Origin of the sequence: Sulfobacillus harzensis (assembly GCF_012933365.1) — a bacterium.
Lineage (GTDB): Bacteria > Bacillota > Sulfobacillia > Sulfobacillales > Sulfobacillaceae > Sulfobacillus_B > Sulfobacillus_B harzensis.
On the sequence record NZ_JABBVZ010000015.1, the window covers coordinates 1 to 53,211 of the forward strand.

The window sequence follows — 53,211 nt, forward strand, 5'->3', positions numbered from 1 at the left end:
CCACCACAACCGTACCAACGGGGGGATTTTTTCCTCAACTGTCAAAGTCCGCCGAAATCACATCTCTACAGGACGCTCCGTTCCGGTTTCGTCCGGGAACACAGTCTGTATACGAGACACTGCTCGGGTGAGTTCGGTGGCAGCGGCCACGTAACGCGCCAGCACCAACATGCTGCCTTTTTCAAGCTGCATACGGCCCCGTAAAATAGCTCCAATCGCCTCGATTCGGCCATCCCGCAGATCGCGCCAGGTCTCGGCATCAGCCTTCACAATATAGGGAACAGCGGCCAAATCCTCCGCCGTGGCCGGACGCGCCTCACGGCACTCGCCATGAAACAGATCGACATAGACAGCCCGTTCCGTGTCGATACCGACACGGGCATCAGGCTCCATGAGCAGGACCATGGGCCACTCCCATGTTCGGCCTGCCTTTTTGTATTTGTCGGTGCGATTCAACTCATCTTTCCAAGCCTTAGCCCACTCCAAGGTAAACACCTCATATCCCATCGTCGACCCTCCCTGTGCCTAGGGATTTCGCGACCATCGTCAAACTTTCCTCCCAAGTGCAAATATCTCGAAAAAGAAATATTGGAATCACGAGTTTCCGCCATTAGGACATAAACCAAGCGATTGGAACAGTCGCCAACAGCTTGGGGAGACGGCAAATCCAGCTAATATAAGGAGAATCTTGGCAGCCACCAGTAAAATATCGTTTCATTGGGCATGGCCTCGTCCCACCCAGCAGATCACCCCCTGATGCGATGCTAAATTGTTTCAGGCGGACGTTAGTGGGCGGAAGTCGTGTGAACGAGAGACGGAGGACATTCATCGTGGCGACGCCAAGTCGGTGTTAATGGTTCTCGCGTTCAGCAGCGGTTTGTTGACCGGCTGCCGGGCCGCTCGACCGGGGCTGGACCGGACGCGGTTGAACTTGGAACTGAGCATCCATTGTAAGCAGCGGCAACTCACGGCTCATATGCACCAGATTAACGGGAGTGGGCCCATTTCGAGCCCGCTCCTTTGGTGCAGCTCTTCAGAATCGCGCGATGCACTACGGCACGCTCCTTGGCCCGGCAACGAGTAGGACACTAGCGTTTGGGGATGAGCCGGCGACGGCGCGCGAATTTCCGCCAACGGATCAGGCGGTGCAACAGCCCACGCCACCAGCGGTACACCCGGGAGACATCGTATGGCATTATTTTTTCCCCGGGGGGATGTGCAACATCCGTCCGTCAAGGTCAAACATGAGGCCGACAAGAAAAGCGCCAAAGCTCATTTCCTGAATGCCAAGCGGTGCGGCCAATTTGCAAAGAGAGCGGGGAATCACTTGTCCACCGCTTGGGCCTTGTCTCTATTGGGACTTTCCACATGAGGCAGGTGCCAATGAAAGACAATGGACAGCACGCGCAGTACAAAAGTCCCTGCCAGCACGACATAGACCTGCCAGGCAACGTGGGGGCTCACCCACCGGAGGCCGATGACGGCCCCGGCCAACAGCGCCCAGATGGCGTAGGTGTCAGATCGCAGAATGAGCGGCTTTCGCTGGGCCAACAGATCGCGGATTACACCTCCGCCGGCGCCAGTCATGGCGGCCGCGACCATCACCGTGCCGGCAGACACGTGGATGCGTTCTGCATACAGAGCACCTTCGACCGCAAACGTCGACAACCCGAGGGCGTCGAAGTACACCATGAGCTTCCAACCCCATTTGAGCAAACGACCAGGAACCACCAGGGTGATCCCCAGGGCCGCCAATACCGCGATGAACGCCCCCGTCTGATGCCAGACCGCTGCAACCGGGATTCCAACAATGAGATTGCGCATCATGCCGCCAGCAAACGCCGTAATGAACCCCAACACAAGGATTCCGAAGATATCATAGTCTTCGTCCATGGCCACGATGGCCCCACTGGCAGCAAACGCCACGCTGCCAACAATGCTAAGTACGTTCAAGATCACGAAAGTCACCTCAAAAAAGGCCCGCACGAGTCCTTGGACGGACTCCCGTCATATGGTGGCGTAAGGTCAATAGCAGATTTTACACGCGACAAGGCTTGGCCCGCCCACCGATCGGTATGATGAGGCATACGCGGATACTGCCCGATGAGGTCATCAGCCCGGCGTGCGTTGGCCACGACGCCCGATATCCATCGGTCAGGAGCCCCGCCCCGCACGGGCGCCTTGGGAAGGCGCCTCGTTACCCACCAAGAGACGCCCACGAGTAACAGGATGTCACAGGACGAGGCGCCTCATCTCTACCGAGGGCTCGTCGCGTTCTAGCGGTAGAGGCTTAAAGAGTATTTAGGGGGGCTCAGACCCCATCGCATCAACTTATCCCATCGGTTCTGGATTCTGTGGGCTGGCCTTCCGTGTAAGCGGCAGGCCGCATCCTTTTGGAACTTGCGCAACCAAGAATGATGCTTACGATTCCTGGGCGAGGACGAACTGATTTCCCTCGGAATCGCGAAAGATGGCTTGTTTCCCGCCCCAGTCGGCGGTCGCCAGCGGCTCAACAAATTCGACTCCCCGGGCCTGCATGTCTTCATACACAGCCTCAATGTCGTCGGCCATCAAAGAAATGCCCGTGAATTGACCAACCCGATGCTCGAATCCCGGCGGGGTAAACAGCACCACGTTGGAGCGACCGCCGGGAAACGCCATTTCAATCCACCGCACGGGCCCATATTGTTGGTCGACGACTACCGTGCATCCGAGCTTGCCTTGATACCAGTCCCGTGCCCGGTCCGAATTGGCCACCGGCACGGTCACAAAGCGGATGGACAGCACGCTGATCTCCCCTAAAGCATCTTAAAGGTGGTCACGCTTTCAGTTAGACCACGGGTTAGCATCAAGCGATACAGCAAAAGGTCGGCCCTAAGGGACAAGAGCGGATGACGAAATGTCATGGGGTGATTTCGCTCCACCACGAAATGCCCCATCCAAGAGCAGCCATAGGCAACAACAAGGGCCGAAACGAGATAAATCCAATTCCAGCTGATAACGGCGAGAAGAATGGAGATGAGGGCCGCGCTAGTGCCTACGAAGTGCCAAAGCCGAGTGGCCAATAGCTCATGCTCTTTAAGATAGTCGAGCCAAAACGCGTAAAACGTGTTTGCGTCAGTCACTGAAATCCCCCTCCTCGAAAGAGATATTCGCGAAACGGCAAATTTTTTCCTCCCCCGACCGTTCGACGGCAAACGATAGCCCCATGGCAAGTGTGCGAAACGAGCCAGAAAGCAGTCTTTATCGCATAGACCCATCAGTCCGGCTACTTGGCCAAAACTCCGTCCCGCCCCAATGGCGTCTCCCGCCAATCCACTAAGTCCAACGGCTGTGGGGGTGGCCACCCCGTTAAGGTCATACTGAGGCTGGATACCCAGGTCCGCCACGCCAGGCGAACTGGCCACGGACATCAGTACCATCCCCAGAGCCTTGACCGACAACGCGAGAGTCAAGGCGCCAATCGTGGCGTCGAACCACCCAAGGCGGCCGCATTGGCATGAAGATCAGGGCGAATCCGTATCAGCGAAAACACATTAGTGGGTCCAAATGCGACATGGCTGAAGGCTCCGATGGCAATCGCCAGCATCCACCCTGGCTGACGCGAAAGCCATTTCCAAGCCTCGTTTAAATCGGACCCGAAGGGATGATCTCGTCACGACGTGTCGTCCACCCGCCCTCGGGCGGGACAATGCAGGCCAAAAAGACCAACGAGGCCAGAAATGCAAGCACGTGATCATCATGGCGGGCGCAGCGCCGATGAAGGCAATCATCACCCCCAAAGGCTTGACCCCACCAATCGGGCAGTTTGCCGGGAGCTATAAAAGACACCATTGGCCCGAACCAAATCTTCGGACGGAACCATGTTGGCGAACACGCCCGTGCGCGATGCCCCGTAGAGCACGTTAACCTTTCCATCCGCCTCGCCCCTACCCACATAACAGGGAGCGGTGCCATGTGAAGAGACATAAGTGCCGCAACGCTGCCGGCCACCGGAGCGGACACCCGTGAGCTCCCATCATCAGCGTGCGGCGATTCACCCGATCTGCCCATCCTAGCGTGCCGTAGCTGAATCTGCCATGATGTGAAAGGAGAGGGGGAAATGGTGAAATGAGACTAGCCCTGAATGGCAGCCAGTCACTGTGGTATGACCTTCACGGAAATGGTGAAGCCGTCATTTTGTTACACTCGGCGTTAGGCGATCACCGGCAGTGGGATCCCCAAATGGAAGCGCTGACGCGGCACTTTCGCGTGGTCCGCTTTGACGCCAGAGGATACGGTCAAAGCGCGGACCCGGAAGAAGCGATTGATCCGACCGACGATCTCATCACGCTCATGAATGAACTGGGCCTTAAGAAAGCCCATCTTGTGGGATCATCCATGGGAGGCACGACCGCGCTACATGCTGCCCTCGTCCACCCCGATCGGGTCGATCGTCTCGTGCTGTTGGGATCGGGTATTTTGGGATTCGAGCCGGAAAACCTGGCCTCGGATGTTCCTGAAACCATTGAGCAAGCCTATGTCAGCGCCCTAGAGTCCCGGGATATTGAGGCGCTCATTGCCGTGGCGGAGCAAATCTGGCTTCAAGGGATTCATGGGCGGCCGGAATCGGTTCCCGAAAAAGCTCGCGCCCTCTTCGAGACCATGAATCAGGAAAGGCTGAGACTTCACCCACCGGATGGACCCGAATATCGGCCCGGCAATGACGTAGACCAGCTAAATCGGCTCGCCGCCCCGCTTTTGATCGTCATCGGAGAATGGGACACCGCTTATTGCCGCCAAGCAGCCGCCACTCTGGCCGAACGAGTTTCGCATCAGATCGTACGATTGCCTGAAACAGCGCACTTTCCCAATCTCACCCAGGCGGAAACCGTTAATCGCCTTTTGCTGGAATTTCTTTCGGGACAAGGAGTTTAAACAAATACGACCAGCTTCATCATGACGAAGCTGGTAAGCGAGGCAAGAAACATCGCCAGCACTTTGGCGATGTTGTTGGCCAGAACATGATTTACAGCGTGCGTTTCCGCAATCCAGGGGGCGATAAAGCCCAGAATGATGTCGTTGACCACCACATTGATCAAGGATTGGATTAAAAAGAGCACCCGCTGCCGCATAGCTCCGGGCCCGCGCCGCCTATGCTGTTGGCGAAACGTCCATCGGCTATTCCAGATGTAGCTGTTGAGGATGGCGGCCCCCACCGCCAAGGTGTTGTAGAATACCAGCCGCTTCACATTATGGGTGGGGGCGACAAAATACAATCCGTTAAAGACGCCCAAATCGATGATGGCGTTGCCGAAACCCACAAACACAAACTTCAGGAGTTGCCATAGCCGCTTCATGCGGTGCTGCCCCGTTGCGCCCCCAACAACTCCTCATACCATCCGACCAATTCTTCCGTCGGCACCCGCCATCCCCAGCGCTCTGCCTCATGACGCGCCCGCCGGGACAATTCCTCCCGCCGTGCGGAGTGCATGAGCTCGTTGACCCGTTGGCCGATGGTCTCAGGGCGATCCACGTGAAACAAGAGACCGGCACCGCTCTGATCAGTCAACTCATGCGTGGGTGAGCTTTCCGCCGCAATGATGGGCAATCCGGATGCCATGGCTTCCAGGAGCACGAGTCCCAACGTGTCCGTAGTCGAAGGAAAGACAAACACATCAGCCGACGCGTAAGCCGTGGCCAATTCTTCGCCGTGTAACGTGCCGACAAAGGTCGTGGGCGTTCCCTGGAACAAATTTTCCAGGCTTGGCCGAGCCGGACCGTCGCCAACAAACGCCAGGTGTAGATCCGGGTTGGCGCCAAACAACGCGGTCAACCGGTCGAGGCCTTTTTCGGCCGCTACGCGCCCAACGGACAAGGCAATCATCCGCTCCGGGTGGCCCCCGGTAAGACGACGACGCATAGCCTCTGAGCGTTTGGCGGGATGATACAAGTCCAAGTCTACGCCTCGAGCCCACACCCGCACATTGCGAATCCCTTCCTGCACCAGTTCACGACGGACCGTTTCAGACGTCGCTAGGTTTAGATCGGCCCGATTGTGCAGGGCGCGCAGACACGCCCAAATGGCAGGCTTGGTGAACCCGAGGTGATAGAATTCGGCGTATTGCGCAATGTTGGTATGATACGACGCAACCAGAGGGCGCCCCTGGGACACCGCCGAAAAAACGCCGCCCCAGCCAATCACGAAAGGGTTCACCGCGTGCACAATGTCGGGGTCGAATTCCCGGATGTAATGCCCGATCCGAGGCAAGGGCATTCCCCATGGCTTGCCGCCATAAATAAAGCCCACGCTGACATTGGGCACGTCGCGCACCGGAATGCCCTCAAATACGGGATCGCCACCTCGCGGAGCGATCACCAACAGCTCGTGGCCCATCTTCTTGAGTTCCCGCAACGTCGCCGTAAGACGAGTCACAACGCCGTCCGTTGACGGCCACCAGGTTTCCGTAACAAAGGCAATTCTCATCGTTGACAGCCTGTCCTCCATACGTGCAACCATCTGATCAAACGTAGACCAGGTATTAAAAACCAGCCTAGTATAACATAGCTTTCCGGTGTCTCTCCACTCCGTATAATATCACCAGATGCTCTCGGAAATTTTTCCATAGATTGGAACGGCCTTTCCTCTGGAAGCAGAATGTGTCAAAATGGTAGGACGAAAAAGATGGAGGAGGCGAAGCAAAATGGACGATCGAACTTGGGATCGGGTTAGCGGTCTATTGATAGGAGCGGCGGTAGGTTTCCTCGCTGGCATTCTGTTGGCACCCTCGTCTGGCACCGAAACGCGTGAAACGTTGAAGAAAAAGACCCAGGGCACGCTGGATCAGGTCACGGGAAGCGTACGCGATATTCGCGAGAACCTGACGAAAAAAGGACAGGACTTGTGGCGTCGGGGTATGACGGAAATTTCCCTGGACGATGACGACGCGCTGCCGAATAACGACGAAGGTCACGGCGCATGAGTCCAGCAACCGCTCTCACCATCATCGCCATCGCTATGGCGGTGCTGGCGGTCATTGCGATCTTGGCGGTCATCTTCCTTTTGCGCCTGGTCATTCACCTGATTGCCTTCGAGCAAACTTTAGGTGATGAGCTGGCGGAGCTGAGGAGCTTGGTGTCCAATTTGCGTGAGACAACCGAGCGCGTCAGCCATACCGTCCATGATGTGCAAATCGCCGCCCGCCGTGTTGGCGGAGCGGTGGGAGCGATTGCCTCGTTGTTCATGGGGCGGAATACCCGAGCAACGCGCCTCAAGTCTCGCCCCTGGTGGGTTACCGGCGCTGCCTTGGGATGGACGCTGATTAAGCGACGCCGACAAAAGAAGGCGAAACAGCCCAAGTCGACTGTGCCCGCCCCCAAAGACACCTCTCTCCCCTTATAACGAACCGTACGAGACGAGAAGCCGGCTGCCCAGATGCGGTCGGCTTCTCTGATATTGATATTAGGCGAATTGGAACACCGTGTTGGCCATCACATTCCACATCCAGCTCTCGTGCAAAATCTCGATGGAATCGGGTGTTCCGGCCGCCCCCATGGCATAAAAAAGGGGTGCGAAATGTTCCTGACCGTTTTGCGGAACAGCCAGCCGAGCATGAGGTGCCTGGTGTTCATAGTCAAACAATGCCTCCAGATCCCACTGAGACAACTTGTCATCCAGCCATCGCTGAAAAGCTTTCACCGCCGCCTGCAATTCCCGGCTATGACCCATCCCGAGAATCTGGAAATTATGGACGGTCACGCCACTGCCGATAATCAAGATATCGTGGTCACGAAGCGGGGCCAGCGCCTGGCCAATGGCAAATTGCTCGCGCGGCGAAAGTCGGGCATTTACCGACATCGCCACCACCGGAACACTGGCCTCGGGAAACAGTCGCTTTAAGAGCGTCCATGCCCCGTGATCCAACCCCCGAGAACGGTCTCGTTCCGCGGCAATATTGGCTTGGGCTAAGAGATTCTGTATCTCCTCAGCCAATGCCGGATCGCCTGGGGCAGGATAGACAACCCGGTAGAGTTCATCCGGAAAACCGCCAAAATCGTAAATCGTAGTGTATTGGGAGACGGCACTCACCTGTTGAACCGGACTCTCCCAGTGGGCAGAAAAGATCACCACCGCCCGAGGGTGTTCCAAACGGCGTCCCAATTGATCCAAGAATTCGCCATATGGGCTTTCTTCAATCGCAATCATGGGCGAGCCGTGAGCGATGAATAACGATGGTCGCATCCGTTTCCCCTCTTTTATTTGTTAGCGCTACTTGTTAGCGCTCTAAGTACTGCCTGACCGCATCCTGATGAGTGCTAAAAGCCAGGCTGGGGAGCCGATCAAGGTCAAACCACATTGCCTCCAGCGCATCGCTTCCTGCTTGAAGTTCCCCATTGACGCGGTGCGCGACGAAAAATGTGATGATGGTTTCAAAGCTAGGGGTTGACCAGGTCCCAATCTCCCCATCTAGCGCAATCGTGAGCGCCGTTTCCTCCTGTGCCTCGCGGATCATGGCCTGCTCAATTGATTCTCCCGCTTCAATGCCACCGCCGGGAAGCGTCCATTGACCTTCTTCCGGAGGATAACGACGCCGAACCAGCGCCACCCGACCTTGATGGGACGACTCGCGAATTATTGCCGCGACAGCCGGCAATGGGCGTTCCCAATACACAAATCCACACTGAGGACAGTAACGGCGTGTTTTTCCGTCCCAGGCATGATTGGTGAGATCCCCACGGCACAGCGGGCAATACTTCCAAGCCCGGGGTGGCGCATGGCGCCATTGCACAAAGGCGTTTTCATCCGTGTCGGCCATTTGTCTCGCCTCCGTGCCCTAAGCATACCGCATCGCCAAGGACCCGGTTCAGCTTTCTTGCCAGATTTGACAAATGGCGCCGGTGCGCTTAATTCGCAGGGACAGCGTTTCAAGCACCCGGAAGATATGGTTCATGCGTGTTGACTCCACGAAGGCCACATTCAAGTCCAATCCCACCGCCAAATCCATATTCTCGGCGCCTGGGGCCAAGACCAGCACCGTGTCATCGGGAACCAGGGGTGACTGAAAGACCCCTCCCTGTACTAAACGTTCAATCTGCTCGACCTCCAGAACCCCGCTGTTGCCGAAGAGGCGGTTCCAGGCGGCATAGACCGTCACCCCGGCTACCACCGAAAATGGCGGCATGAAGCCGGCGGATGTCAGATGACTCACGGCCCGAACCACGTCTTGAAACCCCTGACCGGGCTCGTCCCAGCCCTGGCTGGGCAACACATGCCGACCTTCCACGGTCAACAACCCATCCAGCTTCTGATCCGGCAATCCGTGAAAAATGACATGGTCCTCCGCCAGAGCCACAAAGCTGGCGGCCGCTTCCGCCTTAGACCAATCCAACTGGCTGCCGGTCGACCGGGCTTGCTCAAGGTCTCGCCAATCCAATACAAAATCCTTGGAAAGAACCGGTACGCGTTGGTATAGACGGGACTCCGGGACTTCATCCTCGGCTTCACCCTGCATCGTAACCTGTGCCAAGTCCCACGATGGGGTCCGATCCACCTGGATAACCTGAATGCCCACTCCCACGGGCCCGAACAACGGCAAAAAGCGACGCCCTACCAGTTGCCGGCGGGCGACCCGCGTGACGGCCTCTGTCACTTCGGCCCATTCCTTCTCATTGATTGGGGCTTCTCCCCGATTAAGCACATCCACTACCGAAGACCTCCCTTCGCCGTCGACCCGACCGTCCATCCGGTATCCGGCGCGCTAACAAGCTGGTATTCCTCGTGAGCAATGAGCCGATCGATCAGTGGCACCAGGCTTTTCATCTCCGACTCCGCCCAACCGCGAAGATCGCGATATAGGCTAAGCTCATCCTCGCGGTCGGCCTCTTTGAGGCTGAATCGGGGCCGCCCGCCTAAGTCCGCCATGGTCTCCGCCACCAGGCTCAAGTGCTTCATCTCATCGATGGCCCGATCCTCAGCATTGAGTCCCACATGCCGTAGGTGCGTCGTAAGAAAGCTATCCAACAGATGCCGCAGTATTTCTTGATATTCTTTAGCCACCAGAATTTGAAAACGCTCGGCACGTTCCCCAGTCAACGCGTCTTCCCCACTGGCCTCACAATCGGCATCCTTCCAGGTCTCCCTAAGATGAATAAATTGACGGCGATGGTCGCGCTCGTCCACGACAATCCGCCCAATTAAGCCTTGCACCCGCTCATCCGCAATGACCCGTTGATGGGCGAGATACTGGGAAATCGCCTCTTCCTCAGCATCAATATCGTAATTGAGCGCCTCCAACCCGCTGAACGCTGTGAGCGTCTCTCGCGGTGTCATGTCCGGAACCCCGCCTAAGGCAACAATCGTGTGCGCGAGCCATTTGAAATGACGCATCTCATCCCGAGAAATCGCCTCTATCACCGGCCCAAATTGGCGCACCACCGTCCAGGCGTGAGTCAGATAATGCACGATCGCTTGGTGTTAGCCCATCAAGTCGGCATTTAACAAATGAACTTGCTCTTGGCGGTCATAGACCATACCGATGGATGCCCCCTTTAGACGACGCTAGTATGCCGAAAGGAGACGGGGAAAATTACCTGGGTCAGGATGTGGGTTCGTCTTCGATACGCGCCTTCAATTGCGTGAGTTCCCGGCCCATGTTTTGCATCTCCGTTTCGGCCATGGTCAAGAATTTCTCCAATTCCTGATGGCGTTCCTGATCAATCTCCATCAGGTGACGAACCTCATTATATAAATCGAGCGTTCGGTCCAATTCTTGTCGAAGTCCGTGCATGCGCTCTTCCATCGCCTGCCGTTCGCGCTGTTCACGCACCGGTCCAATCAGGGGCTGTACCAATTGCATCACAATGGGGTCATCCGAAGAAAGACGAATCTCAATATCGGCGCGGATAGCACGGGCAGCCTGTATCCAAGCCACGGGATCCGGAACCGGGACCCCACGAATAAACCCCTGCCAGGGTGAAATGGGGAGTTCAATGCGACGATGGGCGGAGATACTCATGCCGAGTTCCGCATCGGTACGCAAACTATCTACAAAGCGCACCCGGGTGGGATCCGCCATGAGATAGCCCAAAACCATCTGCAAGATGGGCACCTGGCCCGTCAACCGGCCAAGATAGATAAGCAGTTTATCGGTCTCTTCACGCATAGTCCAACCATACCGCTGGCGATGTCCCATTGCAACGGGAACTCCCTGGCGCCTGGCAATTTTTCTCGCCCGCGCCGCGGATTTCCATGCGCAGGACCACAAAATTGTACTAAGATGATGGGTACCAACCCTTCAGTCTTGGTGATTCAGCATAATTTTATGCGGGACACTTGGGAAGGGTCGGCTTTAACGGAAATGGTTGGGCATAATATGGGTAATCCAGGGCGCGGAAATCTTTTTCCAAGCGCCTTACGGAAGGAAATCGGGGTTAAAGAGCGAATAATATGATACGGCTGACAACTGCTCACATCCACAGTGGTTGTTCCATATACTGGAGGTAACAACCGAGCCGTATTGCACGTTACTCGGAGAAAGGAGCGGACGGCCATGAAGACACTCACTGAAGGGGAAATTCGCGCACTAATCCACCTCTTGGGAGACGATGATATCAAGACCGCCCAAATTGCGCGAAAGACGCTAATTGAGGCCCGGAGCCAGGCCGAACCGTTTTTGGAAGAAGCACGAACCTCTCCTGATCCGCACGTGCGCACCCGAGTATATAGCATATTGGAACGACTGCGCCTTGACGAGTTGGGCCGCCGCTTTTCCCGGTTCTGCGAAATGCCTTCGGCGTGGATTGACTTGGAAGAAGGCGCCTTTCTCATTGCTGAGGCGGGCTATCCGAGCCTTAACCGTGCTCATTACCGTACCATGTTGGATGACATGGCCGCCGATTTCCGACGCCGCACTGATCGCAGCACCATGGGTCGGGGCCGCGAACTGATCGAAGCCTTCAACCAGTACTTCTTTGAGGATCTGGGCTTTGCCGGAAATCAGGACGGGTACTATGACCCGGACAACAGCTACATTAACCAGGTCTTGGACCGGCGCTTGGGCATTCCCATCAGTCTGTCCGCGGTCTATCTCCTGATTGCGCGGCGGTTGCGCATCCCTGTGGTCGGAATTGGCATGCCGGGCCACTTCCTTCTTCAATACAACGATAGCCTGTTTATCGATCCCTTCCATAAGGGACGGCTGTTAAACCGGGGCGAATGCGTTCAGTTCCTCATGAACAATGGGTTCGGATTTCATCCAGCCTATTTAAGCCCAACGCCCACCCGCTTCATGTTGGTGCGCATGCTCACCAATCTCATCCAAATTTACAGTACCCAAGATCCGGATCGCGCCGATTCCCTCACAGGATTCCGCGACATGCTGACCCACTCGTATGCCAAAGTCTGACGACCCATCGCAAAGAACCCCGTCGTCGGCGGTTTTGCAAGGAGCGCTGGCGGTCGGGGTTCTCTCTGTGTCTTCCGCTGCCGTGTTGATTCGGTTGGCCCATACCGCTCCGGCGGCCATTGCCTTTTGGCGCCTAGTGCTGGCGCTGGTTTTGCTCTCCCCCGGAATTTGGAGCCAAAGACGCCGCGTGCGCGAGGTGTCAGCCCAAACCGGCCCGATCGCGCTCTCGGGCATCTTTTTGGCCCTCCACTTCCTGTTCTGGATTAAGTCCCTTAGCCTTATCCCAGTGGCCGCATCCACGGCCTTGGTGTCGTGCCACCCTATTTTCGTCGCGACGTACGAACGTTTGGTCAAAAAGCGGCGACTGGCACCGGCCACACTCGCAGGCGGGACGATTATCTTAGGAGGGCTGGCCCTGGTCACGGGCAGCGCCCACTTTCATGTACAAAGTCTGATCGGCATGGCGGAGGCGTTGTTGGGCGCCCTCTTTGCGGCTGGATATCTCATCATCGGTCAACAGGTGCGAAAAACGTTGGACACAACCTTATATGCGCCTGCCGTGTATCTGGCAGCGGCCATGCTTCTGGGCACCTTTCAACTTACGAAGGCGCACACGTTAGGGCCCATCACCCTTCGCATCGGCATCATCTATGGTTTGCTAGCCCTACTTCCTACGCTCGGTGGACATACTTTGTTCAACTGGATCCTAAAGTACCTTCCCGCCACCACCGTGTCGCTTGCCTTTTTAGGGGAAATTGCCGGTTCCGCCATTTTGGCTTGGCTTATCCTTGGACAGGCCCCCAGTAGTTGGGCCCTCGCGGGGATCCTGGCCATCTCCGGAGGGCTCGTCATTGTCGTCTTGGGCCTTACGCCAACCCCAGGTGCGACAAGACCGCTTCCACCGGACCCCACGGGGTACCCGGAGGAAGGGTAGCCTCTTCCTCGGCCGTTGGCTTCTGGTCGCGAACCCAATATGCGGCCATTCCCGCCGACCGGGCAGGAATAATGTCCTCCACCAAGTCGTTGCCCACCATCAGCCATGCCTGTGGTGGAACGCCTAACGCGTCGGCTGCTTCTTCATAATATCCGGGTTGCGGCTTGGTGGCGTGCACCACCTCAAATGCCGTGCGCCAATCAAAAGGGAATCCTTCCAATCCGGCCCAGCGGAGGCGCTCATCGATGGCCGCCTTGGGAAACAGCGCGCTGGTCAACAACGCCACCTGATACCCCGCCGCCTTTAACTGCGACAGCATCCCCATAGCCCCATATACAGGGCGCGCCAAGGAGCGAAGCCGGGGGAAAATCTCCTCATAAAAGGCTGTTAACGGACCCTCAATTTGGTTTCGCGTGAGAGAGGCGCGCTCCGAGAACTGCCGAAAGAAAAAGTCCTGCAAGGACTCCTCATCGCGCATCTTCGCCATCATCTGGTTCGTCACCTCGAGAAAATGGCCTGAAAGCGGTTCAGACAACGCGAGCGCAGCCCGAAGGGTCTCATCGAGCAATCTCACATATTCGGGAACAAATGTGGGATCAAGCCGAATCAAGGTGTCGTCCAAGTCAAACGCCACCACGCGGATGTCATGGTTCATGCTTCACCTCGGTAGTCACATCATCGAGCCTCTAATTAGTGTACCATTGAGTCTAGAAGCATACATCGAGGAGGCGGCTTTGTGCTACCCATCGACGGTCTGGTCTTGGCGGGAGGCATGTCACGGCGAATGCAGCAGCCAAAAGAAAAACTATGCCTTCCCAACAACACCACACTTTTAGAGAATGCCGCCCGCGTCCTCGAGAAGACCGTGGCGGGCACGGTGTGGGTTTCCCGTCCGTATGGCGCTGAGACGGCTAATCCTTGTCACGTGCCTGACCGCGTGCCTCAAAAAGGGCCGTTGGCCGGTCTTCGAGAGGGATTGGCGCGCACGGAAAAAGAAGCATTGGCCGTATTAGCTGTGGACTTGCCTAAGGTTCCGCCAGAACTTTTTCGCCAGTTGTGGCGGGCCTGGCAGGAGCACCCGGACGCGGACCTTGTGTACCCCGTTGCCCAATCTGTTGCTCAACCGCTCGCGGCGATTTGGCATCGCCGGGCTCTTCCGGTCATCGCCCAGGCCTTGGCGCTGAATCGGGTACCACGGCTCATGGAGGTGGTGGCTCGACTGAGTTCGCATACGGTGGCCGTCGATCCTGATTGGCTCGTCAATGTCAACACCCCCAAGGACCTCAACGATTTTCTCCTGGGGTGGAAACAATGAGGGTTCTTCATTTTGCGGGACCATCAGGCGTAGGCAAAACACGACTCATCGAAGCCCTGCTGGTTCGCCTGCCCGGGACCTTGGTGGTGAAATGGAGTCACCACCCGCTCCCCCCTGATGAGCCAGAGCGGGATACCACGCGGTTTCAACGCCACGGAGTCGGAACCTGGTTTGTCACTCCGACCGGCATCGTGGAGCGCCGGGTGCTGGGCCCCGAAGAACGCGCCGCTCTCTATACACGCCTTGCCCGGGAAGCCGGCACGATGGAACTCGTGCTCATCGAGGGCGATAAGTGGGCACCCTATCCGAAAATCTGGCTGGGTAATGCACCACCGCCCACTATGCAACTGGCTCTGGTTATTGGACCGGACAAACCGCGAGGGGCACATCTTCCCTGGATTCCCATGCCGCTCCCGTTGGAGGCGGAATCGGTCAACATGCTGGCCGAGCGAATCAGCCATCGTTGGCGTGAATACAGTTACGAACTTAGTCAGGAGGGGAACTCATGAGCTACATCAGCGTGGACGAAGCGCGGGCCCTGTTGTTAGCCCGGATCTCGACAGCGCTTCGCAGGACAGACACCCCCCTCAACGAAGCTTTGGGACGGGTACTGGCGGACGACATACAGGCACCCTCCGATTGGCCGCCCTTTTCACGGGCCGCCATGGATGGCTACGCCTTTCGTTCGGCAAATACCCCCGGCACCTTTCAAGTCGTGGGAACGCTCTACGCGGGGGCAGTCTGGACCAAGCCGTTGATGCCCGGGGAGGCGCTCCGCATCATGACCGGCGCACCGATTCCCGAAGGGGCGGACACGGTGTTGGAGCAAGAACGGGTTACCGAAGGTCCCGTCATCGCCGTGTTAAATCAGGTGCGCCCCGGACGCAACATCATGGTCAGAGGCCACGAATACCGTCTTGGCGATCCCGTTATTCCTGCGGGTACACGGCTTGGCCCGTTGGACGTGGGCCAATTGGCCGCCCTGGGCATCGACCGGGTACCGACCGTGCTGCCCCCTCGCGTCACGGTCCTCTCCACCGGCGACGAGGTGGCATCGACTACTGTTCGACCCTTAAAGCCCGGGCAAATTTATGACGCGAACGGAGCGCTGTTAGCCGCGTTATATGCGGAAACCTTCGGCTGTCGCGTTCGTCGTCTCCATGTGCCTGATCAAAAGCGGCGCTTGATTGCGGCCTTGGAAAAGGTGGCACCCGCCTCCGACCTCATTATCACGACGGGCGGCGTATCGGTGGGCGCCCATGACTACATTCCCACACTAATGGAGGATCGCTACCAACGGCTCTTTTGGCGGGTGGACATGCACCCTGGAAAAGCCGCCGCCGCCGCTCTGGTGCATGACGGAACAATTTGGCTGGGACTCAGCGGCAATCCGGGCGCCATGTTGACGGAATGGTATCTCCTGGTAGCCCCAATTACGGCCCAAATCGCCGGATGGTCCTGGCCTGAAAGGCGGGTGCGGGGAAGGTTGGCCCGCCCTTATTCCAAGCCAACACGCGAGACTCGGTACTTGAAAGCCCATTTTCGTCGTGATCCCGAGGGGCTTTGGTTCGATTTGATAGACAACCAGTCCTCGGATGCCATTCGCTCCTTTCGGGACGCCGACGGGCTGGTCATCGTCCCGCACGAAAGCCCAGCCTTGCCAGCCGAGACCGAACTAGAGGCCCTGGTACTACCGTTTCACCGCAGCCGTCCAAGCGTCTTGGTCGAAACCGATTAAAATTTGGCCGCCTTCCACGAGAATCGGGCGCTTGATTAGGCGAGGCTCTTCTGCCATAAAGGCGATCCAGTCTTCAGGACTTGCCGCCCGATCTCGATACTCTTTGTACTTAGGGCTCTTTTTTGACAGCAGTAGCTCCACACCACCAGCCAATTCCGCCAAGAATCGAATTTCGTCGGTCGACAACGGCTCCCCAATCAAATCGCGGAATTCATCGATTCCACGTTGTTGCGCAAGCCACGCTTGCGCTCGATTGGATGTCGTTCAGCGCTTATATCCATAAAATGTCACGACAACACGCGCCCCCCTTGCTTGCGATTGCATTGTTGGCAGGTTCCGTAAAATTTTAATTCATGGTCCACCACCTGGAACCCGCGCTCGCGGGCCAGGCGATCCTCCATGTCGTCGAGCAAATCCTCTTGAAACTCCTCAACCCGCCCGCACCGCAGGCACACCAGGTGATGATGGCGATGCACGTTGGTCGTATGCCGATTGATTTCATATCGGGCGCGACCGTCGTTGAAATGAATTCGCTGCAAAATCTCAAGCTGTGTAAATAGTTCAAGGGCCCGATAGACGGTCGCCATGCCAATGTCGCGGAAATCCCGTTTCACCAATTGATGAACCTCTTCCGCTGACAAATGCTGACCGGGACGTTCTAAGAAAATCTTAATAATCCGTTCGCGTTGCGGCGTCAGGCGCCGGCGGCCTTCTTCCAACCGCCGGTACACGGAGGATAATTGCGCCATGTTCACCCACCTTTTGGTAGGCCCAGTTTACCATCCTCGATGGGGACAAACAATGAGCGGCCTCCGAAGAGGCCGCCCAATTACGCATGAATTGCCCGATACAAAACTTCTGCACCAATCGGCAATGCGCGCTCGTTAATGAGAAAATGCGGAGAATGATGGGGAGGCGATTCGCCTTGATCTTGTCCAGCCCCGACGAAGAGAAAGGCGCCCGGACGGTGCTGAAGATAATAGGCAAAGTCTTCGCCGCCCATGTCCGGCTCCGGTTCAATCACCTCGACCACCCCGCGTAGCTTCTCCGCCCAGGCGCCGGCCTGCCGTTCGTGGTTTATCACCGCTGGATAGCCTTTGACGTACTCGACTTCTGCCGATGCGTCATATAGGGCGGCCGTGCGTTCGGCCATGCGTCTAATCTCCGCGATCACCTGCTCTTGAACACTCCGCGAGAAGGTCCTCACTGTGCCCGTCACTTGAGCGCTCTCAGCAATAATGTTGAAGGTATGCCCTCCCTGAATCGTTCCGCAGGTGACCACTACGGGTTCAAACGGCCTTACCCGTCGGGACACAATGGTCTGCAAATTCACCACGATTTGAGACGCAATCAACACCGCATCCTTGGTTTGCTGAGGCGCGGATCCATGCCCGCCTAGTCCCTTGACGCGAATCGTGAACAGATCGGCATTGGCCATCATCGGTCCGCTTCTCAACTCAACCGTCCCCACCGGGGCGCTGGCCCAAAGATGCAACCCGTAGATCTCATCAATGCCCTCTAGTGCCCCTCCTTCAATCATCGGAAGCGCCCCGCCCGGGGGCAACTCTTCAGCCGGCTGAAATAAAATCCTCACGGTCCCGTCAAAACGACGCTCCTCGACCAGACGTTCAGCCAAGGCCAACACAATCGCCATGTGGCCGTCATGCCCGCAGGCATGCATGACGCCGGGGTGTTCACTAGAAAAAGAAAGTTCTGTCTCTTCCGGCAGAGGTAGCCCGTCCATGTCCGCTCGGATGGCAATTGCGGGACCCGGGCCACGGCCAACAATATCGGCGATGAGGCCGGTCGAGCCCATCGGCTTCGGTTCTAGCCCCAATCGCGTCAACCTCTCCATGAGATAGGCTTGGGTCTTATGTTCTTGGAACCCTAGTTCCGGGATGCGGTGCAAATCTCGGCGATAACGAACCACATTCTCGTCCCAACTCATCGCGGTACCCCCCCTCTAAATGATGCGGTGCCCCAGTGCCGAGGCAATGAGGTTCGCGGCCAACTCTCCGGTACGGTTATGCTCATCCAAGATGGGGTTGACCTCGACCATTTCCAACGACGTAAGGATGTCGGCTTCGGCCAGCAATTCCAACGCCAGATGCGCCTCACGATCGGTCAGTCCCCCACTGTACGGTGTGCCCGAACCCGGTGCATAAAGAGGATCAAGCGCATCGATGTCAAAACTGAGATGCACCCCGTCCGTGCCTTGGCTAACGATGTCCATAGCCCGGGCCATGACCTCGCGCATGCCATAGCGATCCACCTCGTGCATGGAAAACACGGTGGCCTGACTAGCCCGGAGCGTAGCGGCCTCGTCGGAGTCAAGTGTGCGCACGCCCACGTAAACAATTTTGGCTTCATCCAAGAAGTGGCCCTTGAACGGAATGGCGAGGTCGGTTTGGCTCCGCCCCGCGGCAACCGCGACTGGCATCCCATGAATATTGCCGGACGGGGAAGAATTTTCGGTGTTAAAGTCGCCATGGGCATCGAACCACAACAATCCGATCTTGGGTCGAGCGCGCAACAGCCCGGCAATCGTCCCCATGGCAATGGAGTGGTCGCCCCCCAACACCACGGGAAATTGACCCTCATTGACCACTTTTTCCACGGTTCGGGCAAGAACTCGGTTCACCTTGACGATTTCGTCCAAATACTTCAAACGGGGATTTTTGGGCACGCGGCTCTCAGGCACGGGCACCGCCAAGTTGCCGAGGTCGTTGACCTGATGACCAGCCTGCCGCAACTTTTCATGCAATCCCGCATAGCGGATAGCGCTGGGGCCCATGTCCACCCCACGCCGGTCGGCACCGTAGTCCAAGGGGACGCCGATAATGCTGATGGTCTTTGGTGTCATAACGCGCTCCTTTCTATACTGACACCATTATAACCCGAGCGCCCCGTCCTTCTCTAACGCTTCAGGAGGTCCACCGGCGGGGGAGCCTCCAACAGTTCAGCCGGCCATCGACCCTTCACCAGCCAACGCTCGGTGCCGATAAAAATGGCCCAGGTCAGTTCCTTCTGATATTGCGGGGTGGTCAACAGCTTTTCTTCCACGGGGTTTGTGACGTAGCCTACCTCCACATTGATGGCAGGCATCCGCGCGTGGCGCAGCACATACTGATTGATACGCTTGACCCCGCGGCGACTTTTGGTAAAATAGCGCAATTCCTCCTGCACGTCGCTCGCCAGATGGTAACTGGCCGCGCCGTCCCAATAAAAGGTCTGGGGATTGCGCCACACCGTAGACCCTGAGTTGCAATGAATATCAATCAATACATCGCCGTTTTGTTGATTAATCCAGGTAAGTCGATCCTGGACCCGATACTTTTTGTTCGGGGGGATTTCGCTGGGTTTGGACCACGTCATCAACACCCGCGCCCCCGCCATTTGAAACCACTTGCGAAGCTGCAAGCCAATGGCGAGATTAATGGCCGCTTCTTGGGTTCTCCGACCCAACGCCCCGGGATCATATCCGCCGTGGCCGGGATCGATGATGACGGTACGGCCCTCCAACAAATCGCCCACCAGCGGCGGCAAGATCCGGTTCGCTGGCTCTGGCGGCGCGGACGCAGCTCGTCCGGTCAACACAAAGGACCCGGTCATTACCAAAGCGGCGCCCACACCCAAGACACGGCTCCGCCATGCACCCTTTGCCCCCATGCGGATCCTCCTTAACATGTCCCTTGTTAAGGGGTATTCGGAGGCTTTTCCATTCAGACCTCGGACTCCGGAATCTCCCGCGATGACGCCCACGTTTCCGCAAGGGCCCAGAGGGTCTCCGGGTTGTTGTCTTTCGGGTTCTTTGCCACGTGTACAGCGAGCCCTTCCAACAGCTTACCGACCTGGGTACCTGTCAGCGACCAGCGCTCTTTGAGGTCGTGAGCGCCGATTGCAAGCTCAAGCGGCTCGATGTCCAGCGACGGAGCCCCAAAAGCCCATGCTAAGTGTCGGAAAATCCAACGTTCCCGCCCACGCGGATTCCGCGCCGCTTCTACCCACGATTGAAGATCGGGCGCAGTTCGCCCCGCCAACATCAGCGCACGACGCCATTCGCGAGGAAGCGGCCATCGGTCCGCCCACTGGGTCAAATGCTGCAGGCCGAGCCCGCGACAAACGCTATAAACGGCAATGCGTGCCACGGGATGATCCGGCACCCGTAGCGGAACCCGAACCATCTCCTGTGGCATTGTGGGCCACTCCAGAGCAACGTCTAGACCGGCCTCCGACCACAGAGGCCATCGCTCCACGGGACTCTTTAAAAACCGCAAAAACTCCGCCAGCCGCCGTTCACGGCTCAGGCCCTGGGTTAAATCCACTAAAGCGCGCGCTGCCTCCTCGGTGCTGGGGTGAATACCGGCCCCGGTGACGGCAGCGAAACGCCAGAGACGTAAAATACGCAGCGGATCTTCTTGAAAGCGGGCGTTGGCATCACCTACCGCACGCAGCGTATGCGTAGCCAAGTCGTCAAGCGCCCCGTCCACAGCCGTGACCCGATGCCCGTCGTAGGCAACCGCATTGACGGTCAAATCGCGCCGCGTTAAATCCTCAACCAGGGAATCAATGGATTCCACGCTTTGCGGTCGCCGGCGATCGGTATAGTCCCTGTCCCGGCGCAGATGGGTGACTTCCACCCGAGGTGCCAGCCAAAATGTCCCGAATGCTTCTCCTGGGTGGGTTTGCATCTTTAACTGGGCTAAAGTTGACACGGCTAAATCGGTAGCCAAATCCCACTCGACATGGTCTGGATTAAACCCCCGTGGATTCCATACCCAGTCCCGGATCGCGCCGCCGACAATCCAAGCCTGCCCGCCTTGGGCGCGAATACGGGCGATGGCGTCCCGAACAACGCCTGCCATCGGCATCTCGAAAATCTGTTGCTCAACAGCCCAGAATGGCATAAAAGAGGCCTCCCGAAGCTCTTCCCGAGTCCAAATTCCACTTTACTTATGATACATTTTATCCAAGGAGGGGTAGTCGTGGTCGGGACAAAAATCCGCGACTTGCGTAAGAAGATCGGCTTAACTCAGGAACAACTGGCAGGACCGGAACTAACTAAAAGTTATGTCAGCCAAGTGGAGTTGGGGCGTATCCGGCCGTCCAAGAACGCGCTGGAAATCATCGCCCGGCGTTTGGGAAAGCCCCTCGGCTATTTCCTCGACAACGATGACGACTTGCGCACCATCGATGTCCTCCTACGGGCTTCCGAGGCGTTATGGATGAGTCAGCGCCTCGACGAAGCCGCCACCGGCCTCAAGGAAGCCCAATACCTTGCCGAGCGGACGGGGCGCGATGATATTTTGGCCAAGATTCAGGCGACGATGGGCCGACTGGAGCTGAGCCGCAACAATTTGGCGGAGGCGGAAAACCACCTTCGACGCGCTCTCGCATCGTCTGCCTTAGAGGATTCGCCCGTCGACCGTGCTCTTTCGGCGTCCGCGCTTGCTGACGTGGAAGACCAGAAAGGATACTTTAATGAGGCCCTCCGCTGGTACATTGACAGCATCAATGCTGTCCAGCGTCTCAAACCGAAAAGCGGAGCCCGGGCCCAAGTTCTTGCCGCCTTCGGAGACTTTTGCCGGCGCCACGGCGAGCCCAAGGCAGCCCTCGCTTTGTATCGTGAAGCGGAGGCCCAGGCCTCAGAAGATTCTCCCCAAGCCATCGAAATTGCCTTTAAATTAGCCGCGCTAGTCAACCGGGAAGAAGGGGAAGGCTACTGGGCTCGATCCTGGCAGTCGTTTCAATCGCTTCCCGATGGTCCGGTCCGGGCCCGCATTGCCAAAGAGGCGGTCCAAGCCAGTCTTCATCTGGGACTGACAGCTACGGCCGAAACGCTGCTCCGCCAAGTCCCGGTCGACTCGGATGGGCTCACACTTGGGGTCGAATTAGCGTTGATGGAAGACTGCTCCCCTGAGACGGCCCGTCTATGGGCCGAACACGCGATCCGAGAGTCGCTTGCCCCAGACGTGAAGGCCAAAGCCTATTGGGCGTTATCCCGCCTGCAGTCGCGACCCGAAGACCGTCTGCAGGCATTAAAGGCGGCCATCGCGCTAGACCCTCAGAATGCCGGCATTTTACGCGATTACGTTTTGCAGGTTCTGAACGACAACGACCCAGAACAGATCCGCACCCTGAAAAGCACGTTGGATTCGAGCGATCCCGTCGAAATCCCATAAGCTCAACAAAAAAAGCCCGCTGGGGGGCTTTCTCTGCTAGTGAATTAACGCTTCGAGAACTGCGGCGCCTTACGGGCTTTCTTCAGACCGTACTTGCGACGCTCCTTAACACGCGGGTCGCGGGTCAGAAATCCGTGTTGCTTTAACGGCACCCGGAAGTTGGGGTCAACGCCCAACAACGCGCGGGCAATCCCGTGGCGTACGGCACCTGCCTGTCCCGTCATTCCGCCGCCCTCGACACGGACCAACACATCAAAACGTCCCTCGACGTCGGCCGTCTTGAGCGGACTCAAGATGGCGGTGCGCAACGTCAAAACAGGAAAGTACTGGTCGAAATCGCGGCCATTAACCACAATGCGGCCGGTTCCGGGAACCAACCGAACCCGGGCAACCGCATTCTTGCGGCGGCCTGTACCCCAGAACTGTGCTATTGCCATTAGCCTTTAACCTCCCATACGTCAGGCTGTTGGGCTGAATGCGGGTGCTCAGATCCACGGTACACTTTGAGCTTTTTGAACATCGCGCGGCCCAAGCGGTTGTGCGGCAACATACCCCGCACAGCCTTCTCTACCGCAAATTCCGGCTTCTTAGCCATCAGTTGGCGATAGACTGTGCGCTTCAAACCGCCCTCATACCCCGAATGACGGAAATAAATCTTTTGGTCAAGCTTCCGACCGGTCAACACGGCTTTATCCGCATTCACGATGACAACATAATCACCGGTATCAATATGCGGAGTATATATCGGCTTGTGTTTTCCACGCAGAAGCATGGCCGCCGCCGTGGCTACCCGGCCCAAAGGCAATCCCGCCGCGTCAATCACGTACCACTTGCGTGTCACCTCAGCAGGACGAGCCATATACGTGGACATGCGTGAAATTCCCCTCCCAAAATAACGTGTCGGCGCTCTTCCGACAACCAAACATAAACATTCTAGCGGTTTGAGGTAGGCGTGTCAAGAAAAGGATAGAATCCGGCGGTCCCAGGTCCCTAAATTGCTTCACTACCCCAATGGCTGGTCTTGATGTGGCCATAAAAGTCCAGCCAACGGGCAAAAGGGGTTTGGCAGCGCGGGCAGGTGCGGAACGGGCGCCCGTCAAAGGTTTTCTCGGCATACTGTTCGTCTTCCGGCGAGACCAAGGCCCCGTTGACGCCAATCTTTAAGAGCGCAAGCCCGCGCTCATACACGGCGTCCTCATATCCCCGGGCGTCCGTGACTGACAATTCCAAATAGGATTCGCGCGCATCATAGACTTTATACAGCGCCAGATAGGGAGGATGATGCTGGCGAGTCCAGTCGACCCAAAGATGGTGGCGAACCAGTTCCGCTAGACTCGGGCTTTCGAGCGTGGATTCGACCACACTGTTGACGAACTTCCTCAAGTAATAAGTCATCAGTTGGCTACGCATACGCTGCCTCCTTCTTAGCGGCAATTTGGTCTTTTGGTTCTCCCTCCCCCTCTATATTTTACATAATTCTGTCCATTTCTGTGAAAAAGCGTCCCCAAAAACTCGCCTCCTTTCACGGAAGGCGGTATGATGACAGTATATGGAGAACCTCTTAGACTCATCACTCAATTGGTTGGATCAATGGCTCGCCAAGAGCTGGCCCACCGCCTCTCCCGACTATCAATGGCTGTTGTTGCAAACCTTGGCCACCTCCACGGCGCGCCGCCAATGGATTCACAGCTTGCCCATGAACGCAGGCGGTCTGGTCGTGGACTTGGGCTGCGGCCCAGGAATCATGGCGCAGGAGATTGCCGCTTTGAAAGGGGTACAGGTGCTGGGGCTGGACATTGACAGTAATGCCCTCGATATGGCGCAAAGTCTCAATCGGGTCTTGAATCAAGAAGGGCGCGTCCGCTTTCGGCGCCATGACTTGTTAAAAGACGAAGGTCAGCGCCAAGGCGATTTGGCGGTGGCACGATTTGTGGCCCAGCACGTTCCGGATCTTGCCGCCTTTTTCCAGAAAGCCCAAACTCACGTTCATTCTGGCGGTCTGTTGGCGATTGAGGACACGGATGATGGATTTGTCATTGAGTATCCTGAGCCCCCCGCTGCTTGGCAGGCTGCCGTACGCGCCTTTCAATCCCATCAGGCGGGCCCCGTCGGGGATCGCTATGTCGGCAGAAAATTAGCCCAGGCGGGCGTGCAATCCGGCCTGAAGCTGGAGTCTGTCTCCCTTAATCCGGCGGTCTATGCCGGTGACTTGGATGGCCAAGATCTGACGGTTCAATTTGACATTGACCGCATCGAACGCACGCTTCCCGCTCTCATCCAGGAAGGCTTGATTGATGAAGCCGGCTGGATGGAAGCCAAGGCCCAGTATCGAGCCAGCTTCCCGCACTTCAGCTTTGTTGCCTCGACGACGGTACGGGTGCTATTCCGGGTACCATGATGCCATCCCCTCGGGATGGCTGACCCATTGGTGCCAGCGTCGGTCGTCGGTGACGTTGCCTTCCGTCAGCATTGCCAGTTGGTCAGGAGTGATGGGCACGGGCAGATAGCGACTCAACTGGGCCACCGCACCCACCAGGCCCAACGGGAGATGCACCTTATGGGCTCGACGCTTTCCTAGTCCACGAGCCATATGGTCAAAGAGTTCATTCAAACTGTAACGGTCAGGCCCGCCGAGTTCCAAGGTAAGGCCAATCGTCGTCTCATCATCCAATGCTGACCGCACCATCTGGGCAACGTCGGTTCGGGCAACCGGCTGAAACAAGGTGTGGCCGTCGCCTGGCACGGGCGTTCGGGGCAGGCGGGCTAAATCACGCAACATGAGGAAGAACGGCGGCTGGCCACCGAAGATGAGGGATGGCCGTAAAATCGTCACATCCAACCCGGACGCAAGCAGCCGTTGTTCGGCCTGCCACTTGGTCCGATGATATTGGGCCCGTGCTCCCGCACGCGTCCCCAGCGCCGACATGTGCACCACACGAGAGACCTGGTGGGTTTGCATGGCATGCACCAACCGCTCCGTGACTCCCACATGGATTGCGTCAAATGTGACGCCTTCCTGAGGATTTTCGCGGATAATCCCGATGAGGTGCACCACAGCATTAGCCCCCTGAAGAGGCTCTGACAAGTCCATCTGCCGCATGTCCCCAAGATACCATCGGACAGCGGGGGATGCTGCCGGATCGCGATGCCGAGCGATGGCAGCCACCTCATAACCTGCCTCCACCAACGCCGCCACCACCTGGGATCCCAAATACCCGCTGGCGCCCGTTACCACGACCTTCATTTCGTCACCTCCTGGATTTATTGTACCGAGGTCGAGAGCACATCGCACTCCGGAATGTGCCGTTCAGTACAGTCGATCACGAGCTTAATTGTTGATCACGGTCAAATCCTCGATTACAGTAGCGGTATCAATGGCTCGAGGTGGCGCATGCTGGTCCATTTCTCCAACGTCGGTTTTCAATACGGAGGTCGGCCAATTCTAGACGGCGCCGATTTCACCCTTGAGGCCGCTGAAGTCGTCGGATTGCTAGGCCTCAACGGCACCGGAAAGACCACCACGATGCGCCTCATTGCCGGCATTCTAGAACCCAGCCAAGGGCAGATAACCCGTCAATACCGACGGCTGGGATATCTGCCGGAGGAACGCGGTCTATATCGCCGCATGACCCCCAACCAATATCTCACCTTTGTCGGTCGGCTCAACGGCATGGCGGCACGGGCGGCCGGGGAGCGCACCCGTGAACTCATCGAACGGTTTCGGCTGGGGAGCTACGGCTGGGTCCGCATCGAGACCTTATCCAAGGGCAACCAACAAAAAGTTCAATTGGCGGCCACCTTGGTTCCTAGACCCGATCTGATGCTGTGGGATGAGCCCTTTTCAGGCCTTGATGCGCTGAACCAGGAGCTTTTGCTGGAGGTGCTGAAGGAGCTGCGCACCGAAGGAGTCACCGTATTACTGTCTACCCACCGCCTTGACGATTTGGCGTTGCTCGCGGACCGAACTTATATTCTGGCAAGTCGCCGCTTCACAGAATATGTTCCCTCTGAAAGCCCCGACCAGTACCGGTTGAGGATTCGCCACGAGAACCTTGAGCGTCAAGAAACGGTCAAAACGGAAAGGCTTTCCGACCGGATCGCCGAGATTACCCGAGATGGCGCCACCCTCCTCGCGGTATCTCCTGAAAGCGGCCTCGAGACGGTATTTCGAAAGCTAGTGGAGCACACCTAATGACAGCATTTCAAGTCGCCGCGGTCTTCCGCCGTGAATGGGAAGAACGTGCACGTCGCGCCGGATATTGGGTCACAACCGTAATAGGGATGGTTGTCATGGTAGCCTTGGTGGTTTTGCCTGGCCTCATTACCAGCGGAATCCATCCCACCCAAACGGTTGGTAGTGTAGGCGTGCCCCGCTCGGTGCTGGTGGCTGTCAAGCCGCCGGGCGTGCATCTCAACGTCCAGGCATTCCCCAGCTATCGCAAAGCGGCCAATCAAGTGACTCAGCACAATTTAACCGGCTTTTTCGAAAGGGTCAACGACCGTCTGGTGTTTTACGGCGATCCGAACGGGACAGTCGCGGCCATGATTTCCGCGCTTGATCAAAAAGGACTGGATCAAGGCATTCCCGCCGCTGTGGCCGCCCAGATTCAGCGTGCGGCGGCCACGACTAGCGTCAAACTCGTCCCACTGGCTCCGGGGATCAAAGCGCTTGTGCATTCCTCGGCGATATACGCCCTCAACATTGTCATGATGATTTTGGTTATGACCTACGGGGTCTTCATTGGCATGTCGGTAGCAGAAGAAAAGGAGAGCCGCCACGCGGAAATGCTGATGGCCTGGATAACGCCACGCCCGCTCATGGTCGGAAAAATTCTTGGCTTTGCCGCCCTCGCGTTCGTTCAGTTGGCTCTTTGGGCTCTCGCCGGCTTTGTTGCCCTGGCAATCAAACACCAAGGACAAGCCTTTGGGATCACGCCCGGGTTGGTCGGCCTCTTTTTACTATGGACATCGCTTGGCTATCTTGAGTTCAGCACCGCCTTCACGGCTCTTGCAGCCCGTGCACAGCGCTCGGCCGACCTTAATCAGGCCGTCATGCCCATTAGTCTTGTCGCCATGGTAGGCTATCTCGGATCGATGCTCGCCTCAGCCCACCCCAGCGGAATATGGGCTAGCCTGCTGCACATTGGTGCATTTGTCCCCTTTTTGGCCCCATTTTTGGGATTTGCCTTGCTGCAGTTGGGCGGCATGCCCTGGTGGCAAGTGGCAATTGATGCCCTTTGGCAAATCGTATTCTGGTGGCTATTGCTGGGTTTTGCAGGCCGCCTCTTTCACCGCCATCTGCTGCGGTTCAAGTCTGGCCGCCTGACGCGATCGCGGCATTTTGGCCGGGGCAAGCCCCCGCGGCAAGCTGGGGCTGATGCATCCTAGAGACGTCGGAACGCCTGATTGTCGCGGGAGAAAAGAAAAGACCTCCTGTAACAGGAGGTGCAGGAATCCGGCGCAGGGTTCCTGCGCCGGCAACATCGGCTCAGGAATTCGCGGAGGCCTCTTCGGCCCCTTCTGCTACCCGTTCTAAAAGCTGAACCAAGGTTTCAATCTCCGCAGGCCCCAGAGGATTGAGCAACTCCTTCATTTGCTGATGTCGCTCCCGCTGCAGCCGCAACATGCGGTCCTTGCCTTCGCCACTCAAGTCGACCCAAACTACCCGGCGATCCTCGCGCGAACGGGTCCGTTCCACCACCCCCTGATTAACCAGGCGGTCAATGATGCCCGTTGCCCCGGCTAGCGAGATTCCAAGACTCTCCGCAATCGCGCCCATCGCCATTGGCCCCTGGTTAAACAGCATGCGCAACACCGCAAATTGCCCAAAGGTTAAGGTATCGTCCGGCATGCGGCGGCGGGACAAACGAGAAATGCGCGTAAAGATAGCATCTAAACGATCAATTACCTCGTCACGGTCGGCCATGCGTTCGCCTCCAACAGCATTGTCTCGGGATGTAGTCCCCGCCCGTCGACGGAATTCCCCACCCGTCTCCAGTATCCATCATATCAATCAACATGCGACAGGGTTCCCGAAAATTCTTGCTTGGGCCCTGCCACAATATGCTTAATAAGGTTTATTTTACCATATACTCGAAAGGTAAACAGTACTTCAACGAAATAATTTCCCCAAACCCCTTGTTTAGCGATCCACCAGGGCTCGGGCAAAAAAGAGAAGATTGGCCGGGCGTTCCGCGATTCGCCGAACATAATAGGCGTACCAGTCTTCACCATATGGAACATAGACACGTGTCCGGTATCCCTCACGGGCTAAACTCTCCAGCAAGGAGAACTTCACGCCGTAGAGCATTTGGAACTCAAAACGATCCCGCTCAATATTTTCTTCGTGAAGAAACTTTAAAATGCGTCCTATCAATTGCTCATCATGAGTGCCAATGGCCGTATAATTTCCCAGCTTGAGCGACTCCTGAACCAACTGAAGATAATTTTCGTCAACATCGGCCTTGCTGGGAAAGGCCACGGAAACCGGTTCCATATAGGCACCCTTGACAATCCGGAAGTTCCGCGGCGGGTTGGACAGCCGTCGTAAATCATCCATGGTGCGATAGAGATAGGCCTGAAGCACCACGCCGACATGACCTGGGTGCGCTTGATAAGCCTCATCATAAAGCCTCAATGTGACGTCCGTATAGGGCGAGTCCTCCATGTCAATGCGGACGAAGTTTCCCGTCTCCTCGGCCCGCGTCACAATCTCGTCCAAGTTTCGCTGGGCTAAATCTTCATTCAACGCTAATCCCATCATCGTCAGCTTCAATGACACATTAGCGTTCACGCCCGATTGATGGATGCCGTCCAACATAGCCAAATAGCTATTCTTGGCGTCCATGGCCTCCGCTTCCGACCGTACCGACTCGCCCAAATGGTCAAGCGTGACCATCACACCCCGGCCATTGATTTCGCGGATGCGCTCGATCGCTTCCGGCAAGGTGCTTCCCGCGACAAAACGCGCCGCACCCAACTGCATGCCATAACGCTTGACCATGCCTTCCACCACGGGGTTTCCCCCAAGTCCCAGCACGACTTCCCGAAACATCCCATTTTCCCCCTTAGCCTTTGCCCGATGCCGGTTCCCGAAACTGAATGTCTTCCAATGTGAGTCCCCTCGGAGGCGCCAGAGCCCCCACCTTATCCGCCGGAAATGCCAAACCATGCCGAATGCGGTCCATGTCGCCCCCGGGCTCGGCTGCCTCCAGCATCGCCCCCACCAAGTGCCGTACCATGCGGTACAAAAACCCATTCCCTAGTACCTGATAGCGCCATACCAAACCCGCTTCTTCCATAACCCAACGACTCACCAAGAGAGTTCGGACGGTGGTCTCGGCGCTGGAACCCTCCGTACGAAATGCCTGAAAGTCATGGCGGCCTAAGAAAAGTGCGGCAGCCTGGTTCAGTCGTGTCCACGATAATGCGTCAGGCCGCCAGAGTGCGCGTCGATAGAGAGACAAGGGCGGAGGGGTCGGCGCGCGCCACAAACGATAGCTGTACTGCTTCCATGAAGCCGCCCGCCGCGGGTCCCATCCCTTAGGAACCCAAAATGCCGCGCGTATTTGAATATCCGGCGGCAGCCGTCGATTCAGCACCACAGGGACTTTTTCCAGCGGCATCGCCACCGTCCCCCGCCATACCACCACTTGTCCCGCAGCATGGACACCCGCATCCGTGCGGCTGGCGCCGATCGACCGGCCTGGCCCGAGCACGCCCGCGAGTGTTTGGTCTAGAACCGCTTGCACCGTGGAGCACCCGTCTGGCTGCTTCTGAAATCCATGATAATCAGTTCCGTCGTAGCGAACAATCATCCCTAGCTCGCGTGGCTCCGAACATGAAAGCACGGCACCCGGAATGAACCGTGGTGCCGTGTCCTCGCTCGCCATCTTTACACCAATTCAAGAATCGCCATAGGGGCGGCATCGCCCTGGCGAAAACCCGTGCGCATAATTCGGGTGTACCCGCCGGTACGGTCCTGATAACGCGGGCCCAACGTGGTGAACAGCTTGGTTACCACGTCCTCGTCCCAAATGTAGGCCAGCGCCTGCCGGCGGGCCGCCAGATCCCCGCGTTTGCCGAGAGTGATCATGTGCTCTGCCACCCGGTTCACTTCCCGGGCGCGCGTGACGGTGGTTTGAATCCGCTCTTCGCGCAAGAGCGATGTCACCAGATTTCGCATCATAGCCCGGCGATGTCCACCGTTCCGGCCTAGTTTGCGATGATGTCCAGGCATCGTTCTGTCTCCTTTGTGCGAATAATGTCTTACTCCTCGGAGGGTCTCAAGGACAAGCCCAAACTTGCCAGCTTCTCCTTTACTTCTTCCAAGGACTTCTTGCCAAGGTTACGCACCTTCATCATGTCTTCATCCGTCTTGGCGGTAAGCTCTCCGACGGTGTTAATGCCGGCCCGCTTCAAACAATTAAAGGAGCGCACCGACAGGTCCAATTCTTCGATAGGCATCTCCAACAAGCGATCGCGCTTATCTTCCTCGCGTTCCACGCCGATCTCCACGCCTGGCACGCCATCCGTGAGGTTGACAAATAGCCTTAAGTGGTCCGACAAAATCTTGCTCCCCATGGAGACAGCCTCCTCAGGGGTGAGCGATCCATCCGTCCACACTTCCAGCGTCAGTCGGTCGTAGTCCGTGATGTTGCCCACACGCGTGTCTTCCACACACCAGTTCGCCTTCACCACGGGGCTAAAAATGGAGTCGACGGGAATAGCTCCAATAGCCTGTTCCGACCGCTTATTCTTATCCGCAGGCACATAACCGCGCCCACGCTCAATGGTCATTTCCATCGACAGCTTGGCTCCCTCGTCTACATAGGCAATGTGTTGCGAGGGATCCAAAATATCCACATCCGCATCAGCGAGGATATCGGCTGCGGTCACTTCCGCGGGCCCTTCCTTGTCGATCCGAACCATTTTCGGCTCGTCAGACCAAGACTTGAGGGCGAGCCGCTTCAGGTTGAGGATGATATCCGCCGTGTCTTCAAGGACGCCCGGAATGACCGAAAATTCATGAAGAACGCCCTCGATCCGAACGGATGTCACAGCCGTCCCGGGAAGTGAGCTTAGAAGAATTCTCCTAAGCGAATTGCCAAGGGTGATGCCATAGCCCCGATCGAGAGGCTCCACCACAAACTGCCCATAATTGGGCTCATTGCCTTCGTCAACCCGTCGAATTTCCGGTTTCTCGATTTCGGTCATTCCACCAGCCCGCATAGGCAGGCTTTGCCCCCTTTCCAAATCCCCTGAACTAGACTCGCGAGTACCACTCAACGATGAGCTGCTCTTGCACCGGTGCGTCAATTTCGTCGCGGTTGGGCAATCGCAGTACGGTGCCACGCAAGGCCTCCGAGTTCACTTCCAGCCAAGCAGGAATCAGCCGCGAGGTAACTTCGGCCATCTGCTTGAACCGGGGCTTTTGCCGACTGCTTTCACGGACTTCGATGACGTCTCCGGGCTTGACGGCGAACGACGGGATATTCACCCGACGACCGTTAACCTGAAAGTGATTGTGCCGAACTAGTTGGCGCGCTTCGGCCCGCGAGGACGCAAGCCCCATGCGATAAACGACATTGTCCAGCCGCCGCTCCAACGCCTGCAGCAACACTTCGCCGGTGACGCCTTGCTTCTTTTCCGCTTTCTCGAAGTACCGGGCAAATTGGCCCTCCATGACCCCGTAGGTCCGGCGTGCCTTTTGCTTTTCACGCAACTGTACCCCGTACTCAGAAAGTTTACGGCGCGTGTTGCCCTGTCCATGCTGACCCGGCGGATACGGCCGGCGGTTTACTGGACACTTGTCGGTAAAGCACTTCTCACCCTTCAGGTATAGCTTGGTCCCCTCCCGTCGGCAGAGCTTGCAAACGGGTCCTGTATAACGTGCCATGTGTTGCGCCTCCTTCCTTTCTGTTTGTTAGACTCGACGCCGCTTGGGCGGACGACACCCGTTGTGCGGAATCGGGGTTACATCTTTAATCATGCTAACCTCTAAGCCCGCAGCCTGCAACGAACGAATGGCAGCCTCGCGACCGGATCCCGGTCCCTTGACCAACACTTCCACTTCTCGAACACCGTACTCCATGGCTCCCTTGGCAGCCGTTTCCGCGGCTAACTGAGCAGCAAATGGGGTACTCTTACGACTGCCCTTAAAACCAGAGCCGCCAGCCGACGCCCACGACAAGGCATTGCCTTGGGGATCGGTAATGGTCACGATGGTATTATTAAAGGTCGAACGAATATGGGCAACTCCTCGATCGACGTGACGACGGTCACGGCGCTTGGTCCGTGTGTTTCGACGCGTTGGCATATGGCCAGAAACCCCTCCTTAGTTGTCCTTACTTTTTACGCTTGGCTCCCACGGTACGACGCGGTCCCTTGCGAGTACGCGCGTTGGTCTTGGTCCGTTGACCACGCACAGGTAAGCCGCGGCGGTGCCGAAGACCCCGGTACGACCCAATATCAATCAGACGCTTGATGTTCATTTGCACCTCACGGCGCAAATCACCCTCCACGCGCCAATCGCGGTCCACTACCTCGCGAATGCGGCTAACCTCTTCCTCAGTTAAATCCCGCACCCGGGTATCCGGATCCACCTGGCTCTCTGCCAGGATTTGTCGCGCCGCCGGCCAGCCAATGCCATAGATGTACGGCAGAGCTGCCTCAATGCGCTTGTCCCGCGGCAAGTCAATTCCAGCAATACGCGCCACTAGATATCCTCCTTCTAACCTTGTGCCTGCTTATGCTTGGGATTCTCGCAGATGACCATCACTCGCCCATGGCGTTTGATGACCTTGCACTTCTCACAAATCGGCTTCACGGACGCCCGAACCTTCATGGCGGTCTCCTCCCCTTGTCCAAAATTACTCCCCTGCCGCTTGGGATCGGCCAGACCCAGAGCGCGGGCGGCCAACACCACGCCGTCTACTTGTAACGATAGGTAATGCGACCGCGTGTCAAATCGTAAGGCGACAGTTGCACCGTCACTTTGTCGCCCGGCAAAATTTTGATAAAGTGCATACGAATTTTGCCCGAGACATGCGCCAACACCTTATGACCATTGGATAATTCCACACGGAACATGGCGTTGGGCAACGGTTCAATGACTGTTCCTTCGACTTCAATCGCGTCTTCCTTGGCCAACGATTTCCCCCCTTTCGCCAATCTTAAAATTCCTGCACTGACAATTTTGCCCAAATTCGCCCGACAGTATCCCCATCAGTATCCGATCCATTATACCCAATTTCTCAAGAAATTGCAGTCAGTATTTCTGGACCGTCGTCGTCAATGAAGATCGTGTGCTCGAAATGGGCCGAAAGACTATGGTCGCGGGTTGTCACCGTCCACCCGTCGTCTCCCACATCCACCGCATAACCGCCCAGATTCACCATCGGCTCAATGGCAATGGCGAGCCCCGGCTTCAGCAGCAATCCGCGGCCAGCCGTTCCATAATTGGGCACTTGCGGCTCCTCATGCATTTGTCGACCCACGCCGTGGCCCACAAAATCCCGCACCACGCTGAAACCGTGGGATTCCACATGTTGTTGGACGGCGGCTGAGATATCGCCTAAACGCTGGCCTACCCGCGCTTGTTCAATGCCCCGGTAGAGTGCTTCCTCCGTCACCCGGACCAATTCGGCAGCTCGCTCGTCGGGGGGCTCACCGACAAAAGTGCTGAAGGCAGCGTCACCAACAAAACCATCCACCGTAGCGCCCAGATCAATACTCACCAGGTCCCCGGGCTTGAGAAGCCGAGGTCCTGGAATGCCGTGAACAACCTGATCGTTGACGGACACACAGACGCTGGCCGGATAGCCGTGGTATCCCTTGAACACGGGGATACCGCCTCGCGCCTTAATGCCGCGATCCGCCACATGGTCCAATTCCCTGGTGGTTATGCCGGGCTTGACCGCTGCACGCAATTCCGCCAGCACCTCGCCCACCACACGGCCAGCCCGTCGCATTTTTTCCCGGTCGCGAGCACTTTTCAACTCAATCATGAGAGCCTCTCCTGAATCGCCCGGGTCACCTCGTCCACCGGCTGCTCGCCGTCAAAACGGGCCAAAAGTCCGAGCTTTTCATAGTAAGCGACCAAGGGCGCCGTTTCCTCGCGATAGACCTCCAGCCGCCGCGACACCGTGGCCTCGCTGTCATCCGGACGCTGGACCAGCTCGGCGCCGCATACATCGCAGATGCCGGCCTGCTTCGGGGGCTGAAAGACCACGTTATAGGTCGCTCCGCACCCAGGACAGACCCGGCGACCGGTCAGCCGAGCCATCAGGACGTCATGATTGACCGTCAAATACACCACACAGGTCAGTTGTCTTCCCATGGTCCTCAAGGCCGTCTGAAAATGTTCGGCTTGATTAAGGTTGCGCGGAAACCCGTCGAGAATGAATCCGGGCTTGGCATCGGGCTCGCTGAGGCGGGCACTGACCATACGCTCGGTCACGTCATCCGGCACCAACGTTCCCTCATCCATATACCGCTTCGCCAACTGCCCCAGCTCCGTGCCCTCGGCCAGGTTCTTTCGGAAAATGTCCCCGGTGGAGATATGGGGAATTCCGAAGGCGTCAGCCAAACGCTTTGCCTGGGTACCCTTTCCCGATCCGGGAGGGCCCAATAGCACTAATTCCATGCCATGCCCTCCTATTTCATAAACCCTTGATACTGCTGCATAATCATCTGCGCCTGCATCTGCTTCAAGGTGTCTAGCGCCACGCCGACAATAATGAGCAGCGACGTACCGCCGAAATACAAATTGATGCCAATGCCAAGGCTCAAGAGACTGGGCAGAACCGCCACAATACCCAAAAACACGGCGCCGAAGGCGGTGAGGCGCCCACTAACGCGGCCCAGGTATTCCGAGGTGGGCTTGCCGGGACGGATTCCGGGTATATGACCGCCGGCCTTTTTCAAGTTGTCGGCCACATCGTCCACCTTAAACACCACTTGGGTGTAAAAGAAGGTGAACACCACTACCAAGAGAAACTCCAGCACGATATAGAGCGGCGTCGTGAACCCGAGGTAATGCTCCACAATTGTGACCCAGTTTCCCTTGAAGAATTGCGCGATCGTTCCGGGCAGAATCAAGAGAGAAATGGCAAAAATGACGGGAATAACGCCCGCCTGGTTCACCCGTATGGGCAAGTGAGTGTTTTGGCCTTGATAGATGCGGCGTCCCACCACCCGCTTGGGGTATTGCACCGGCACATTACGCTGACCTTCATTGACATAGACCACGGCGGCGATAATAATCACCGCAACAACCAAGAAGATAACCAGTTTCGGGATGCTGAGAACGCCCGCGGTGACGTACTGGGCGAGAACCTGGATGCCATATGGCAACCGGGACACAATCCCAAACATCACCAACAGGGAAATTCCGTTCCCAATACCCTTTTCACTGAGTTGCTCGCCAATCCACATCAGGAGGGTCGAACCCGCCAGCAGCATGAATGCCGTGAAGAAAATCATCCATACTGCGTGATGTTGATAGACCGACTGTCCACTAGCATTGTAACGATACAAATAGAACGAGACGCCCATGGCTTGGAGAAATCCCAGGCCCACCGAAAGCCAGCGGGTCCACTGGTTCATCTTCTTTTGGCCTTCCTCGCCCTCTTTGCTCCATTCTTCCACGGAGGGAAGAACCACCGTCATTAGCTGCATGATAATGCTGGCGTTAATGTACGGCACAATACTCAGCGCAAAAATGGACAGGGTGGCGGTCGCTCCCCCGCTGAACAAGTTGAGCAGTCCAAAAATACTGGCCTGCTGCTTGAACAACGATTGAATGACCGCCGCGTTCACGCCCGGAATAGGGATGTGGACGCCCAGCCGAAAGACCACCAGCATGCCCACGGTAAACAAAAGCTTCTTGGTCAGCTGGGAGCCCTTCAGCGCTCCCATCATCGCGTTTTGGGCCACTTAAACCACCTCGGCCCGTCCCGAAGCCGCCTCAATCTTTTCCTTGGCAGACTTGGAGAACGCGTTAGCCTGAACCGTCAAAGCCCGGTCAATTTCTCCGTCTCCCAAAATCTTGACGGGTAGGTTGCGGCGCACCAAACGGGCCTCTTTTAACAAATCGATGGTTACGACGCTATCGGGAGCAAACTGGTTCAAGTCGCCCAGGTTCACAACCTCATACTCCACCCGGAAGGGGTTCTTAAATCCGCGCTTCGGCAAGCGCCGTTGCAACGGCATCTGACCGCCTTCAAATCCGGGACGAATTCGACCGCCGGCACGGGCTTTCTGCCCCTTGTGACCGCGCCCGGCCGTCTTGCCGAGACCCGAACCAAGTCCACGGCCGCGGCGGGTCTTCCGCTGGTGCGATCCGGCAGCAGGCCGCAATTCATTGAGTCGCATCTAGTCGTTTCCCTCCTCAACCTCTTCCACGCGGACCAGATGGCGCACCTTGTGAACCATGCCGCGAATTGAGGGATTGTCGTCTTTCTCCACTGTACGCCACATCTTTCCCAGGCCCAACGACTTTACGGTGTCTTTTTGGTCTTTGGCATACCCGATCGGGCTCTTAACCAAGGTAATGCGCAGCTTAGCCATGATGCGCCCCTCCTAGTACCTGTTGCAGCGTGAGGCCGCGCAGTTTCGCGACATGTTGCGCGCTCTTCAACTGCTTGAGGCCTTCCATGGTGGCAGCCACCACGTTATTGGGATTGGAGGTGCCCAGCGATTTGGTCAGCACATCGTGCACCCCGGCCGCCTCCAGCACCGCACGCACCGCGCCCCCAGCAATGACACCCGTGCCGGGCGCTGCTGGCTTAATCAAGACGCGTCCCGACCCGAACGTGCCAATCACCTGATGGGGAATGGTGGTCCCCAGCCGGGGAACCGTAATCATATGCTTTTTGGCATCTTCGATGCCCTTGCGAATGGCTTCGGGAATCTCGGCCGCTTTACCTAAGCCAACTCCCACCTTGCCATCCTCGTCGCCGACAACCACCAACGCGCTGAAGCTAAAGCGCCGGCCGCCCTTGACCACTTTGGCCACACGATTGATGGCCACTACCTTTTCTTTGTACTCGCCCGCGCCACGCTTGTCGTCGCCCGGTTGATTTTGCCCGCGTGCCATAATAGCCCCCTCGAATTAAAAGTCTAAGCCGGCTTCGCGCGCTGCGTCGGCCAAAGCCTTGACGCGACCGTGATACCGGTATCCGCCGCGATCGAACACAACTTTCTTCACCCCGTGCTCAAGCGCCCGCTTGGCAACCAAACGGCCTACTTCCCGTGCCTTGTCGACCGTTAACCGCCCTGGCTGAGCCTTGAGACCCGCTTCCAAGGTGGAAGCCGCCGCAATAGTACGGCCCTGGGTGTCATCAATAATCTGGGCGTAGATATTCAAATTCGATCGAAAGACATTAAGGCGCGGCCGCTCGGACGTCCCGTGCACTTTCGCGCGAATCCGCAAATGACGCTTTTTACGCGCCGCGTTCCTGTCAAATCGCTTGTACACGCCTAATCCCTCACTTCTTTCCGGTCTTTCCGACCTTACGGCGGATGCGTTCGCCCTTATAGTGAATCCCCTTGCCCTTGTATGGCTCCGGCGGTCTGACGCCGCGAATTTTAGCGGCGATTTCGCCGACCACTTCACGATTGTATCCCTTCACCAACACGTTGGTTGGGTTGGGCACGTCAAACTCAATGCCTTCCGGCGGGTCAATGTGCACCGGGTGCGAAAATCCCACCGTTAAGACTAATCGTTGACCTTGCTTCGAGGCACGATAACCGACACCAGCCAGCTCCAGGTGCTTCTCAAAGCCCTTGGAGACACCTTCCACCATGTTGGCGATCAGGGTCCGGGACAAGCCCCACTGCGCCCGCGCGTCGCCGCTCTCGTCTACCGGCACGACACGAATGGTGCTGCCTTCCATCTCCACCCGCACTTCCGGCCGCAAGGTCCGCTCCAAGGTGCCCTTGGCGCCCTTAACCCGTACAGTCTGGCCATTGAGCGTCACTTCCACCCCAGCCGGAACCGCAATTGGTTGTTTGCCTATCCGAGACATGCTTCTTTCCTCCCCTAACCGGGCATTCTACCACACGTAACAGAGTACTTCGCCGCCGATATGCTCCTCGCGCGCCTGCTTCTCGGTCATAACGCCCCGAGAGGTGGATAGCACCGCAATGCCCAAACCGCCCAACACCCGGGGCAGTTCATCGTGGCCGGCATAGACCCGAAGACCCGGACGGCTGATGCGCTTCAACCCGGTGATAACGCGCTCCCGGTTGCTGCCATACTTCAGATGCAGGCGTAGAATGCCCTGCTTCCCGTCCTCAACCAACTCATAGTCCCGGATATAGCCCTCCTGCTTCAAAATCTGGGCTATCGCCCGCTTCATGCGGGATGCCGGTATATCGACGACCTCGCGGTACACAACATTGGCGTTGCGAATGCGGGTCAACATGTCCGCAATCGGATCAGTCACGACGATCCTCCTCCCTAAAAGTTACCAGCTTGCCTTGCGCACGCCGGGAATTTCGCCCTTGTGCGCCAGCTGTCGAAAGCACAGGCGACATAGCCCAAAATCGCGCAAATACCCATGGGGTCGTCCGCAGAGCTGGCAACGATGGTACTTCCGCACGCCGTACTTGGGCTTTCTCTTGGCCTTCGCAATTAATGACTTTTTGGCCATAATCGACCTCCTTACCGGTGCTGCTGCAGGGGCATCCCCAACATGGTGAGCAACACCTGAGCTTCCTCATCGGTGTTGGCTGTGGTCACCAACGTGATGTCCATGCCGCGCAATTTGTCTACCTTGTCGTACTCAATCTCGGGAAAAATAAGCTGTTCCCGAATCCCCAGGGTGTAGCTGCCCCGACCATCAAATCCGCGCGTCGACAAGCCGCGGAAGTCCCGCACGCGAGGAAGCGCAATGTAAAAGAGCTTCTCCAAGAAATCGTACATGCGCTGTCCACGCAGCGTAACCTTCGCGCCAATCGGCATCCCGGTCCGAATCTTAAAACTCGCGATTGACTTTTTGGCTCGGGTGACCATCGGCTTCTGGCCAGTAATGCGGGTCAAGTCGTCGACCGCCGCGTCCAAGGCCTTGGAGTTGCCGACGGCATCCCCGACACCCATGTTGACCACGATCTTGGCCAGTTTGGGCACTTCCATGGGGTTTTTGTAGTGAAATCGCTCCATCAGCGCCGGAACAATCTCCTGCTGATAGCGCTCCTTCAGTGCCGACTCAATTGCCATCGTCTCTTTGTTCCTTTCCGCGCTTAATCCAGCGTTGCTCCGCAGTGTTTGCAAGCCCGAACCTTCTTGCCGTTGTACAGGAACTTGTGGGCAATGCGGGTTGGCTTCTTGCACGACTTGCAGATAAGCATCACGTTAGAGACGTGAATCGGCGCCTCTTTCGTGATGATGCCGCCTTCCGGGATGTCCGGTGTCGGCCTCTGGTGGCGCTTGACCAAGTTGACCTTCTCCACAATCACGCGATTTTCTTTCGGCATCGCCTGAATGATTTGGCCTTCCTTGCCTTTGTCACGGCCCGCCAGAACTCTGACCGTGTCGCCTTTCTTTACGTGCACCTGGCGCCCCTCCTCTCTTTCCTTACAGCACTTCCGGCGCCAACGAGATAATCTTCATGTAATCTCGTTCACGGAGTTCCCGGGCCACCGGTCCAAAGATGCGGGTACCGCGCGGCTCTTTCTCATCGCCACGCAGAATAACCGCCGCATTTTCGTCGAACTTGATGTGTGAGCCATCCGCCCGATGGCATCCGGTCTTAGTGCGCACAATGACGGCTTTGACGACGTCGCCCTTCTTGACCACGCCCCCGGGCGAAGCCGATTTGACAGAAGCGACAATCACGTCTCCGATGTTGCCGTACTTGCGATACGAGCCGCCCAACACCCGAATGCACATGATTTCCTTGGCGCCCGTGTTGTCCGCAACCTGAAGCCGCGTCTGTGGCTGGATCATCGGTCACCCTCCTTCCCTGCGTTCTCGTTAGTCTTGCTGGTGGCCTAAAATCGCCACAACCCGCCAGTTTTTCTCCTTCGACAGCGGCCGGGTCTCCTCAATCCGCACCCGATCGCCCACTCGGCAGCGATTTTCCTCATCGTGCGCCTTATACCGCTTGGTGCGGCGAATCCGGCGGCCATACATAGGGTGGGGTACCCACGACTCAACAGCCACCACAACCGTCTTGTTCATCTTGTCACTCACCACGACGCCTTCGCGCACTTTGCGCTTTGTCACCGTCTCAGCCATACTTGCCCTCCCTATCTCACGTTCTCATGGAGCTCGCGCTCTCGGAGAATGGTGTGCACCCGCGCAATGTCCTTCTTTACTTGACGGATACGCATGGGGTTTTCCAGCTGAGCCGTAGCCAGTTGAAAGCGCAGACGGAAAAGCTGCTCCTTCAGAGACTTCAATTGCGCGGTGAGCTCATCCTGGCTCATGTCTCGGAGTTCCTTAGGCTTCATGCGCATTCTCTCCTGACTCTTCTCGCTTAACGAAGCGCGTCTTGATCGGGAGCTTGTGGGCTGCAAGCCTCATGGCCTCGCGCGCCACTTCTTCCGGCACGCCGGAGAGCTCAAACATAATCCGATCCGGCTTCACCACAGCGACCCAATATTCCACATTCCCTTTTCCGGAACCTTGTCGGGTCTCGGCTGGCTTCTTGGTTACCGGTTTGTCGGGAAAAATGGTAATCCACACTTTACCACCGCGGCGGATGTACCGCGTTAAGGCCACACGTGCCGCCTCAATCTGCCGGTCCGTGATCCACGCGGGTTCCAGTGCCTGCAGGCCGTATTCACCAAAGCTCAAACTGTTGCCGCGGTGCGCGCGGCCCTTCATACGGCCCCGATGCATTTTGCGGTACTTGGTCCGTTTCGGTTGCAGCACCTTAACGCCCTCCTTCCGAAGCTGCGGCGGGACGACGGGTTTGATTCGGCAACACTTGACCCTTATAGATCCACACCTTCACGCCAATAATCCCGTAGGTGGTGTGAGCCTCCGCAAATCCGTAGTCGATGTCCGCACGGAGTGTGTGCAATGGAATCGAGCCTTCCCAGGTCCACTCCCGGCGGGCAATTTCCGCACCACCTAGGCGACCGCTAACCATTATTTTGATGCCCTTGGCGTTCTGCCGCATGGCCCGACCCAGCGCCTGCTTCATGGCACGCTTGAACCCAATGCGCTTCTCCAATTGCGAAGCAACCGACTCGGCGACCAGTTGAGCATCCGTGTCCGGGCTCTTGACTTCCACGATGTTGAGGTTGACCTGCTTTTTGGTCAGCGCCTCCAACTCTTTCTTCAACGCCTCGACGCCAACGCCACCCTTGCCGATCACCATGCCCGGCTTTCCGGTGTGCACCGTAATCTTCAGCTTGTTGGCCGCTCCGCGTTCAATCTCCACCCGCGAGATGCCGGCGTTGTAATGGCGCTTTTTCACGAACCGCCGAATTTGGTAATCCTCGCCCAGAAGCTCCGGGGTCGTCTTTTGGTTTCCATACCAACGCGAGTCCCAGCTCTTCACGATGCCGAGCCGAAGTCCCTTGGGATGTATCTTTTGACCCATGCTTGCCCCCCTAACCTTGGTGCCGTGGCCGCAGCACCACGGAGATGTGACTGGTCCGCTTCATAATCGGAAACGCTTGCCCACGGCTTCTGGGATGAATCCGCTTCAGGATCGGCCCGCCATCGACCCAAATCTCCGCCACGTAAAGATCCCGGGGATCGAGGTCATGGTTGTTCTGCGCGTTGGCGGCCGCACTCTGAATGAGCTTCGCCACCACCTTGGACGCCCGCTTGGGCGTATGGCGCAAAATCGCCTGGGCATCGCGGAGGTTCTTGCCGCGAACCAAGTTCACCACAATACGAACCTTGCGGGGAGCGATGCGTACATGACGTACGTGCGCACGAGCTTCTGCTGTTTCTGCCATCGTCTCCGCCCCCTATCGCATGCCGGTCGACCGCTCGGATTTGTCCGCGTGACCCTTGAACGTCCGGGTAGGCGCGAACTCGCCCAGCTTGTGACCGACCATTTCTTCACTAATGTAGATGGGTACGTGCCGCCGCCCATCATGCACTGCAATCGTGTGTCCGACCATTTCCGGCACGATTGTCGAGGCGCGCGCCCACGTCTTCACAACGCGTTTTTCATTGCGCGCATTTTGGCCCTCAATCTTCTTCAAGAGGCTTTCCTCGACATAAGGTCCTTTTTTCACTGAACGACCCATGCTTGCCTCCTACTTCCGGCGACGGACAATCAAGCGGTCCGAAGCCTTTCGCTTTTTGCGCGTCTTCTTGCCCAAGGCCGGCTTGCCCCATGGCGTCACCGGATGCTTGCGGCCAATCGGCGCCTTGCCTTCACCACCACCATGCGGGTGGTCTACCGGGTTCATCACTACACCGCGCACCGAAGGGCGCCGGCCCAACCAGCGATGGCGACCCGCCTTGCCGATGGAGATGTTTTCATGCTCTACGTTGCCGACCTGTCCGACCGTTGCCATGCAGGTGACGGGGACGCGCCGAAGCTCGCCCGAAGGCAGCCGCAACAAAGCATAGCGCCCTTCCCGGGCAGCCAGCTGCGCCGAGGTTCCTGCTGACCGGGCCAACTGAGCACCGCGCCCGGGGTGCATTTCGACGGCGTGAACCACAGTACCGACCGGGATATCTGAGAGCGCCAACGCGTTGCCAGGCTTGATGTCCGCTCCGGGACCCGCCAACACCTGGTCGCCCACCTTCAATCCCAAAGGAGCCAAAATATAGGCCTTGTCGCCGTCCTGGTACTCCAACAGCGCAATCCGCGCCGTACGAAACGGGTCGTACTCGATGGCGGTCACGGTAGCGGGAACGCCCTGCTTTTGCCGCTTGAAGTCAATCTTGCGGTAAAGCCTCTTGGTGCCTCCACCGCGATGGCGCACCGTGATGCGACCGTAGTTGTTTCGGCCAGCCTTGCGGTGCAGTCCCTCGGTAAGGGACTTCTCCGGCTTCTTTTTGGTGATCTCCTCAAACGTGGAGACCGTCATCTGCCGAACTCCGGGGGAGGTCGGTTTCATCTTGCGAACTGGCATCGTGTCCTCCTCCTTGGTTTAAACCCCTTCAAAAAGCTCGATGCTTTCGCCGGGGGCCAAGGTGACGATCGCCTTTTTGCGATCCGGGGTGCGGCCTACCGAATATCCGCGGCGCTTGGTCTTGCCGGGCACCCACATGGTGTTCACCTTGGTGACATGCACTTTGAAAATCTCTTCCACCGCCCGCCGAATCTCCACCTTGTTGGCCCGTGCGTCCACTTCAAAGGTGTATTTGTTGAGTTCCATGGCGTCAGTGCTCGCTTCGGTCACAATTGGCCGCTTCAGAATGTCGTAGGGACTCATGCGTTGAACACTCCTTCCACCGCTTCCACGGCACTCCGATCCAAAACCAGCCGGTGGTACTTCAAAAGGTTGTACGCGTCCAAACTCTGCGCGGTGGTGGCACGCACGTCCTTAAAGTTTCGCGCCGAGAGCTTAATGGTCTCTTCCGGCTCGGCCGTAATCAAGAGCACATTGCGCCCGAGGTTCAACTTGTCCAGCGCCTGGGCCAATAACCGGGTCTTGACCTGGTCCAGCTTCAAGCTATCCACGACGACAAGCTCCTGGTCCCTGAGCTTAGCGGAAAGCGCCTGACGAATCGCAGCCCGGCGCATTTTCTTGGGAAAGCGCATGCTGTAGTCCCGCGGGTGCGGTCCAAATACCACCCCACCATGGCGCCAATGCGGTGCGCGCGTGGTACCTGCCCGGGCGCGTCCGGTACCCTTCTGCCGCCAAGGCTTACGGCCACCGCCGCTCACCTCACTGCGGGTCTTGGTATCCGCTTGCCCGCTCCGCTGATTCGCTTGGTGAACCAACACAGCCTGGTGCAAGAGCGCCGGGTTGACGGGCGCCTCAAACACCCGTTCGGACAATTCCATTTCGCCGACGACCTCGCCGGCCAAGTTATACACGTTTACGGTCGGCATTAGTTCGCTCCTTTCTTGTTGCGAACGGACTCCCGAACCATCACCAAACTGCCCTTAGGGCCTGGTACAGCGCCACGAATGAGTAGCAAATTGCGGTCGGCATCCACCCGCACCACGCGTAGACGCAAAGTCGTCACGCGCTTTGCGCCCATGCGGCCGGGCATCTTGCGCCCCGGGTGAACGCGGCCGCCGCCTCCTGAAGTCCGGGACCCCAATGACCCCACGCGGCGATGGTACTTGGATCCGTGGGTAGTCGGTCCACGACGAAATCCCCAACGCTTAATCACGCCGGCGAAACCTTTGCCCTTGCTGGTGCCGATGACATCGACAATGTCGCCCGGCTCGAAGGCTTCTTCCACTTTGACAAATTGCCCCGGTTCCAGTGCAGTGGCTCCTGGCAACCGAAATTCCCGCACATAGCGGGCCGGCGTCAATCCACGCGCTTCGTAATCCTTGCGCTGGGCATATGCCACCTTACGTTCTTTGATGCTGCCCACCCCCAATTGGACGGCCTCATAGCCTTCCTTTTCCGGGGTGCGGACGCGCAACACCTGATTGGGCTCGGCGTGAATGACGGTAACCGGAATGGCCCGGCCTTCTTCGTCAAACACCTGGGTCATCCCCAGTTTTACCCCCATAATTCCCTTCATAGCGTCCCCCTGCCTACAGCTTGATCTCGATGTCCACTCCAGCCGGGAGATCTAGGCGCATCAGCGCGTTGACTGTCTTCTGGCTCGGATCCATGATGTCAATCAACCGCTTATGAACCCGACGTTCAAACTGCTCCCGAATGTCTTTCTCCCCGTTGGGCGCCGTCAAGATGGTGTAGATGGTCTTTTCTGTCGGTAGCGGGATCGGCCCGGAGACCGCGGCGCCATTGCGCCGCGCGGTCTCCACGATCCGTACCGCAGATTGATCCAGCACCTCGTGATCGTACGCCTTCAGTCGAATGCGAATCTTCTGCTGGGCCACTAATTTCTCCCCCTACTTTAGGCCTTGATGGCCGTCACAACACCGGCGCCGACTGTGCGGCCACCTTCGCGAATAGCGAACCGAAGGCCTTCTTCCATGGCAATCGGGGCAATGAGTTCAACGTCCATCGTCACGTTGTCTCCGGGCATGACCATTTCCACGCCTTCCGGCAGGTTAACGACACCGGTCACGTCCGTGGTCCGGAAGTAGAACTGCGGACGATAGCCGTTGAAGAACGGGGTGTGGCGTCCGCCTTCTTCCTTGGTCAGGACGTAAACCTCAGCGCTGTACTTGGTGTGGGGCTTGATGGAACCGGGCTTCGCCAAGACTTGGCCACGCTCCACCTCCTCCTTGTCAACACCACGCAACAGGCAGCCGATGTTGTCTCCGGCCACGGCTACGTCCAAGGTCTTGCGGAACATTTCCACGCCAGTCACAACCGACTTCTTGGCGGCGTCCACCAATCCGACAATCTCGATTTCTTCGCCAACCTTGATTTGTCCACGCTCAACACGGCCGGTCACCACGGTACCACGACCGGTGATGGAGTGGGTGTCCTCAACGGGCATCAAGAAGGGCTTGTCGGTGTCGCGCTCCGGGGTGGGAACGTACTCGTCGACCGCATCCATCAATTCCCAAATTTTGCCACACCATTCGCAGTCGCGCTTGCCGCAACCGCACTCCAACGCCTTCAACGCGGAGCCTGCAACGATGGGAATTTCGTCCCCGGGGAACTCGTAGCTGGACAGCAGATCGCGAACCTCAATCTCGACTAGTTCCATCAACTCGGCGTCGTCGACCATGTCCGCCTTGTTTAAGAACACGACGATGTTGGGCACGCCCACCTGACGGGCCAGCAGGATGTGCTCCCGGGTCTGAGGCATGGGGCCGTCAGCCGCTGACACAACCAGGATTGCGCCGTCCATCTGCGCTGCACCGGTGATCATGTTCTTCACATAGTCGGCGTGTCCGGGGCAGTCGACGTGAGCGTAGTGCCGCTTCTCGGTCTCGTACTCAACGTGGGCGGTCGCAATGGTGATACCGCGCTCGCGCTCTTCCGGAGCCTTGTCGATCTGGTCGTAAGCCGTGAATTCGGCCTTGCCCTGGGTGGCCAGCACGCGAGTGATGGCCGCCGTCAAAGTCGTCTTGCCGTGGTCAACGTGACCGATGGTACCCACGTTAATGTGGGGCTTGGTGCGCTCGTACTTCTTCTTCGCCATTGATTGGTACCCTCCCTAAGAAATTGCCTGCTTGTGCAATTACTGCTTGGCCTTAATCACCTGTTCAGTGACATGCCGCGGAGCCTCTTCATAATGCGAGAACTGCATGGTATAGGTGCCACGGCCTTGGGTCCGCGACCGCAAATCCGTCGCGTAGCCGAACATCTCGGCCAGCGGTACAAAGCCACGAATGGCTTGCACGCCGCCTGGACGCGGCTCCATGCCCTCAATGCGTCCCCGGCGGGAGTTCAAATCGCCAATGATGTCTCCCATGTATTCTTCGGGAACCACCACTTCGACCGACATGATAGGCTCAAGCAATACCGGATTGGCCTTTTTGGCCCCTTCCTTGAATCCCATGGAGCCGGCGATCTTGAATGCCATTTCACTGGAGTCGACTTCGTGGTACGACCCGTCGTAAACGGTGACGCGAACATCGATGGTGGGATATCCGGCCAAAACACCGGACTGCATCGCCTCTTTAACACCCGCCTCAACGGCCGGGATGTACTCCCTCGGCACCACACCACCGACAATCTTGTTGACAAACTCAAAGCCTGCCGGATTCTCCCCAGGCTCCAGCGGTTCAAGACGCAGCCACACGTGTCCGTATTGGCCGCGGCCGCCGCTTTGGCGGATGAACTTGCCTTCCGCCTCCACCGCCTTGCGAATGGTCTCCTTGTAAGCCACCTGAGGCTTGCCGACATTGGCCTGCACTTTGAATTCGCGCAGCAAACGGTCGACAATAATCTCCAGGTGCAACTCGCCCATTCCTGAGATGATGGTCTGACCAGTTTCCTGGTCAGTGTACATGCGGAAGGTCGGGTCTTCTTCGGCCAGCTTCGCCAAGGCCGTGCCCATCTTGTCTTGGTCGGCCTTAGTCTTCGGCTCGATGGCCACCGAAATCACCGGCTCGGGGAATACCATCGACTCCAGCACAATCGGCTGACTCTCATCGGCCAAGGTGTCACCGGTGCTGGTGTCCTTAAGGCCGACCGCCGCGGCGATGTCTCCTGCATAAACCGTCTCAATCTCCTCACGGTGATTGGCATGCATCTGCAGGATGCGGCCAATGCGCTCACGCCGACCTTTGGTCACGTTGTACACATAGGAACCTGACGATAAGGTGCCGGAGTAAACGCGGAAGAAGGCCAGCTTCCCGACAAACGGATCGGTCATAATCTTGAACGCCAGCGCCGAGAAAGGCGCATCGTCGGATACTTCGCGAAACATCTCCACTTCCGCGTCGTTGGGGTCCACGCCATGCACAGCCCCCACGTCCAACGGGGAGGGCAGGTAGTCAACCACCGCATCCAAGAGCGGCTGAACGCCCTTGTTGCGGTATGAGGAGCCGCACAGCACCGGCACGAGCTGATTGGACAAGGTGCCGCGCCGCAACGCCTGGCGAATCTCGTCCTCGGTGATTTCCTGGCCCTCGAGGTACTTCTCCATCAAGGCGTCATCGACATCGGCACAAGCCTCTAGCAACATTTGCCGGCGCTCGTCGCAAATCTCTTTGAGATCGTCCGGAATCGGCTCGAATTCTCCCCGCGTCCCCAGGTCATCCTTATAGAAGTAGGCCTGCATGCGGATTAGGTCAACTAAGCCGCGGAAGGTGTCTTCCGCCCCAACCGGCCACTGGATGGCCACCGGATTGGCGCCAAGGCGGTTCTTAATCTGATCCACACACATCGCGAAGTCCGCACCGATGATGTCCATCTTGTTGATATACGCCATCCGCGGGACACCGTATTTGTCTGCCTGCCGCCAGACCGTTTCGGACTGCGGCTCCACGCCACCCTTGGCGTCAAACACGGCGACAGCGCCGTCAAGAACGCGCAAGGAGCGCTCCACCTCGACCGTGAAGTCCACGTGGCCGGGCGTGTCGATGATGTTGATGCGATGATCCCGCCATTGGGCCGTGGTGGCAGCAGACGTGATCGTGATGCCGCGCTCCTGCTCCTGCACCATCCAGTCCATCGTCGCGGTCCCCTCATGCACTTCGCCGATCTTGTGCACACGCCCGGTGTAGAACAAAATCCGCTCAGTGGTGGTGGTTTTGCCCGCGTCGATATGGGCCATGATGCCAATGTTGCGGGTTCGCTCTAAGCTAAATTGACGAGCCATAACCAGCGAACTCCCTTCCTACCATCGGTAATGCGCAAATGCTTTGTTGGCCTCCGCCATACGGTGGGTCTCATCACGCTTCTTGACCGCTCCACCCGCATTTTGCGAGGCGTCCATGAGCTCGGCCGCCAAGCGCTCCTCCATGGTGCGCTCGCCACGCTGCCGGGAGTAGTTCACCAGCCAGCGAATGGCCAACGAGGTCCGGCGGTTAGGCCGCACTTCCATGGGCACCTGGTAGGTCGCGCCACCAACCCGGCGGGGCCGAACTTCCAACAGCGGCGTGGCATTCTTAACCGCCGTCTCGAAGACTTCCAAGGCATCTTTTCCGGTCTTCTCGGATACAATATCGAAGGCTCCGTAAACGATGCGCTCAGCTAAACTCTTCTTGCCAGAGAGCATAACTTTGTTGATAAACTTGGCGACCAGCGGACTGTGGTAAACCGGATCCGGCACGGTCTCGCGCGGTACGACTGTTCCACGCCTTGGCATGATTTTCCCCCTTTACTTCTTTCCGGCGGGCTGGTTCTTCTTCGCGCCGTACTTGGAACGGCCCTGTGCGCGCTTTTGCACGCCACCGGTGTCGAGCGTTCCACGAATGACGTGATAGCGAACACCCGGCAGATCCCGCACACGCCCGCCGCGCACCAGCACGACGCTGTGCTCCTGCAGGTTGTGTCCGATGCCCGGAATGTAAGCCGTGACTTCCTCCCCGTTGGTCAGTCGCACACGCGCCACTTTCCGCAAGGCCGAATTCGGCTTTTTCGGGGTCACCGTCTTGACGCTAATGCACACGCCACGTTTTTGCGGGTTGCTTCTGAGCGCCGGGGCCGCCGACTTCTTCTTTGCCTTCTTGCGTCCGTTGCGAATCAACTGATTAATAGTTGGCACCCGTTCGCCCTCCTTCCTCTTGAGTCGCTGCTGTGTGGCCCCGCGTGAGCGCAGCGCACGCCGCGTTCACCTCAATGCCGCACAACAGCCCTAGTTCGCGCATACTATCCACATAAATGATAGGTACCTGATGGATACGACAGTGTTCCTCTAATTCCGATAGAATCGCGGGATTGGCATCGCGCGCAACATAGACCGAGACCGCCCGTCCCCGCTGAATCACCTTCAGCGTTTCGCGGCGGCCGACCACGCGTTGCCGCAAATCCTTGAGCGCGGCCCTATCCACGGCTGTTCCTCCCGGCCATCCAGGCTTAGACACACTTAGGTATTTTATCACCGCCAAGGGGGCGTGTCAACGGCCGAAACTCCCGTGACACGCCCCTTCGCGGGTCATTGATATAACTCGGCGTCGCTCGATTCCTCTTCCGCGATAACGGTCGCATTACGGTAGCGGGACATGCCCGTTCCCGCGGGAACCAGCTTACCGATAATCACGTTCTCCTTCAGCCCTAGCAGCGGATCCCGCTTGCCCTTGATGGAGGCCTCGGTTAACACTCGGGTGGTCTCCTGGAACGAAGCAGCCGACAAGAACGAGTCGGTGGCCAAGGAAGCCTTGGTAATGCCGAGTACGACCGGCTTGGCAACCGCCGGCGCGCGACCCTCGGACAAGACCCGTGCGTTTTCATCCTCAAATTCGAACCGGTCCACCAACGATCCCGGCAGCATGTTGGTGTCGCCCGCCTCATCCAACTTAATCTTGCGCATCATCTGGCGGACCATGACCTCAATGTGCTTGTCATTGATGTCCACGCCCTGGACGCGGTACACGCGCTGCACCTCGTGCAACAGATACTCTTGCACGCCACGCGGTCCCAGAACCCTGAGCAAGTCGTGCGGGTTCACCGAGCCCTCGGTCAGTTCCTGGCCTTCGGTCACCCGTTCCCCTTCGTGCACTTTGAGGCGGGAACCAAACGGCACCACGTAGACCTGGCTGTCAGCCTCTTCCTCAGCCGTAATGGTGATTTCGCGGCGACCCTTGTTCTCACCGAAATGCACGATACCCGCCACCTCGGTGATAATCGCCTGGCCCTTGGGCTTGCGAGCCTCAAACAACTCTTCCACACGCGGTAGACCTTGGGTAATGTCATCGCCGGCTACGCCGCCCATGTGGAAGGTCCGCATGGTCAACTGTGTACCCGGCTCACCAATGGATTGGGCGGCAATAATGCCAACCGCCTCGCCTACCTCCACAATGCGGCCCGTGGCCAAGTTGCGCCCGTAACAAGCCACGCACACGCCGTAGCGCGATTGGCAGGTTAGCACACTGCGCACGTAGGCTTCAGTGATACCAGATTCAACAATTTCCCGCGCGGTATCCTCATCAATCAGATGGTTACGGTCAACAATCACCGCACCAGTCTCCGGGTGGCTAATCGGATCGGCCGCCACGCGCCCGATCAGGCGTTCCTCAAAGGTCTCGATGACTTGGCCGCCGTCCTTGATTTCGCGCACCAAGGTTCCCTCCGTCGTGCCGCAATCGACTTCGCGGACGATGACGTCCTGGGCCACGTCCACCAAACGGCGGGTCAAGTACCCTGAGTCGGCGGTGCGAAGCGCCGTGTCCGCCAAGCCCTTGCGGGCTCCGTGCGTCGAGGTGAAGTACTCCAACACGGTCAGCCCTTCACGGAAGTTGGCCCGAATCGGCAGCTCGATAATGCGTCCAGACGGGTCAGCCATCAATCCCCGCATACCTGCCAACTGCGAAATCTGCTGCACATTACCACGAGCTCCAGAGGTGGCCATCATGTAAACCGAGTTGGTGGTATCCATGTTGTCCATCAAGGCTTGGGTAACCTTTTCCTTGGCTCGCGTCCAGATTTCGATGACACGCTCATAGCGCTCGTCGGCCGTGATGAGACCGCGACGGTATTGGCGAGCCACAAGCGCCACTTGCTCTTCCGCCTCAGCCAGAATCTGTTTCTTCTGTTCGGGGATGTGGATGTCAGCCACCGAAATGGTAATGCCCGCCCGGGTAGCAAAGCTAAATCCCAGCGCCTTGATGCGGTCCAGGACTTCGGCCGTGGTTTGGTTGCCAAACACCCGGAACAGATCCGCCACCAACACACCCAAAATCTTGCGATCGACCACCTTGTCGATAAAGCGCAGTTCCTTGGGCAGCGCATCATTGAACAGGAAGCGGCCCAAAGTGGACTGCCGCCGCTCACCGTCATACCGCATGGTGATCCTCGCGTGCAGATCGAGCACTCCCTCGTGGTAGGCCATCTCTGCCTCCTTGAGGTCAGCGAGCACCATACCTTCTCCTCGGGCCCCTTCCGCGTCCATGGTCAAATAGTAGGATCCGAGCACCATGTCCTGCGTGGGCGTTACCACGGGGCGGCCGTCCTTGGGGTTCAAGATGTTCTGCGAGGAGAGCATCAGAATTCGCGCTTCCGCCTGCGCCTCTGCTGACAAGGGCACGTGCACGGCCATTTGGTCGCCGTCGAAGTCGGCGTTGTAGGCGGTACAAACTAAGGGGTGGATCTGAATGGCACGCCCTTCCACCAATACCGGCTCAAAGGCCTGAATGCCCAGACGGTGCAGCGTGGGTGCACGGTTCAAGAGCACCGGATGCTCCCGAATCACGTCCTCCAACACGTCCCACACCTCGGGACGAACCCGCTCCACCATCCGCTTAGCGGACTTAATGTTGTGGGCATAGCCTTCGTTCACCAGCTTCTTCATCACAAACGGCTTGAACAGTTCCAGTGCCATCTCCTTAGGGAGTCCGCACTGATGCATCTTCAACTTAGGCCCGACCACAATAACGGAACGGCCCGAGTAGTCAACCCGCTTGCCCAAGAGGTTTTGGCGAAAACGGCCCTGCTTACCCTTCAGCATATCGGACAGCGACTTCAAGGGGCGATTGCCCGGACCAGTGACCGGCCGGCCGCGGCGCCCATTGTCAATCAGGGCGTCGACCGCTTCCTGCAGCATCCGCTTTTCGTTGCGGACGATGATGTCCGGCGCGCCCAAGTCCAACAAACGCTTCAACCGATTGTTGCGGTTAATCACCCGCCGATAGAGGTCGTTCAAGTCGGAGGTGGCAAAGCGACCGCCGTCCAACTGCACCATAGGACGGAGATCCGGGGGAATAACCGGAATCACATCGATAATCATCCATTCCGGCCGGTTGCCCGAGGTTCGGAACGCCTCGACCACCTCGAGCCGGCGAATGGCACGAACCCGGCGCTGTCCAGTTGACGAGTTGAGTTCCTCACGGAGTTCTTCCGCCAACTGATCGAGGTCCAGCTCCAAGAGCAGCTCTTTGATGGCCTCTGCACCCATCAAAGCCCGGAAGTGGTTGCCATATTTCTCGCGGTATTCCCGGTACTCCGATTCCACCAACAGTTGCTTCTTCATCAAGGGCGTCGTTCCGGGTTCAATCACCACATAGGCGGCGAAATAGAGC

The 53,211-nt window shown here is 57.7% G+C and carries 74 protein-coding genes (1 of these 74 only partly in view); 12 read left to right on the top strand and 62 right to left on the bottom strand.

Annotated elements, in window-relative coordinates; translation table 11 throughout:
- Positions 1-57: 57 nt before the first annotated feature.
- From HIJ39_RS06260 to HIJ39_RS24560, 4 genes are all read right to left on the bottom strand, one after another.
- A complete protein-coding gene (locus HIJ39_RS06260; protein ID WP_207711512.1) occupies positions 58-507 on the bottom strand; it encodes an SCP2 sterol-binding domain-containing protein in 450 nt (149 codons plus the stop codon).
- 816 nt (positions 508-1,323) lie between these two features.
- On the bottom strand, positions 1,324-1,959 hold the full coding sequence (locus HIJ39_RS06265; RefSeq protein ID WP_169097836.1) for a TRIC cation channel family protein: 636 nt from the start codon (positions 1,957-1,959) through the stop codon (positions 1,324-1,326).
- Between the two features lie 462 nt (positions 1,960-2,421).
- Positions 2,422-2,787: a VOC family protein gene (locus tag HIJ39_RS06270; RefSeq protein WP_169097838.1), complete on the bottom strand. Its 366-nt coding sequence runs from the start codon at positions 2,785-2,787 to the stop codon at positions 2,422-2,424.
- Positions 2,788-2,798: 11 nt separating this feature from the next.
- Positions 2,799-3,125, bottom strand: a complete 327-nt coding sequence (locus tag HIJ39_RS24560; RefSeq protein ID WP_338055101.1) for an Mpo1-like protein — start codon at positions 3,123-3,125, stop codon at positions 2,799-2,801.
- Positions 3,126-4,110: 985 nt separating this feature from the next.
- On the opposite strand from HIJ39_RS24560, the gene HIJ39_RS06280 reads away from it, so the two are divergent.
- Positions 4,111-4,917: an alpha/beta fold hydrolase gene (locus HIJ39_RS06280; protein ID WP_169097840.1), complete on the top strand. Its 807-nt coding sequence runs from the start codon at positions 4,111-4,113 to the stop codon at positions 4,915-4,917.
- On the opposite strand, the gene HIJ39_RS06285 is transcribed toward HIJ39_RS06280, so the two are convergent.
- A complete protein-coding gene (locus HIJ39_RS06285) occupies positions 4,914-5,339 on the bottom strand; it encodes a GtrA family protein (RefSeq protein WP_169097842.1) in 426 nt (141 codons plus the stop codon). The two genes, HIJ39_RS06280 and HIJ39_RS06285, sit on opposite strands and share 4 nt — an antisense overlap.
- Entirely contained in the window at positions 5,336-6,466 is a 1,131-nt protein-coding gene (locus HIJ39_RS06290; protein WP_169097844.1) for a glycosyltransferase family 4 protein, read from the bottom strand. Before HIJ39_RS06290 ends, HIJ39_RS06285 begins: the two co-directional genes overlap by 4 nt.
- 217 nt (positions 6,467-6,683) lie before the next feature.
- Between HIJ39_RS06290 and HIJ39_RS06295 the strand changes: the two genes are divergently transcribed.
- A complete protein-coding gene (locus HIJ39_RS06295) occupies positions 6,684-6,962 on the top strand; it encodes a YtxH domain-containing protein (protein ID WP_169097846.1) in 279 nt (92 codons plus the stop codon).
- Positions 6,959-7,381, top strand: a complete 423-nt coding sequence (locus HIJ39_RS06300; protein WP_169097848.1) for a hypothetical protein — start codon at positions 6,959-6,961, stop codon at positions 7,379-7,381. The genes HIJ39_RS06295 and HIJ39_RS06300 overlap by 4 nt, the downstream gene beginning before the upstream one ends.
- 60 nt (positions 7,382-7,441) lie before the next feature.
- On the opposite strand, the gene HIJ39_RS06305 is transcribed toward HIJ39_RS06300, so the two are convergent.
- From HIJ39_RS06305 to HIJ39_RS06325, 5 genes are all read right to left on the bottom strand, one after another.
- On the bottom strand, positions 7,442-8,221 hold the full coding sequence (locus HIJ39_RS06305; RefSeq protein ID WP_169097850.1) for a DODA-type extradiol aromatic ring-opening family dioxygenase: 780 nt from the start codon (positions 8,219-8,221) through the stop codon (positions 7,442-7,444).
- Positions 8,222-8,255: 34 nt separating this feature from the next.
- Positions 8,256-8,795 (bottom strand): NUDIX hydrolase, encoded by a 540-nt coding sequence (locus HIJ39_RS06310; protein WP_207711513.1) that lies wholly within the window; start codon positions 8,793-8,795, stop codon positions 8,256-8,258.
- Between the two features lie 48 nt (positions 8,796-8,843).
- Positions 8,844-9,683 (bottom strand): family 1 encapsulin nanocompartment shell protein, encoded by an 840-nt coding sequence (locus HIJ39_RS06315; RefSeq protein WP_169097852.1) that lies wholly within the window; start codon positions 9,681-9,683, stop codon positions 8,844-8,846.
- On the bottom strand, positions 9,683-10,441 hold the full coding sequence (locus HIJ39_RS06320; protein ID WP_169097853.1) for a ferritin-like domain-containing protein: 759 nt from the start codon (positions 10,439-10,441) through the stop codon (positions 9,683-9,685). The genes HIJ39_RS06315 and HIJ39_RS06320 overlap by 1 nt, the downstream gene beginning before the upstream one ends.
- A 133-nt stretch (positions 10,442-10,574) precedes the next feature.
- On the bottom strand, positions 10,575-11,171 hold the full coding sequence (locus tag HIJ39_RS06325; protein ID WP_243239390.1) for a hypothetical protein: 597 nt from the start codon (positions 11,169-11,171) through the stop codon (positions 10,575-10,577).
- A 357-nt stretch (positions 11,172-11,528) separates the two neighbouring features.
- Between HIJ39_RS06325 and HIJ39_RS06330 the strand changes: the two genes are divergently transcribed.
- Positions 11,529-12,383 carry a SirB1 family protein gene (locus tag HIJ39_RS06330; protein WP_169097854.1) on the top strand — a complete coding sequence of 285 codons (855 nt, stop codon included), beginning with the start codon at positions 11,529-11,531 and terminating at the stop codon, positions 12,381-12,383.
- Complete coding sequence (locus tag HIJ39_RS06335; RefSeq protein WP_169097855.1) at positions 12,370-13,317, top strand: DMT family transporter; 948 nt, start codon at positions 12,370-12,372, stop codon at positions 13,315-13,317. The genes HIJ39_RS06330 and HIJ39_RS06335 overlap by 14 nt, the downstream gene beginning before the upstream one ends.
- Here HIJ39_RS06335 and HIJ39_RS06340 read toward each other — a convergent pair.
- Entirely contained in the window at positions 13,250-13,972 is a 723-nt protein-coding gene (locus tag HIJ39_RS06340; protein WP_169097856.1) for an HAD family hydrolase, read from the bottom strand. The two genes, HIJ39_RS06335 and HIJ39_RS06340, sit on opposite strands and share 68 nt — an antisense overlap.
- Before the next feature lie 81 nt (positions 13,973-14,053).
- Between HIJ39_RS06340 and HIJ39_RS06345 the strand changes: the two genes are divergently transcribed.
- From HIJ39_RS06345 to HIJ39_RS06355, 3 genes are read left to right on the top strand one after another with little or no spacing between them, the layout of a single operon-like run.
- The gene (locus HIJ39_RS06345; RefSeq protein ID WP_338055102.1) at positions 14,054-14,632 is read left to right on the top strand and encodes a molybdenum cofactor guanylyltransferase; all 579 of its coding nucleotides are present in this window, start codon (positions 14,054-14,056) and stop codon (positions 14,630-14,632) included.
- Positions 14,629-15,141, top strand: a complete 513-nt coding sequence (locus HIJ39_RS06350) for a molybdopterin-guanine dinucleotide biosynthesis protein B (protein ID WP_169097857.1) — start codon at positions 14,629-14,631, stop codon at positions 15,139-15,141. The genes HIJ39_RS06345 and HIJ39_RS06350 overlap by 4 nt, the downstream gene beginning before the upstream one ends.
- Positions 15,138-16,370 (top strand): molybdopterin molybdotransferase MoeA, encoded by a 1,233-nt coding sequence (locus tag HIJ39_RS06355; RefSeq protein ID WP_169097858.1) that lies wholly within the window; start codon positions 15,138-15,140, stop codon positions 16,368-16,370. The genes HIJ39_RS06350 and HIJ39_RS06355 overlap by 4 nt, the downstream gene beginning before the upstream one ends.
- Here HIJ39_RS06355 and HIJ39_RS06360 read toward each other — a convergent pair.
- The 6 genes from HIJ39_RS06360 to HIJ39_RS06385 form a co-directional block, all read right to left on the bottom strand.
- Positions 16,323-16,556 carry an arsenate reductase family protein gene (locus tag HIJ39_RS06360; RefSeq protein ID WP_243239391.1) on the bottom strand — a complete coding sequence of 78 codons (234 nt, stop codon included), beginning with the start codon at positions 16,554-16,556 and terminating at the stop codon, positions 16,323-16,325. The genes HIJ39_RS06355 and HIJ39_RS06360 overlap by 48 nt on opposite strands.
- A gap of 101 nt (positions 16,557-16,657) precedes the next feature.
- Positions 16,658-17,119 (bottom strand): Fur family transcriptional regulator, encoded by a 462-nt coding sequence (locus HIJ39_RS06365; protein WP_169097860.1) that lies wholly within the window; start codon positions 17,117-17,119, stop codon positions 16,658-16,660.
- Between the two features lie 80 nt (positions 17,120-17,199).
- A complete protein-coding gene (locus HIJ39_RS06370; protein ID WP_169097861.1) occupies positions 17,200-18,318 on the bottom strand; it encodes a M20 metallopeptidase family protein in 1,119 nt (372 codons plus the stop codon).
- A gap of 15 nt (positions 18,319-18,333) precedes the next feature.
- Positions 18,334-19,233 (bottom strand): arginase, encoded by a 900-nt coding sequence (gene rocF, locus HIJ39_RS06375; RefSeq protein ID WP_169097863.1) that lies wholly within the window; start codon positions 19,231-19,233, stop codon positions 18,334-18,336.
- A gap of 53 nt (positions 19,234-19,286) precedes the next feature.
- Positions 19,287-20,039 (bottom strand): N-acetylmuramoyl-L-alanine amidase family protein, encoded by a 753-nt coding sequence (locus tag HIJ39_RS06380; protein ID WP_243239392.1) that lies wholly within the window; start codon positions 20,037-20,039, stop codon positions 19,287-19,289.
- A 53-nt stretch (positions 20,040-20,092) separates the two neighbouring features.
- Positions 20,093-21,277: a tRNA nucleotidyltransferase/poly(A) polymerase family protein gene (locus tag HIJ39_RS06385; RefSeq protein ID WP_169097865.1), complete on the bottom strand. Its 1,185-nt coding sequence runs from the start codon at positions 21,275-21,277 to the stop codon at positions 20,093-20,095.
- A gap of 78 nt (positions 21,278-21,355) precedes the next feature.
- Here HIJ39_RS06385 and HIJ39_RS06390 point away from each other — a divergent pair, with 78 nt between their 5' ends.
- The gene (locus HIJ39_RS06390; RefSeq protein ID WP_169097867.1) at positions 21,356-22,552 is read left to right on the top strand and encodes a helix-turn-helix domain-containing protein; all 1,197 of its coding nucleotides are present in this window, start codon (positions 21,356-21,358) and stop codon (positions 22,550-22,552) included.
- A gap of 44 nt (positions 22,553-22,596) precedes the next feature.
- On the opposite strand, the gene rpsI is transcribed toward HIJ39_RS06390, so the two are convergent.
- The 3 genes from rpsI to HIJ39_RS06405 form a co-directional block, all read right to left on the bottom strand.
- The gene (gene rpsI, locus HIJ39_RS06395; RefSeq protein WP_169097869.1) at positions 22,597-22,989 is read right to left on the bottom strand and encodes a 30S ribosomal protein S9; all 393 of its coding nucleotides are present in this window, start codon (positions 22,987-22,989) and stop codon (positions 22,597-22,599) included.
- Positions 22,989-23,423 (bottom strand): 50S ribosomal protein L13, encoded by a 435-nt coding sequence (gene rplM, locus HIJ39_RS06400; protein WP_169097871.1) that lies wholly within the window; start codon positions 23,421-23,423, stop codon positions 22,989-22,991. Before rplM ends, rpsI begins: the two co-directional genes overlap by 1 nt.
- A gap of 119 nt (positions 23,424-23,542) precedes the next feature.
- Positions 23,543-23,962, bottom strand: a complete 420-nt coding sequence (locus HIJ39_RS06405; RefSeq protein WP_169097873.1) for a hypothetical protein — start codon at positions 23,960-23,962, stop codon at positions 23,543-23,545.
- A gap of 139 nt (positions 23,963-24,101) precedes the next feature.
- On the opposite strand from HIJ39_RS06405, the gene HIJ39_RS06410 reads away from it, so the two are divergent.
- Positions 24,102-24,950: a class I SAM-dependent methyltransferase gene (locus HIJ39_RS06410; RefSeq protein WP_169097875.1), complete on the top strand. Its 849-nt coding sequence runs from the start codon at positions 24,102-24,104 to the stop codon at positions 24,948-24,950.
- Here HIJ39_RS06410 and HIJ39_RS06415 read toward each other — a convergent pair.
- Complete coding sequence (locus tag HIJ39_RS06415) at positions 24,933-25,796, bottom strand: complex I NDUFA9 subunit family protein (protein WP_169097877.1); 864 nt, start codon at positions 25,794-25,796, stop codon at positions 24,933-24,935. The genes HIJ39_RS06410 and HIJ39_RS06415 overlap by 18 nt on opposite strands.
- 147 nt (positions 25,797-25,943) lie before the next feature.
- Here HIJ39_RS06415 and HIJ39_RS06420 point away from each other — a divergent pair, with 147 nt between their 5' ends.
- Together HIJ39_RS06420 and HIJ39_RS06425 are read left to right on the top strand one after the other, a co-directional pair.
- Positions 25,944-26,744, top strand: coding sequence for an ABC transporter ATP-binding protein (locus tag HIJ39_RS06420; protein WP_169097879.1), 801 nt, complete (start codon positions 25,944-25,946; stop codon positions 26,742-26,744).
- Positions 26,744-27,940 carry an ABC transporter permease gene (locus HIJ39_RS06425; RefSeq protein WP_169097881.1) on the top strand — a complete coding sequence of 399 codons (1,197 nt, stop codon included), beginning with the start codon at positions 26,744-26,746 and terminating at the stop codon, positions 27,938-27,940. Before HIJ39_RS06420 ends, HIJ39_RS06425 begins: the two co-directional genes overlap by 1 nt.
- Positions 27,941-28,040: 100 nt before the next feature.
- On the opposite strand, the gene HIJ39_RS06430 is transcribed toward HIJ39_RS06425, so the two are convergent.
- From HIJ39_RS06430 to rpoC, 40 genes are all read right to left on the bottom strand, one after another.
- Positions 28,041-28,478, bottom strand: a complete 438-nt coding sequence (locus HIJ39_RS06430) for a MarR family winged helix-turn-helix transcriptional regulator (RefSeq protein ID WP_169097883.1) — start codon at positions 28,476-28,478, stop codon at positions 28,041-28,043.
- Positions 28,479-28,694: 216 nt separating this feature from the next.
- On the bottom strand, positions 28,695-29,606 hold the full coding sequence (locus HIJ39_RS06435; RefSeq protein WP_169097885.1) for a proline dehydrogenase family protein: 912 nt from the start codon (positions 29,604-29,606) through the stop codon (positions 28,695-28,697).
- A 13-nt stretch (positions 29,607-29,619) separates the two neighbouring features.
- Positions 29,620-30,369: a tRNA pseudouridine synthase A gene (locus tag HIJ39_RS06440; protein ID WP_243239394.1), complete on the bottom strand. Its 750-nt coding sequence runs from the start codon at positions 30,367-30,369 to the stop codon at positions 29,620-29,622.
- A 77-nt stretch (positions 30,370-30,446) separates the two neighbouring features.
- Positions 30,447-30,791, bottom strand: coding sequence for a 50S ribosomal protein L17 (rplQ, locus tag HIJ39_RS06445; RefSeq protein ID WP_169097889.1), 345 nt, complete (start codon positions 30,789-30,791; stop codon positions 30,447-30,449).
- A gap of 29 nt (positions 30,792-30,820) precedes the next feature.
- Entirely contained in the window at positions 30,821-31,768 is a 948-nt protein-coding gene (locus tag HIJ39_RS06450) for a DNA-directed RNA polymerase subunit alpha (protein WP_169097891.1), read from the bottom strand.
- 49 nt (positions 31,769-31,817) lie between these two features.
- A complete protein-coding gene (rpsD, locus tag HIJ39_RS06455) occupies positions 31,818-32,450 on the bottom strand; it encodes a 30S ribosomal protein S4 (RefSeq protein ID WP_169097893.1) in 633 nt (210 codons plus the stop codon).
- Positions 32,451-32,477: 27 nt separating this feature from the next.
- Positions 32,478-32,870 (bottom strand): 30S ribosomal protein S11, encoded by a 393-nt coding sequence (gene rpsK, locus HIJ39_RS06460; protein ID WP_169097895.1) that lies wholly within the window; start codon positions 32,868-32,870, stop codon positions 32,478-32,480.
- A gap of 28 nt (positions 32,871-32,898) precedes the next feature.
- A complete protein-coding gene (gene rpsM / locus HIJ39_RS06465) occupies positions 32,899-33,270 on the bottom strand; it encodes a 30S ribosomal protein S13 (RefSeq protein ID WP_169097897.1) in 372 nt (123 codons plus the stop codon).
- Positions 33,271-33,284: 14 nt separating this feature from the next.
- Positions 33,285-33,398 carry a 50S ribosomal protein L36 gene (rpmJ, locus tag HIJ39_RS06470; protein WP_014344626.1) on the bottom strand — a complete coding sequence of 38 codons (114 nt, stop codon included), beginning with the start codon at positions 33,396-33,398 and terminating at the stop codon, positions 33,285-33,287.
- Between the two features lie 86 nt (positions 33,399-33,484).
- The gene (gene infA / locus HIJ39_RS06475) at positions 33,485-33,703 is read right to left on the bottom strand and encodes a translation initiation factor IF-1 (protein WP_169097898.1); all 219 of its coding nucleotides are present in this window, start codon (positions 33,701-33,703) and stop codon (positions 33,485-33,487) included.
- Between the two features lie 104 nt (positions 33,704-33,807).
- Entirely contained in the window at positions 33,808-34,560 is a 753-nt protein-coding gene (gene map / locus HIJ39_RS06480) for a type I methionyl aminopeptidase (protein WP_169097900.1), read from the bottom strand.
- Positions 34,557-35,198, bottom strand: a complete 642-nt coding sequence (locus tag HIJ39_RS06485; RefSeq protein WP_169097902.1) for an adenylate kinase — start codon at positions 35,196-35,198, stop codon at positions 34,557-34,559. The genes map and HIJ39_RS06485 overlap by 4 nt, the downstream gene beginning before the upstream one ends.
- Before the next feature lie 11 nt (positions 35,199-35,209).
- Positions 35,210-36,490, bottom strand: a complete 1,281-nt coding sequence (gene secY / locus HIJ39_RS06490; protein WP_169097904.1) for a preprotein translocase subunit SecY — start codon at positions 36,488-36,490, stop codon at positions 35,210-35,212.
- Positions 36,491-36,928: a 50S ribosomal protein L15 gene (gene rplO / locus HIJ39_RS06495; protein ID WP_169097906.1), complete on the bottom strand. Its 438-nt coding sequence runs from the start codon at positions 36,926-36,928 to the stop codon at positions 36,491-36,493.
- Entirely contained in the window at positions 36,929-37,123 is a 195-nt protein-coding gene (gene rpmD / locus HIJ39_RS06500; RefSeq protein ID WP_169097908.1) for a 50S ribosomal protein L30, read from the bottom strand. It abuts the gene before it with no gap.
- Positions 37,116-37,652, bottom strand: a complete 537-nt coding sequence (gene rpsE / locus HIJ39_RS06505) for a 30S ribosomal protein S5 (protein ID WP_169097910.1) — start codon at positions 37,650-37,652, stop codon at positions 37,116-37,118. Before rpsE ends, rpmD begins: the two co-directional genes overlap by 8 nt.
- Positions 37,653-37,667: 15 nt before the next feature.
- Positions 37,668-38,033: a 50S ribosomal protein L18 gene (gene rplR, locus HIJ39_RS06510; protein WP_169097913.1), complete on the bottom strand. Its 366-nt coding sequence runs from the start codon at positions 38,031-38,033 to the stop codon at positions 37,668-37,670.
- Between the two features lie 10 nt (positions 38,034-38,043).
- A complete protein-coding gene (gene rplF / locus HIJ39_RS06515; protein ID WP_169097915.1) occupies positions 38,044-38,583 on the bottom strand; it encodes a 50S ribosomal protein L6 in 540 nt (179 codons plus the stop codon).
- A 27-nt stretch (positions 38,584-38,610) separates the two neighbouring features.
- Positions 38,611-39,009 carry a 30S ribosomal protein S8 gene (gene rpsH / locus HIJ39_RS06520; protein ID WP_169097981.1) on the bottom strand — a complete coding sequence of 133 codons (399 nt, stop codon included), beginning with the start codon at positions 39,007-39,009 and terminating at the stop codon, positions 38,611-38,613.
- 15 nt (positions 39,010-39,024) lie between these two features.
- The gene (locus HIJ39_RS06525) at positions 39,025-39,210 is read right to left on the bottom strand and encodes a type Z 30S ribosomal protein S14 (RefSeq protein ID WP_169097917.1); all 186 of its coding nucleotides are present in this window, start codon (positions 39,208-39,210) and stop codon (positions 39,025-39,027) included.
- An 11-nt stretch (positions 39,211-39,221) separates the two neighbouring features.
- Entirely contained in the window at positions 39,222-39,776 is a 555-nt protein-coding gene (gene rplE / locus HIJ39_RS06530; RefSeq protein ID WP_169097983.1) for a 50S ribosomal protein L5, read from the bottom strand.
- 23 nt (positions 39,777-39,799) lie between these two features.
- Positions 39,800-40,111 carry a 50S ribosomal protein L24 gene (gene rplX, locus HIJ39_RS06535; RefSeq protein ID WP_169097919.1) on the bottom strand — a complete coding sequence of 104 codons (312 nt, stop codon included), beginning with the start codon at positions 40,109-40,111 and terminating at the stop codon, positions 39,800-39,802.
- Between the two features lie 22 nt (positions 40,112-40,133).
- Positions 40,134-40,505: a 50S ribosomal protein L14 gene (gene rplN, locus HIJ39_RS06540; protein ID WP_169097921.1), complete on the bottom strand. Its 372-nt coding sequence runs from the start codon at positions 40,503-40,505 to the stop codon at positions 40,134-40,136.
- Between the two features lie 27 nt (positions 40,506-40,532).
- Positions 40,533-40,796, bottom strand: coding sequence for a 30S ribosomal protein S17 (rpsQ, locus tag HIJ39_RS06545; protein ID WP_169097923.1), 264 nt, complete (start codon positions 40,794-40,796; stop codon positions 40,533-40,535).
- Positions 40,797-40,807: 11 nt separating this feature from the next.
- Complete coding sequence (gene rpmC, locus HIJ39_RS06550) at positions 40,808-41,011, bottom strand: 50S ribosomal protein L29 (protein ID WP_169097924.1); 204 nt, start codon at positions 41,009-41,011, stop codon at positions 40,808-40,810.
- A complete protein-coding gene (rplP, locus tag HIJ39_RS06555; RefSeq protein ID WP_169097926.1) occupies positions 41,001-41,435 on the bottom strand; it encodes a 50S ribosomal protein L16 in 435 nt (144 codons plus the stop codon). The genes rpmC and rplP overlap by 11 nt, the downstream gene beginning before the upstream one ends.
- Position 41,436: 1 nt before the next feature.
- Positions 41,437-42,111, bottom strand: a complete 675-nt coding sequence (rpsC, locus tag HIJ39_RS06560; RefSeq protein ID WP_169097928.1) for a 30S ribosomal protein S3 — start codon at positions 42,109-42,111, stop codon at positions 41,437-41,439.
- Between the two features lie 10 nt (positions 42,112-42,121).
- Positions 42,122-42,475, bottom strand: coding sequence for a 50S ribosomal protein L22 (gene rplV / locus HIJ39_RS06565; protein ID WP_169097930.1), 354 nt, complete (start codon positions 42,473-42,475; stop codon positions 42,122-42,124).
- Positions 42,476-42,487: 12 nt separating this feature from the next.
- Complete coding sequence (gene rpsS, locus HIJ39_RS06570) at positions 42,488-42,772, bottom strand: 30S ribosomal protein S19 (RefSeq protein WP_169097932.1); 285 nt, start codon at positions 42,770-42,772, stop codon at positions 42,488-42,490.
- A gap of 9 nt (positions 42,773-42,781) precedes the next feature.
- The gene (gene rplB, locus HIJ39_RS06575) at positions 42,782-43,609 is read right to left on the bottom strand and encodes a 50S ribosomal protein L2 (protein WP_169097934.1); all 828 of its coding nucleotides are present in this window, start codon (positions 43,607-43,609) and stop codon (positions 42,782-42,784) included.
- A gap of 18 nt (positions 43,610-43,627) precedes the next feature.
- The gene (gene rplW, locus HIJ39_RS06580; RefSeq protein WP_169097936.1) at positions 43,628-43,912 is read right to left on the bottom strand and encodes a 50S ribosomal protein L23; all 285 of its coding nucleotides are present in this window, start codon (positions 43,910-43,912) and stop codon (positions 43,628-43,630) included.
- Positions 43,909-44,535 (bottom strand): 50S ribosomal protein L4, encoded by a 627-nt coding sequence (rplD, locus tag HIJ39_RS06585; RefSeq protein ID WP_169097938.1) that lies wholly within the window; start codon positions 44,533-44,535, stop codon positions 43,909-43,911. The genes rplW and rplD overlap by 4 nt, the downstream gene beginning before the upstream one ends.
- Entirely contained in the window at positions 44,535-45,185 is a 651-nt protein-coding gene (gene rplC / locus HIJ39_RS06590) for a 50S ribosomal protein L3 (RefSeq protein ID WP_169097940.1), read from the bottom strand. The genes rplD and rplC overlap by 1 nt, the downstream gene beginning before the upstream one ends.
- A gap of 13 nt (positions 45,186-45,198) precedes the next feature.
- Positions 45,199-45,507, bottom strand: coding sequence for a 30S ribosomal protein S10 (rpsJ, locus tag HIJ39_RS06595; RefSeq protein WP_169097942.1), 309 nt, complete (start codon positions 45,505-45,507; stop codon positions 45,199-45,201).
- Between the two features lie 17 nt (positions 45,508-45,524).
- Positions 45,525-46,727: an elongation factor Tu gene (gene tuf / locus HIJ39_RS06600; RefSeq protein WP_169097944.1), complete on the bottom strand. Its 1,203-nt coding sequence runs from the start codon at positions 46,725-46,727 to the stop codon at positions 45,525-45,527.
- Positions 46,728-46,766: 39 nt separating this feature from the next.
- Entirely contained in the window at positions 46,767-48,854 is a 2,088-nt protein-coding gene (gene fusA, locus HIJ39_RS06605; protein WP_169097946.1) for an elongation factor G, read from the bottom strand.
- 18 nt (positions 48,855-48,872) lie between these two features.
- Entirely contained in the window at positions 48,873-49,343 is a 471-nt protein-coding gene (gene rpsG, locus HIJ39_RS06610; RefSeq protein WP_169097948.1) for a 30S ribosomal protein S7, read from the bottom strand.
- A 12-nt stretch (positions 49,344-49,355) separates the two neighbouring features.
- Complete coding sequence (gene rpsL, locus HIJ39_RS06615) at positions 49,356-49,742, bottom strand: 30S ribosomal protein S12 (RefSeq protein ID WP_169097950.1); 387 nt, start codon at positions 49,740-49,742, stop codon at positions 49,356-49,358.
- Positions 49,729-50,028, bottom strand: coding sequence for a ribosomal L7Ae/L30e/S12e/Gadd45 family protein (locus HIJ39_RS06620; protein ID WP_169097952.1), 300 nt, complete (start codon positions 50,026-50,028; stop codon positions 49,729-49,731). The genes rpsL and HIJ39_RS06620 overlap by 14 nt, the downstream gene beginning before the upstream one ends.
- Before the next feature lie 104 nt (positions 50,029-50,132).
- Positions 50,133-53,211, bottom strand: partial view of a DNA-directed RNA polymerase subunit beta' gene (gene rpoC / locus HIJ39_RS06625; RefSeq protein WP_169097954.1) — the 3' portion only. It continues 383 nt past the right edge of the window; the window shows 3,079 of its 3,462 coding nt (coding positions 384-3,462); its start codon lies beyond the right edge, outside the window — the gene reads right to left on this strand; it ends in the stop codon at positions 50,133-50,135.

What these genes read in the sequence shown, in the direction of transcription:
- HIJ39_RS06260 (WP_207711512.1), bottom strand. Translation starts at nt 507, where the DNA reads ATGGGATATGAGGTGTTTACCTTGGAGTGGGCTAAGGCTTGGAAAGAT.
- HIJ39_RS06280 (WP_169097840.1), top strand. Translation starts at nt 4,111, where the DNA reads ATGAGACTAGCCCTGAATGGCAGCCAGTCACTGTGGTATGACCTTCAC.
- HIJ39_RS06285 (WP_169097842.1), bottom strand. Translation starts at nt 5,339, where the DNA reads ATGAAGCGGCTATGGCAACTCCTGAAGTTTGTGTTTGTGGGTTTCGGC.
- HIJ39_RS06290 (WP_169097844.1), bottom strand. Translation starts at nt 6,466, where the DNA reads ATGAGAATTGCCTTTGTTACGGAAACCTGGTGGCCGTCAACGGACGGC.
- HIJ39_RS06295 (WP_169097846.1), top strand. Translation starts at nt 6,684, where the DNA reads ATGGACGATCGAACTTGGGATCGGGTTAGCGGTCTATTGATAGGAGCG.
- HIJ39_RS06300 (WP_169097848.1), top strand. Translation starts at nt 6,959, where the DNA reads ATGAGTCCAGCAACCGCTCTCACCATCATCGCCATCGCTATGGCGGTG.
- HIJ39_RS06305 (WP_169097850.1), bottom strand. Translation starts at nt 8,221, where the DNA reads ATGCGACCATCGTTATTCATCGCTCACGGCTCGCCCATGATTGCGATT.
- HIJ39_RS06310 (WP_207711513.1), bottom strand. Translation starts at nt 8,795, where the DNA reads ATGGCCGACACGGATGAAAACGCCTTTGTGCAATGGCGCCATGCGCCA.
- HIJ39_RS06325 (WP_243239390.1), bottom strand. Translation starts at nt 11,171, where the DNA reads ATGGGACATCGCCAGCGGTATGGTTGGACTATGCGTGAAGAGACCGAT.
- HIJ39_RS06330 (WP_169097854.1), top strand. Translation starts at nt 11,529, where the DNA reads ATGAAGACACTCACTGAAGGGGAAATTCGCGCACTAATCCACCTCTTG.
- HIJ39_RS06335 (WP_169097855.1), top strand. Translation starts at nt 12,370, where the DNA reads ATGCCAAAGTCTGACGACCCATCGCAAAGAACCCCGTCGTCGGCGGTT.
- HIJ39_RS06340 (WP_169097856.1), bottom strand. Translation starts at nt 13,972, where the DNA reads ATGAACCATGACATCCGCGTGGTGGCGTTTGACTTGGACGACACCTTG.
- HIJ39_RS06350 (WP_169097857.1), top strand. Translation starts at nt 14,629, where the DNA reads ATGAGGGTTCTTCATTTTGCGGGACCATCAGGCGTAGGCAAAACACGA.
- HIJ39_RS06355 (WP_169097858.1), top strand. Translation starts at nt 15,138, where the DNA reads ATGAGCTACATCAGCGTGGACGAAGCGCGGGCCCTGTTGTTAGCCCGG.
- HIJ39_RS06365 (WP_169097860.1), bottom strand. Translation starts at nt 17,119, where the DNA reads ATGGCGCAATTATCCTCCGTGTACCGGCGGTTGGAAGAAGGCCGCCGG.
- HIJ39_RS06370 (WP_169097861.1), bottom strand. Translation starts at nt 18,318, where the DNA reads ATGAGTTGGGACGAGAATGTGGTTCGTTATCGCCGAGATTTGCACCGC.
- rocF (WP_169097863.1), bottom strand. Translation starts at nt 19,233, where the DNA reads ATGACACCAAAGACCATCAGCATTATCGGCGTCCCCTTGGACTACGGT.
- HIJ39_RS06380 (WP_243239392.1), bottom strand. Translation starts at nt 20,039, where the DNA reads ATGGGGGCAAAGGGTGCATGGCGGAGCCGTGTCTTGGGTGTGGGCGCC.
- HIJ39_RS06385 (WP_169097865.1), bottom strand. Translation starts at nt 21,277, where the DNA reads ATGCCATTCTGGGCTGTTGAGCAACAGATTTTCGAGATGCCGATGGCA.
- rpsI (WP_169097869.1), bottom strand. Translation starts at nt 22,989, where the DNA reads ATGGCAATAGCACAGTTCTGGGGTACAGGCCGCCGCAAGAATGCGGTT.
- rplM (WP_169097871.1), bottom strand. Translation starts at nt 23,423, where the DNA reads ATGTCCACGTATATGGCTCGTCCTGCTGAGGTGACACGCAAGTGGTAC.
- HIJ39_RS06405 (WP_169097873.1), bottom strand. Translation starts at nt 23,962, where the DNA reads ATGCGTAGCCAACTGATGACTTATTACTTGAGGAAGTTCGTCAACAGT.
- HIJ39_RS06410 (WP_169097875.1), top strand. Translation starts at nt 24,102, where the DNA reads ATGGAGAACCTCTTAGACTCATCACTCAATTGGTTGGATCAATGGCTC.
- HIJ39_RS06415 (WP_169097877.1), bottom strand. Translation starts at nt 25,796, where the DNA reads ATGAAGGTCGTGGTAACGGGCGCCAGCGGGTATTTGGGATCCCAGGTG.
- HIJ39_RS06420 (WP_169097879.1), top strand. Translation starts at nt 25,944, where the DNA reads ATGCTGGTCCATTTCTCCAACGTCGGTTTTCAATACGGAGGTCGGCCA.
- HIJ39_RS06425 (WP_169097881.1), top strand. Translation starts at nt 26,744, where the DNA reads ATGACAGCATTTCAAGTCGCCGCGGTCTTCCGCCGTGAATGGGAAGAA.
- HIJ39_RS06430 (WP_169097883.1), bottom strand. Translation starts at nt 28,478, where the DNA reads ATGGCCGACCGTGACGAGGTAATTGATCGTTTAGATGCTATCTTTACG.
- HIJ39_RS06435 (WP_169097885.1), bottom strand. Translation starts at nt 29,606, where the DNA reads ATGTTTCGGGAAGTCGTGCTGGGACTTGGGGGAAACCCCGTGGTGGAA.
- HIJ39_RS06440 (WP_243239394.1), bottom strand. Translation starts at nt 30,369, where the DNA reads ATGATTGTTCGCTACGACGGAACTGATTATCATGGATTTCAGAAGCAG.
- rplQ (WP_169097889.1), bottom strand. Translation starts at nt 30,791, where the DNA reads ATGCCTGGACATCATCGCAAACTAGGCCGGAACGGTGGACATCGCCGG.
- HIJ39_RS06450 (WP_169097891.1), bottom strand. Translation starts at nt 31,768, where the DNA reads ATGACCGAAATCGAGAAACCGGAAATTCGACGGGTTGACGAAGGCAAT.
- rpsD (WP_169097893.1), bottom strand. Translation starts at nt 32,450, where the DNA reads ATGGCACGTTATACAGGACCCGTTTGCAAGCTCTGCCGACGGGAGGGG.
- rpsK (WP_169097895.1), bottom strand. Translation starts at nt 32,870, where the DNA reads ATGCCAACGCGTCGAAACACACGGACCAAGCGCCGTGACCGTCGTCAC.
- rpmJ (WP_014344626.1), bottom strand. Translation starts at nt 33,398, where the DNA reads ATGAAGGTTCGGGCGTCCGTGAAGCCGATTTGTGAGAAGTGCAAGGTC.
- map (WP_169097900.1), bottom strand. Translation starts at nt 34,560, where the DNA reads ATGATTGAGTTGAAAAGTGCTCGCGACCGGGAAAAAATGCGACGGGCT.
- HIJ39_RS06485 (WP_169097902.1), bottom strand. Translation starts at nt 35,198, where the DNA reads ATGGAATTAGTGCTATTGGGCCCTCCCGGATCGGGAAAGGGTACCCAG.
- rplO (WP_169097906.1), bottom strand. Translation starts at nt 36,928, where the DNA reads ATGCGACTCAATGAATTGCGGCCTGCTGCCGGATCGCACCAGCGGAAG.
- rpmD (WP_169097908.1), bottom strand. Translation starts at nt 37,123, where the DNA reads ATGGCTAAGCTGCGCATTACCTTGGTTAAGAGCCCGATCGGGTATGCC.
- rpsE (WP_169097910.1), bottom strand. Translation starts at nt 37,652, where the DNA reads ATGGCACGCGGGCAAAATCAACCGGGCGACGACAAGCGTGGCGCGGGC.
- rplF (WP_169097915.1), bottom strand. Translation starts at nt 38,583, where the DNA reads ATGTCTCGGATAGGCAAACAACCAATTGCGGTTCCGGCTGGGGTGGAA.
- HIJ39_RS06525 (WP_169097917.1), bottom strand. Translation starts at nt 39,210, where the DNA reads ATGGCCAAAAAGTCATTAATTGCGAAGGCCAAGAGAAAGCCCAAGTAC.
- rplE (WP_169097983.1), bottom strand. Translation starts at nt 39,776, where the DNA reads ATGGCAATTGAGTCGGCACTGAAGGAGCGCTATCAGCAGGAGATTGTT.
- rplN (WP_169097921.1), bottom strand. Translation starts at nt 40,505, where the DNA reads ATGATCCAGCCACAGACGCGGCTTCAGGTTGCGGACAACACGGGCGCC.
- rpsQ (WP_169097923.1), bottom strand. Translation starts at nt 40,796, where the DNA reads ATGGCTGAGACGGTGACAAAGCGCAAAGTGCGCGAAGGCGTCGTGGTG.
- rpmC (WP_169097924.1), bottom strand. Translation starts at nt 41,011, where the DNA reads ATGAAGCCTAAGGAACTCCGAGACATGAGCCAGGATGAGCTCACCGCG.
- rpsC (WP_169097928.1), bottom strand. Translation starts at nt 42,111, where the DNA reads ATGGGTCAAAAGATACATCCCAAGGGACTTCGGCTCGGCATCGTGAAG.
- rplV (WP_169097930.1), bottom strand. Translation starts at nt 42,475, where the DNA reads ATGGCAGAAACAGCAGAAGCTCGTGCGCACGTACGTCATGTACGCATC.
- rpsS (WP_169097932.1), bottom strand. Translation starts at nt 42,772, where the DNA reads ATGGGTCGTTCAGTGAAAAAAGGACCTTATGTCGAGGAAAGCCTCTTG.
- rplB (WP_169097934.1), bottom strand. Translation starts at nt 43,609, where the DNA reads ATGCCAGTTCGCAAGATGAAACCGACCTCCCCCGGAGTTCGGCAGATG.
- rplW (WP_169097936.1), bottom strand. Translation starts at nt 43,912, where the DNA reads ATGAGTCCCTACGACATTCTGAAGCGGCCAATTGTGACCGAAGCGAGC.
- rplD (WP_169097938.1), bottom strand. Translation starts at nt 44,535, where the DNA reads ATGCCGACCGTAAACGTGTATAACTTGGCCGGCGAGGTCGTCGGCGAA.
- rplC (WP_169097940.1), bottom strand. Translation starts at nt 45,185, where the DNA reads ATGAAGGGAATTATGGGGGTAAAACTGGGGATGACCCAGGTGTTTGAC.
- tuf (WP_169097944.1), bottom strand. Translation starts at nt 46,727, where the DNA reads ATGGCGAAGAAGAAGTACGAGCGCACCAAGCCCCACATTAACGTGGGT.
- fusA (WP_169097946.1), bottom strand. Translation starts at nt 48,854, where the DNA reads ATGGCTCGTCAATTTAGCTTAGAGCGAACCCGCAACATTGGCATCATG.
- rpsG (WP_169097948.1), bottom strand. Translation starts at nt 49,343, where the DNA reads ATGCCAAGGCGTGGAACAGTCGTACCGCGCGAGACCGTGCCGGATCCG.